The organism is Paenibacillus sp. LHD-38 (assembly GCF_031157315.1).
In the GTDB taxonomy this organism is placed as follows: Bacteria; Bacillota; Bacilli; order Paenibacillales; family Paenibacillaceae; genus Pristimantibacillus.
In genome coordinates this window covers 1-57,671 of the sequence record NZ_JAVIFU010000028.1, presented here as the reverse complement: position 1 = coordinate 57,671, position 57,671 = coordinate 1, and the positions used below count along the sequence as shown (strand labels likewise).

The following is a 57,671-nucleotide window of genomic DNA, read 5'->3' as shown; positions in this document are numbered from 1 at the left end:
TGCCCCATAGCCTGGCGCGCTTCTCGCCACCGCAGCTTGAGCTCCGACAAATCGCCGTAGAGCTCGCTGATGCCGATATCCGCATGTATGTTCAAGTAATTCCACAGGTTGGAGGATATCCGGTTTGCGTAATGCAGCAGGCTTTCATGCACCGACTTCCGGCCGGAAGCCGGGCAATTCACGATGACCGCGAATAGAGCCGTATCGACCGGAAACGCATTGCCCTTCCCAAACTCTGAGTGCAGCGTCTCCTCGGTTACGTTCACGATGGCTAGATCAAGCAGATCGCGGCTTTGGAATTGCGCGTTTTTCCGCTCGAAGTCTTGAGGTGCAAAACCGATCGCGAGCATAACCGTATGCTTCGGATCGAAGTTCAATTGAAGCTGCGCTCTCTTCGGAACGTATTTCGTTACAGCATTCGCTTCGCCCTGTATCAATTCTTTCAAATACACCGCTCGCAGCGCCTGCTGGTTCTCGTTCAGGGTCATCCTCATATGGTTCATTTCGTTGCCGATCCGGGTTTCCTTGTTCAAATCGAGCCGGATTCTCTCGAGCACGTCGCGAAGATCGTCTACCGTTATTTCCGCCTTGAGCAAATAATCGCTTGCTCCGAGCCGCATGCCCTCCGACGCATAATGGAATTCTTCGTGGGCGCTCAAGATAAGGAACCGTATGCCCGGCTTCCTGCTCCTGAGCTGCCCGATTAATTGAAGGCCGTCCATAAGCGGCATCCGGATATCGGTAATGACAAGGTCCACGGCATTGTTCATGCAATAGTCGTACGCCTCCAAGCCACTCCCGAACATTCCCATGAGCGTTGCCGGAAACTCGGTTTTCTGAAGAAGAAGCTTCAGCCAGTTCTGGATTTGCAGCTCATCGTCTACGATGATGATATTCATCGCAGCTTCAGCTCCTTTTCGTTGCGAAATGCCGGGAAGCGGATTGTCGCTTTCGTAAACCGGTCGTACATTCTTTCGAGCCGCAGCTCTCCGTCTTCGCCGAAATGCATGTTCAATCGGTTGCGAATATTTTGAAGTCCCGTACCCGTGCCGCTCGTTCGCGTGGGCCGCTCGTTGCCGCTCTGGATGCCGATCCCGTTATCCACGACCTCGACGACGATGCATTCCGACGCATCTATCGCCAAGTACGCCCGGATAATAATGAGGCCTCTTTCCTTCATCGGTTCGATCCCATGGAACAGCGCGTTCTCCACGAGCGGCTGCAGCAGCATATGCAATGTTTTATAACTTAATATATCCTCGTCCAGCTCCCACTGCACGTCGAACGAATCTTTCATTCTTGCTTTCTGAATCGTAAAATAATGCTTCAGATGATCAAGCTCCTCCTGAATCCGCACGAACTCGCTCTTCGCGGACAACGTCCTGCGCAGCAGCTTGACCAGGGAGACGATGACGGTATCCGCTTGCTGCGCGTTGCCGGTTACGACCATGGAACGTATCGAAGCTAACGTGTTGAACAGGAAATGCGTATTGATTTGGGACTTCAACGTCTCCAGCTCCGCGCGCCGCTTCTGTTCCTGCTGTGTGAACAACTGCTGGTGCAGCTGCTCAATTCGGCTGATCATATGGTTGAACCGGAACGCGAGGAAGCCGATCTCATCGCCTGCGGCCAGCTTCGAGCGGACGGAGAGATCGCCTTTCTCTACCTTCATCATATCGACGTATAAGGACTTGATCGGTACGGACAGCTTCCGGGCTATGAAATAGGAGAGGAAGATGCCAAGACCGATAATTAAAGCGAAGATAGCCCAATTTAATTTCTGCACGCGGTTTAGCTTGTCGAACAAATTGTCATAGGGCGACAGCATCATAATTCGCCAGCCGGTGGCCGGCATCTTATAGGTGCTCACCATCTGATTGACGCCTTCGCTGTCGGTCAAGCGTCCGTTCTCGCTTGCATGATAGGGCGTGCGGTCAATCGGAACGCCGAGCAGAGACTTGTCGCTCGCCGTCAATATATCTCCCGCCGCATCGGCAATAATGATATTTTCATAATCTTCAATGGAGCTTTTGACCTGATTGTAGATAAATGATTCCTTCACGCTAATAAGAAGCAGGCCGATATTCCGTCCACTCTCGTAATCTTTGAGCATGCGCGCTACCGTCACGTAATGCTGCTCGCCGATCGCTTTGGACAGCTCGGGGGAATCGTCGAGAAGGATGTAGACGTTGCCGTCTTGGCGCTCGACTTCCTTGTACCATGGCTGGCTCGTCAGGCTGTCCAAGCCGACGTGGCCTTCATACATGGAATGTAGCTCCAGCCCGTTATACCCTAGTATGGATACATGGTAATCGAGCCAAGTAAACGCGTATTTGTAATTGACGATCATCCGATTGACGAATTCCTTCTTAAGCTTCTGCTCATAGGAGTTGCTTGTGGAATTCGACATCAGCAAGTACCGAAGCTCCGGACTTCCGTAATAAATGTTGGACAAGGAAACAAGGTTGTCCAACATAATGTTCAGTTTCTCCGTCACGACGGCCAAATTGCGCGTTTTGGACATCTTGATCTGCTCTTCCATGCTTTTTTTGGACAGCGACAAGGAAATATAGCCAAAGAAGAAGAGAGAGCAGACCGTTATGGCGATAAAGGAAGCGAGAATTTTGTGCTGGATGCTCGATGTCATGAGCCATTTCCTTAGCGTGCGGTACACCTGCTTCTCTCCTTAAAGAATGTGGCTCAGCACATCCAGCGGAGGACGTCCCGCGATGAGCTGAGCGCCGTCGGTATATCCTTCCTCGCGGCCGGTCAGCTCCCCAATGATGCGCTCTCGCCAGCCGCTAATTTCATTCGCGTAGCCGCTGTCCTTGATTAAGTTTCGCAGCTCCTGCGGATCCGCCTCGAGATCGAAATATTGCTCCACGCCCGTCTGCGAGTACCAGATATATTTTCGCTTTCCGTCAGTCACGTAATGATAGGACAGCTGGCCATGGGCATGCTCGCCATGCAGGTATTCCCGCCATTCCGGCTTTTGGCCGTTGATTCTTACGCTCAGAGGGAGCACGCTGCTGCCGTCGACGCTGTCTGGAATCGCGACATTCGCAGCATCCAGCAAGGTTGGCATAATATCGCGCATCTCGACGACCTGATCCGCTATCTTGCCGCTTTCCAGCCCCAGCTTGCCGGTAGGATCGCACAGAATAAACGGCACTTTCGCACTGCCTTCGTAGGCGAGACGCTTCTGGTACAAATTGTGGTCGCCCATCAAATCTCCGTGATCGGACGTGAACATAATGACGGTATTGTCGCTTACGCCGAATTCGAACAGCGCATTCAGAAGTCTGCCGATTTGATTGTCGATATGGGTAATAAGCGCGTAATAGGCGGCTAATGCATCTTTCCTCATCCGGTCATGGACGATGCCTCTGCCGGTCGTCGGATTGAAGCCGGCTCTGTCCGCATCTTCCGTATCCGCCCAATCTCCGATCGGAGGTTCAGGCAGCTCGATGTTTTTGTACAGGTCAAGGTAAGCCTGCGGCGGATCGAGCGGCGAATGCGGACGAACGAAGGAGGTCCACAGGAAAAACGGCTTGCTCGGATCTCTTCTGCGCAGGAAATCGATCGATCTCGTCACCGCCCAGTTGGTCGGATGATATTTCTCTTCAAGATGCCAAGGCCTCGATACGACGGAGGCGTTGCAGTCGAGCCCATGGTCCATAATATCCTGGTCATATCCGGCCCGCTCGCGAAGCCATGGCAAATAATCGTCGGTGTAGTCCCACCATTCCAGAGCGGAGGAACGGGAGCGGTTGCGGTTATAGTGCATATAGCCGTCATGAAGCTCGATATTATGGAACCCGCATAGATTGCGGGTAGGGTAGACATGCATTTTGCCGATGCACTGCGTATGGTATCCGGCACCCGCAAGCTCGCCCGGCAGCGTATGCTCGTACGTCCAATGCACCTTGTCCTGATAGCCTACTCGTCCATGACTTCGTTGGCTCATGCCGGTTATGATGGAGGCTCTTGCCGGGACGCATGAAGGCGTAGCCGAGTAGGCACTGGTGAAGGTGACGCCTCGTTTGGCCAAATGATCGAGGTTCGGAGTTTGGATGACGGGATGATTCAAGTAATGGAGACAGTCGAATCTCATTTGATCGACGGTGATCAATAATATATTCGGTTTCATGTCGCGCTCCCTCTTCCTGCGTAATGGTTAATGTTCCGAAAGTTCGGCATACAGACCATTATAATCGGGCTAGGGATAAATTGCTTGCAGAATATTCTGCTTTTCTATTCCGGCGTTCGTGTGAGGGAACATTCATCCTTACACTTTTGTCATATCACTCACCACTTATCAATCCACAGGTCCGTAACTTTTCCATTTTAATTTCACCGATACCGAAATATCCGCATCCGACAGCGCCTGTCCCCACTGGGAGAGCACTGAAAAAGTCGTTGTTTTGTTGCTTAGAGCAACGAAACAACGACTTTTTGGCATTTATGGTTTAATGGGATCGGGGATGTGTCCCTTAAAGGGCCACTTTGGGCTCCGCCAACTTCACCATTCGTTTCGCATTTACGGCAATTGCCGTTAAGACAGCTTGTATTCGCATGCCAAGAAGACCTTGGCTATGTTGTGAAATCGCCAGGCCATGATGGTTCTTTAATTCATGATTCTTCTGTTCAATTTTGTACCTCATCCGGTAACGTATCTTAAAGGCTTCGGATTCGTGATAAAGATTGGGAAATGACTAAAGTTGGGTATGCACGTGTTTCGACTGCTGATCAGTCCATGGATTTACAAATTGATTCTTTGAAGGTATCCGGATGTGAGCGTACTTGCGTTCCGGGGATACATTAGTCATCTGGAAATTGGATCGTTTCTTATTGGTTCAGCAGCAGCTTTTATAGTAGCAATGATTGCAATCGTGACTTTTTTAAACTTAATTAAACGGGTAAAATTATCTTGGTTTGCATATTATCGTTTTGCTATGGCTGCGCTGTTCTTTTTCATCCTTTACTTGTAACATTGACGAATTTTACTCACACTGCAACTAAACATTCCTGTTAAGCCTAAGAAATGGGCATTGTAAAAAAGGGAGCGCCTCGGTATGATGGGTTTGTCCACAACACATCATACCGAGGCGCTCTTACTATGAAGTTTAAGCAATCAGACGCACAAAATTAACGAATTGAACGAATTATCACCTCGCATCTCGTCGTAGGGATCGACATGGCCAAAGAAACGCATGTCGCACAAGCTACAAGTTTCCGAGGGATCGTGGTTTCCAAACGACATCTCTCATTCTCAAATAGCTTTGAAGGCTTTGAAAAATTGAACCGATGGATCACGGAGTTACAACAGAAACACCGATTAAAGAAGCTCATGCTCATAATCGGCATTGAGCCAACCGGCCATTATTGGTTTAACTTGGCCAACTGGTTAGCAGATAAGGACAAGAACGTTGTCACGGTGAATCCGGCCACCACCAAACGAAACAAGGAGAACCGGGATAAACGTTTCAGATCAAACCAGATCGCCGCGGTCGGCGTTTGAAGCGCTTTCAGATTTTTCCGAACCTCCGAACCTCCGAAACATGTGAATCAACGGGCCCCCTTCTTTCCTTAATAGTATCTCGTTACATACGCTTAACTTTACAAACGTGCGTCATTTCTCACAATGATAAGTTTTTGCCTTCCCGTTTGATCATGCCTGAGTCTCAATAGTACTTTTTTGCTTCAGCATAAAAAAGGCTCCTGACTAGGCAGGAATCGGCCATGCGGAAGCCCTGAAACTGTCTCGTGCAAAAAAATGCTATCGGTCAATTAGCCTATGCAGAATAATGGATCATAGCAATATAAGAGATCTCCTGATCTGTTTTGTTGTGATACGAGTGGGGCTGGTTGGCGGGAAAGTGTATAGCATTGCCCTCTGTAATGTTGTAAACCTCATCGTTGAACTTGATAGCCAGGCTCCCTCGGACAATGATAACGTACTCCTCGACGCCATCGTTATGAGGTTCGGAAATATGATTGCAGCCAGGGGCCATATGCACCGTATAAATCTCAAATCCCTTTCGTTGATCAAATGGAAACATAGGGTAGACCCGATAATTACCGTCCTGTTCCAAAAAGGGTTCTATATCAGCTTTCGAAATGACCGATATTTTGGGGTTCTCTTCTAGAAGCAGCCATTTCATCACTCGATGATGACGCATTTCCGGAAACGATTGACGGATGTTTCTCGCTAATCTAAGCATGGGTCTTGTCATTCCGATATTACCCGAACTTCTCAAGGAGTTTGGGGCTGGTGGTCAAGCAGCAGGATATTTGGTATCCTGCTTCGGTCTGACACAGTTTCTTTTCTCACCTATTGCAGGCAATTTGTCTGATCAATACGGTCGTAAACCGATGATTATCACTGGACTGATCTTGTTCGCTATCTCCAACTTAATGGCTGCTTTAGCAGGCGATTTATCCTTATTATTCGTTTCGCGATTAATTGGCGGAATGGGCTCAGCTGCCTTGATCCCAGTCATTGTCGCTTATATTGCTGATATTACAACGGATGATCAGCGTAGTAAGGCCATGTCGTGGTTAGGTGCGTCGATGACATCGGGGTTCATTATCGGACCGGGGTTAGGTGGTTTTCTTTCTGAGCTAGGGATCAAAGCACCATTTTATGCATCCGCATTTGTGGGTCTACTGGCCATGGTATGCAGCCTGTGGATGCTGCCTGAATCGCTGCCGCCGGAAATTCGCCTCATGCGCCAACATACGAAAGAGAAGAAGGACAATGTTTTTCGTCAAATCGCGCTTTCAGTGCAATATCGCTATTTCATTCTTCTGCTTATTGTTTTCGCCATTACGTTCGGTTTGACGCATTTTGAAGCGATTTTTCCGCTTTTTGTCGTACAGGGCTACGGATTCACTACACGTGAAATCGCTATATTGCTTACCGTATGTTCGTTAATTGGCACGTTTAATCAAATTGTACTGACCGAACGGATTTCACTTCGATTCGGGGAAAAAAAGATTATCGGCGCCATGCTTTTGTTATCGGCTGTATCCCTCGTGTTCTTGCTGTTCTCGGGCAATTTCTTTTATGTCATGTTCGTAACGATGCTATTCTTTACGTTCAATAATATTTTACGTCCGACGATCAATACCTTGCTGTCCAAAGAGGCTGGGGAGGAACAAGGATTCGTAGCAGGAATGAATAATGCCTATACGAGCCTCGGTACGATATTTGGACCGATGCTTGCAGGTATTCTATACGATATCCATATCGATTTGCCTTATCTGTTTGGTGCATTCGTGCTGCTTGTGAGCAGCTTCGTTTCGGTTAGACGGTTGGGAGGAAAATTGTCGTCAATTGCTTCATAATGGCCATTAAATGATGGCCATATCTTTTCAATAGATATCATTAAGCTCATGCCGTTGTGTGTACATTCCTTCTTTTTTGAATAAATCGACAAAATTTTGAGCAGCCTTGGATAAGCAATGATTCTTTAGCCATATGAATCCGACAGGGGAAGATATCTCAGTAACGCTGGAAATTTTGTGAACGTGTATAGAATACCCTTTATGCCGTTTAAGCAGTGTTTCCGGAACGATCGATGCGCAAAAGTCAGATGAAATTAAGTCCATCAAAAGCATAATGTCGGAACATTCGCCAACAATGTTGGGGCGCAGATGAAGCCTGGAAAATGCCTCCAAAATTAAATAATGCACTCCCAATCCCTGGGTACTTGGTAATATGAGTGGATGGTTTTGAATGTCCGCAAGCGACACTTCATGGTCGAACAGTTTCTGATTCTTGGATGTAATAAAGTAAAACGGCTCAGTGTACAGGTGAAGAACTGAAAAATGACTTAGTTCAAGCGGCATGCGAATAATTGCCAGCTCGATTACCCGGTCTCTCACTAATTTACAAAGATGAGCCGATTCATTTTGCTGAATTTTATAAGTCACCTTCGGGTATTGTATACGAAATCGATGGAGGAGTTCAGGCAACTCAGCAACCGAAAACGTATTGATTCCGATCTTTAGACTACCGTTTACCCCGTTTCCAACTTCCTTCACTTCCATTTTGGCTTCTTCCATTAACTGATCCATCTGCAAGGCATATTTATATAAAGCTTTTCCTGCTTCTGTAACTTCTAAAAATTTCCCACTTCTCTCTACTAATGTTGAGCCGAGTTCCTCTTCCATTGCTTTCAATAGTTGGCTTAACGGCGGTTGAGAGATATGGAGTCTTTTCGCAGCAGCGGAAATTTTCCTTTCCTCTACAATCGCTATAAAATATCGCAGTTGTCTGATATCCATCGTCGAAAACACTCCTCAATTTTATATATGAAAAACTTAAGTGAAACTTATTGATTATATATTTTTCATATAGTTATCTTCATGTTAGCATATTTGTATTGAGCGAAAAAGGAGTCTGACGATGTATCGTCTCTTCATGATTTTAGTTGTTATTTTGCTTGCCGCATGTCGTACGGTTCCGAACTCCTCGCAGAATTTACCGAAAGAAACGCTATCAAAAGAAAAGAAGGTGGAAATGATGAACGAACAATTGATTATTGCCGCAGAGAAGGGAGACACTGAAACCGTTCTGAAACTGCTTCAAGACGGAGCAGATATCAATGCAACGGATGAACGCGGAAGAACAGCCGTCATGGCAGCGACTTACAACAATCAGGTAGAATTGGTAAAGGCACTGATCCAAAAAGGTGCGGACATTAACATTCGCGACAACATCTTAAATAATGTTCTCTTGTATGCCGGAGCGGAAGGATTGCTCGATATCGTAAAACTCGCAATTGATGCCGATGCCGATACAAAACTTACGAACCGGTATGGGGGGACGGCTCTTATTCCTGCTTCGGAACGTGGACATGTTGAAGTGGTTAATGAACTTCTTACTCATTCGGATATGGATGTCAATCACATCAATAATTTGCATTGGACAGCATTATTGGAAGCGGTCATTTTAGGTAACGGAGGTGAAAAGCATCAAAAAATCGTACAACTGTTAGTCGATCATGGGGCCGATGTGCATATTGCGGACAAAGACGGCGTAACGCCGCTCGCGCATGCCAAGATGCGAGGCTACAGCGAGATCGAGCAAGTTTTGCTGAAAGCGGAACAAACCCGCTAGAATGTACGCACATTGGGAGGCGAAGGACATGCATGAGGATTTTTGGTTGAGGAATGTCCGTTTGGAGAACGGATATTTAAAAGAAAACGGTTCCGTCACGGGAACGACGACGGATTTATATCATCTGCGGATCGAGAACGGCACGATTGCGGAAATCGCGTCCGCGAGCGAGACGCCGCATGGAGCAAAGCCCGGTGAAGCGAAATCAGATAGAGCGCTGCCCGTTCTTGATGCGCGCGGCCTGCTCGCGCTGCCGTCTTTCGTGGAGAAGCATTGCCATTTGGACAAGACGCTGCTCGGTGACCGTTGGCGGCCTGTTCGTCCGGCGCCTACGATATTTGAACGTTTCGAGATCGAGAAGAACACGCTGCCCAAGCTGGCAACAACGATGAAGGAACGAGCCGAAACGCTGCTCGGCATCTTGCTGCGGGCCGGTTCGACGCATGTTCGCACTCATGTCGACATTTACCCGGAAGTCGGGCTTCGTCACTTGGAGGCCATACAGGAAGCGCTCGCCGTCTTCGAGGGCAAATTGTCTTTCGAGATCGTCGCTTTTCCACAGCACGGACTTCTCCGCTCGCAATCCGCTCGGCTTGTCAAGGAGGCGCTGAGCCACGGATGCGGGTTGATCGGCGGCGTAGATCCGGCAACCGTGGACGGCGATATGGAAAAATCGCTGCAACAGATGATGGAGCTGGCCGTGGAAGCGAACTCGGAGGTTGATTTGCATCTGCATGATGGGGGCGGGCTAGGTCTTGCGACCATCAAGCGACTGGCAGCGCTCACGGAAGAAGCGGGTTGGCAGGGCAGAGTATCGGTGAGCCACGCTTTCGCTTTGGGGGATATGGCCGGACAGGAAGCCGATGAAGTGGCGCAAATGCTTGCCGAACTCGGAATCACGATCATTACGAGCGTGCCGTTCGGCAGAGCGATTCCTCCGGTGAACTTCCTTCAAGCGAAGAAGGTGACGGTGGCGGTAGGGTGCGATAACATTTTCGATTCGTGGTCTCCTTTCGGAAACGGAGATCTATTGGAGCGTGCGGGCCGTTTGGCGGAGCGTTTCGGAAGAAGCACGGAACAGGCGCTGGCCGAGACGCTGGGGTTCATTACCGGCGGTATAACGCCGCTGAACAAAGAAGGACAGCGGACTTGGCCGAAAGCGGGGGATGAGGCGAGCATGGTGTTCGCCGAAGCAAGCTGCTCCGCGGAAGCGGTGGCCAGAAGGGCGAATCGGCCCGTCGTTATGTACAAAGGGAAGATCGTTGCCGGTTCACTTGAAATATAAGAAAGTATAAATTTGAACCTTATACGATGCTTATATTTCACCGCGAAACGAGCCTTTGCCGTTAAAGACGGCGCCAGCCGTTTACACTTGGACGAATATAGGTCTGTTCAGCTAAAGGAGGTCGTATGCCGCATGAAGCCTATCGCATATTGGTTAACGAATGTTCGCCTGGAAAGCGGGTATCGGCTCGAAAACGGCATCGTCACGGGGACGGAGAGCGAAACGTGCCATCTACTGATTGAAGACGGAAAGATTGCCCGCATCGTCTCCGCCGCGCATGCCGTTGAAACGGATTTTCCCAAACTGGATGCAAAAGACTATTTGGCGCTTCCGCCGTTTAAAGAAATGCACAATCACTTGGATAAGACGTACTTGGGAGGACCTTGGAAATCGTGTAAGCCCGTGAAAAATCTGATCGAACGATTGGAGCTGGAGGCCAAGGAACTTCCGATATTAGTAAAGACCATCAATGAACGAGCGGAACTGCTGCTCACCCTTTTCGTTAAATCGGGAGTAACCCATGTGCGCACGCATGTCAATATCGATCCGTACATCGGTCTTAAGAATTTGGAGTCTGTGCGGCAGGCGTTGGAACATTTCGAAGATAAGCTCACTTACGAGATCGTCGCTTTCCCGCAGCATGGATTGCTGCGCGACCAGGTGGCCGGTTTAATGAGAGAAGCCATGCGCGAGGGGGCCACACTGGTTGGCGGGCTTGATCCCGCTGGAGTCGACGGCCGGATCGAAGCGTCTTTGGATCAAATGATGGACATTGCGGTGGAGAGCGGCGCGGATATCGATATGCATCTACACGATCCGGGCCATCTGGGATGGTATACGATGAAAAAATTGTCCGAGCTGACGCGAGAGGCCAGCTGGCAGGGCAGAGTGGCCGTCAGCCATGCATTCGCCCTGGGCGAAGTGCCGCACGAGCGTGCGGACGAAATGGCGCACATTTTTGCGGAATTGGGGATTTCCGTTATGTCCACGGCCCCCATCAACAGGCTGATCCCTCCGGTACCTCTGCTTCGGGAAAGGGGAGTCCCGGTTGCGCTAGGCTGCGACGGGTTCTATGATTCCTGGGCTCCTTTCGGCAATGGCGATGTTTTGGAGAAAGCGCGGCATCTTTCCGAACGTTACCGCTGGGTTGACGAGCTTTCTTTATCGCAATCGCTGGGGTTCATTACAGGCGGTATAACTCCGCTGAATACAGAAGGACAGCGTGTCTGGCCGAAAGTTGGGGACGAAGCGAGCATGGTGTTCGCGGAAGCAAGCTGCTCCGCGGAAGCCGTAGCCAGAAGGGCGAATCGGCCCGCTGTCATGTACAAGGGGAAGCTTGTTTCGGGAACCTTTGTCTGACGGGTCGAGAAAGTCTCCCAGATTAAAACCAATTTACCAGTGAAAGGATGAATGGAATCATGAGCTTGTCTTATTGGCTGACAAATGTTCGGTTGGAGAGCGGATATCAATACGAGAACGACAGAGTGACGGGCACGGAGACGGAAATCTGCCATATTCGGATTGAAGACGGAAAAATCGCGCAAATCGTATCCGGTGCGCCTCCGCAATGGGGCGACCTGCCGATCAAGGATGCAAAGCAGCTTTTGATGCTGCCGTCGTTTAAAGAGATGCATATCCATATAGACAAAACGTATTATGGCGGACCCTGGAGAGCGGTCAGACCGGTAGCGGGCATTTTCGGGCGGATTGAAGAAGAGAGGGAGCTCCTTCCGAAGCTGCTGCCTACGGCGCAGGAAAGAGCCGAAAAAATGCTCGATCTGCTGCTCGGATTCGGTTCCACACATGTCCGTACCCACTGCAACATCGACCCTGTTATCGGTCTGAAAAACTTGGAAGCTACGATGCGGGCGCTGGAGTCGTTCTCCGGTAAAATATCTTGCGAAGTCGTCGCGTTCCCGCAACACGGACTGCTGCGTTCCCAGGCCACTGATCTAATTAGGCAAGCGATGCGTCAAGGCGCCGCCTTCGTGGGGGGCGTCGATCCGGCAACCGTGGACGAGAACATCGAAAAATCGCTGCAGACGATCATGGACATTGCCGTCGAGGCGAACGCGGGGATCGATGTCCATATTCACGACCGGGATCATTTGGGCATTTTCACAATGAACAGACTCGCCGACTTGACGGAGGAAGCCGGCTGGCAAGGGAGAGTGACGGTGAGCCACGCCTTCGGTTTTGCGGGGGCCCCTGCGGGAGCGGCCGCCGAGCTTGCGGAGCGGTTTGCCGCACTCGGCATTTCGGTTACATCCACCGTTCCGATTGGTGCGGCTCAGATGCCGATTCCGATGCTGCACGAGAAAGGAGTCAAGGTCGAGCTCGGCAATGACAGCATCACCGACCACTGGTCGCCGTTCGGCATCGGCGACAATTTGGAGAAGGCCGGACGTTTAGCGGAACTGTACCGTTATATTGACGAATTGTCCTTGGCCCAAGCGCTCGGCTTCATTACAGGCGGCCGAACCGTCCTGAATCAAGAAGGGAAGAGAGTATGGCCGGCCGTCGGCGATGAAGCTAACGTCGTATTCGTGCATGCAAGCTGTTCCGCGGAAGCGGTGGCGAGACGGGCGAAGCGCGAGGCGGTTTTATTCGGAGGAGCAATCGTTTCTGGATCATTGAAGGATGCAACCGCTAGATAAAAGGGAGGGTCTTCGTCATTCACGGGTGCTGCTGTGATGATTCCGCAGGGTCCGGGACTCGGCATTACAGTTAATGAGAAGTATCTCCGCAAAATGGCGTCGGAATCCCCGCATCGGTGGAGAAATCCGATTTGGAGACATAAGGACGGATCGGTGGCCGAATGGTAGGACAGAAGAAAGTGCCGTATGTCCGCAACAGTTGAAAATTAGAGGCTTCCCGCGAGTGCACTAACTCGTGTGAAGCCTCTTTTTTACAATTACAAGAAAGTATAAATTTGAACCTTATACGATGCTTATATTTCACCGCGAAACGAGCCTTTGCCGTCAAATACGGCGCCAGCCGTTTACGCTTGGTTCATGCCGGATTGTTCGCAGTTATTTCCTTATTGGGGTCCAGCCACATGCCCATCAAGCTAAGATGCAGATTGTAGATAAACACATGATATGTTCTAATATTTTTGTAATCTTAGGAAATCTTTAATCTCCGTTTTTTAAAAATAGGCACACCCAATAAGCCATCATCTGGCCATTTTCAAAATTTTGATCTACGCCACTCGTTTTCGCGATGTGGTATATTCGTAAACGACACCTAAAATATCAAAGACTGTTTTTTTCTCATAGCGGTGAGACTTTCGTCCGTTTTTCTCAATCAAGTGGAACAGACGAAGCAGAACTTTCGATATTTCCTCGGTGTCTTTTTGTATGGCCTGATGTAGAAGCAGCATATAATCTTTGATCATATAAAAGGCTTTATATTCACTTAGCTCTTTTTTCTTTCGCCAAAGGAGCTGACGTATCTGAAACATCGTGGTGGAACACAGTAAGATTCCAATTAATTGACCATATAAATGGCATTCTAAGCGTTCCAGTTTCATTTTCTTGCACTGCTGAATTTGAAAGAATGATTTCCACGTCTTAAACAAAATCTCCACTTGCCAACGTAACGAATATAGTTCGTGCAAATGAGTACCCGGTACAATTTCCGAAGAGATATTGGTGATATAGAAGTTCAAAGCACTAAGTTTCTTGCTTTTCTCGGAATACGTCATCCCTTTTTTCTTTTCACGAACGGCCTGATCCTTCTCTCTTTTCCTCATCTGAATCTCTGACAGACGATACACCACTAAGCGTGCCGGTAATTTCTGATACATTCCAATATACACATCAGATATCTCCCTTGTTTCTCCTAGCTGAAGTTTCTCCATTATCGATTCCATCGAAAGCTGAATATACTCAGATTGTTTTTTCACAATTCCATTCCGAAAGGTCTCTGGATGTTCATTTTTCTGATACACCCTTGTATGTTGGCTTAGCCAAACGCATAATGCCACTAAATCTTGGGCTCGAAATTTACTTGACCGAGTAACAAAGCCTATCGCCTTTGCCAAATCAGCAAGGGATGAAGGGGACAGATGCCGTGTTAATTCCTGTGAAAAGAAATGAAGATCTTCTGTAATACCTAGGTTCATAAAAAAACTATCCTTTCGTGGATGATTCTACCAAAAAAGAATAGCTTATTTCGTTTTGGGTGGGTAGCATTTTTCTTAGCTTGATGGGCATGTGGTTGGACCCCATAAAAAAGAACTCTCCAGCCCACCAGAATCCCAATTCCACTTATAATAGAGAGTACTGTTATCCAGTAATGGATGAGGCGAGATTGATATAAAGCTACCGTAATGAGGAGAGTGTTTGCATATGACTAAAGATATCGACTATTACATGGCGCTGCCGTACACCGTCGAATATCGCCACGTAACCGACGATCAGAAATATCCCGAAGGCTATTATTACGGCGGAATCGTAGAGCTAGACGGCTGTAAAACGGATGGAGAGACGGTCGAGGAGTTTCTCGCGGAGCTGGAGCTGCTTAAACGAGATTATATCGAGTTCAAACTGGAATTCGGGGATCCGATCCCGGAGCCTCGGTAAGCCTTCTGACGCTACCAGATGGGCTATCGGCTTACCGTGATAAGGAAAATGGCTTAAAACGATCTGACAGCCTATTCATGAATGACGTGAACGATTGCGTGGGATCAGTCACGGAAAAAGAAGGAAATCCCTTTCCACATATGGAAATAGTCATGATGAACGATGCGTGAGGGGGGTTATGAACGGGTGAAATGGTACTCAGTTACGGAGCTAGCGGATACGCTAAAAATTCCAGATGCGACCATTAGGCGATATGTTCGGCAGCATGGGCATCACATCCAGGTAAGAAAAAATCATAATGTCTATCAAATAGCGGAAGAATCATTGCCATTGCTGACTAAGATCCGGGAGCTATACGCAACCGCTGGAATGATGACAGATCAGGTTAATGAAGCGTTAGCGGCTGCCCATGTGCCCATAATTATGACCGTGGATGACGTGAACGACCGTGGTGAAGTCGTGGCGCTCAATATCCCTGAAGCCTTATCCAGACTAGAAAAATCCATGATCGAACGCATGGACAGATTAGAAAATATTGTGGTGGCTCAACATGTATACATAGAAGATTCATTGAAGGTGCGGGATGAACAATTGATGCAGGGGTTACGGCAGATTGCCGCTAGTAAGGGAGAAATTCAGGCTAAAAAGAAGTGGTGGAGATTTGGAAAGTGAATGTATCGCGTAAGACGGCTATTCTAGCCTTTTCAACTGGATCTGTTAGCGTAATTCTGATCTACTGTGTAGCGTTGCTTACAGAGGACGTGGGACAAACGTTGACCGTGCTGATCGGTGCATGGTTGGTTACGCTAGGGATAATTGCCCTGGTCAACACATTCAAGGATTGGAAAGAAACACGGTTCCAGTTCAACGCCCCTCTGCTTGGAATGGGTACATTGTACCTGTTGCTGGCGGTCACACTGGTCATAACGCAATTGACATAAAAAGAGCAAGAGTCCGTAAAGGTAGCCTTGCTAAAAGTAAAAACTATGTCGTACGCAATCATATCCAAGTTTGGGGGAATACGCAATAATTTGTTTCAAATAGGATCTGATCCCGAGCTTGAGGACTATTTAGTGCTTTTTGATTTTAATTAGGGGGAGTACGAAGTGATAAAATGTGAGAGTTGCAAGGAACCATCAATGGAAATTGTATTGGAAGATCCGGACGATGTGACTATGTACTGCTGTAAGACAGAGGGGTGCGGAACAAGGCTATTAATTCGTGATGGGAACCGAATTTGGATGAATAAGGACGGTAGGGCATTTGTAGTTCGTTAAAGCTGGTCGCTAGAGTCGTCCAACGCCGGGCGACTTTTTTGTTTTGTAATAGAAAAAAGTAACGTAAATCATATTTGGTCAAGATAGCGCGGACTTCCTTCACGTTCATGAATACGAGCCAGCTCCTGCTGCTGCTTGTCTGAATTTATGGTCGATTGGATAAGATGCGAAATTGCGTTCTGGACCAGTTTATTGACGTGGTTGTAACGCCTAACAGTGAACGGACCTGTTAAATTGGGGGAATGCTTACGAGTAGTCGGAAAGGCTGCTGCCAGTAAGCATTTTTTAGTTATTTGGCCTAGTACCAGCGTAGCTGTCACTACCCGCAAAGTAGGTATGAACTTTTGGTAACAAAAGAGGCGTAATGCAGAGGAATTTTCCGATTTCAGTAATGGCATTGGAATTAAGGCAGTATTGTGGGGGGAAACTCGCTTCAATCCAACTGAAGAAGCTCAGAGAGGGGATCGAAGTACCGATACAGACGAAAACCGGAATTCCTATTGTCATGTTGTATTAATCTTGTCAAAATAAGACCCCAAATGTAAAAAGAAAGGTATATCAAAAATATAACGGTTTGTATACGATGGAATGGAAACGCTTCATATTCAAAAATGAGGGGGTTAAACATTAAAACAGCTACGAATTAGGAAGAGAATAAGCGCATTTCTAGCTTAGCTATGGTTCTAGGCACTCATATTTCGCATGAAATAATTTCACATAACAAAATATATTAGCCATTTTGTTATGGCCAGTTATGGCTGTCCGAAGTTCAACAATACCTGAGGACATTCTCCTGTTTCCGACACCAATCAACAAGACATATGCAGACTCCGCGTGTGAAAGGCTCTAGTGATTGCTTTTTTCGACAGTTTGCGTCATATAGATGCTGATATCGTAGCCGGCCAGCCGCACTATGCGTTTAACGTTGTCATGGACAAGTGCAGATACGGCGCGAATCTTCTGCTCACCCTTTGTAGCGACAATAACCTGGATGCTCTTCAGCATGGCCATCAGAATTTCCGCCGTAGGCGTGAAACTCTTTCGTTTGCCGGGCAGCAAAATCGGCTCCTTCTCCTCTTTGAGTTTCTCGCGCACACGCCATTCGAGAGGCCGTACAAGAGCAGCGCCATGATGAACACGGTACCGAGCGCTTCGATGCGCCTTGGCTGTTTCAAGTAGATCGCATCCAGGAATACCGGGTCCTTCAACAGTCGAAATCGCGTCTCCGCCGCTGCTTGTCCTTTGTACGTTAGCAGGATGTTTTCACTCGTCCATTTGGCGTCCTCGCGATGGCTGGTCATCAGCACGAAGATCCCTTGCTTGTTCGTCAGCGGCAGCAGTGCTTCTTCGCTTGGCACGATGTCACCGGCGACGATCCGCCAGGCCAGCGAGTGGTGGCCTCTGGTTCTTCGCCTTGTTTTGGGCGTCCGGGTCGCTTACGTGGCAGTGTACAACGTTCCTCCTCGAACGTGAGGACGACCTCGTGACACTTCCATTTGTGCTGCTTGCGGAAAGCGGCAATCGCCTGCTCTGCATCATGTGCACAGGTATAGTGCAACCTGCCGAACGCCTGAAGCGCCTTTTCCATTTTTTCGTGTTCCTGTTTCATTTGGCGTATGAGCGTCTCTTATTGCTTCGCTTCAAGGTGGCTCGAATGTACGACGACGAAGCGCAGGGATTGGCCATAGAGTGTGCGTTCGAATGATTGCACACGGTAGCGGGATTTGCCTTCGTTGTCATCTGCTAAGGCGACGTCCGCCCACTGATCGCGCCAGGCTGCTTCTTCCTTCAATTCGCTGCTCAGGCCAAACGTATCCGGCAGCCGCGTGATGAAAGACAAGCCTTCTTGCTTCATTAGCAGTACATTATCCATGATAGCCAGCGCACTGTCAGCCACGTAGGTCAGACCGCTCCACTCTTCATCGGACAGCACCTCGCGGAGCTTGGCGATGAAGGCGGTATTCCACGTTTTGTCGTCCAAATTGCCGTCTTCGACCTTGCCGATGATCGGAAAGCGCTGAGCGTGACACCGAGACCGATAACGATTTGCTTCAGATCTGGAGGGCCGTCTTTGTTGTATCCATAGGTGATGTTCAGATCGTCGGAAGGCTGCGCGTACTTGCCCTGTACAGAGAAGGAAGTGGTGTCGCTGTGAACCACGTTCAGCGAGAGGCTGAGCCGACGGAGAACGGAGAGAGACAGCTGAGAGTAGACTTTCCAGCCTTGGGCATCATGCAGCCGGTCAAGTGTTCGAGCCAGCGCGTCATCGTTGAAATCTGACGCTTTGATGGCACCCCCGAACAGAAGCTCAACATCCAGTTCGTGATAGAACTCCGATACCCGGTACAGGGGCATGCGTGAGCAAAGAATATTGATGATCATGGCTTTGATATGCGTGCCTGGTGACACCTTGCAGTAGGATGGGTGCCAGTCGACAGCATCGTTAATGAGTTTCTCCAGGCCGATTTCATCGCATAATGCAGCGATGAGCTGGCTCGGACCAGCGGCAATGGAAACCATGGCTTCTAACTGCATGAAAATCCCTCCGTTCATGGACGTTTCCGTATGATTTCGCCACAGACGGGGGTGATTCCTATTAGATAAGACTGTGTTAATGAATTTTTGGAAATTTATTCATGCGGAAAGTGGGATCTTATCTATGAAGGAGGGAATATTATGGTACGGCGCAAATGTTGATTCACTGTGCGGAGGTGCTTTACAACACGATTTAATACACAGAATTTATACATTTTTAAGTGCCAATTGGAAATTTCAAGGCTTTGGTGTAAAGGAATATACCCATGAGGGCCGAAAAAGTCGTCTACCAAATCAATAGCTCATGCATAGATATTATTGAAAAATCCTCGAATCAACACGAAGTGTATAAGTCCTGTAGCGTAAAAGGTAATACGATCATCAAAAAACATTATAAAAAGTAAAAGGAGTATGCACAATGAATAAATTAAAAAAAGTGACGGATAAATTTATTCACATTGTTTTGGCAAGCGTTATGGTATTAACGACAGTATTGACCGCTAATCCGGTAGTAGGATATGCCGAATCCACATCTAGTATTGTCGTGGATGATACCGTAACCTCAGGTGATCATTATTTTACTTACACGACAGCTACGGATGTAAATGGATTAACTGGATGGGCAGAGGATAGGAAGCCATCTATTATAGGAATTGAAGAAGCCAAGACGCAACATTGGGTGTGGAATATGAATTATGAAGAGGCCCGTAAGCACACCTATTCGTTCACATTTAAGGGAACAGGGGTAGAATTGTACGGTGTCAAAAATGACCCGCAAAATACGTTCCAATTGGATGATAATGCTCCTGAAACATTACTCATTGCAGGTGCTGCTAATACAGAAACGCTATTGTATAGTAAAAAAGGATTAACTAATGGAATTCATACAGTAAATGTCACTTTACCCGATGGAGGTACAGGCTTACAAGTCAGTTACGCACGTGTGTACAATGATGATTTAGAAGTAGAAGGAGAGACTACAGTGATCCCGCATACGAAAACTACGGGAACTAATAATTACTTCACGTTTTCGGGCAATTGGTCACCAGGTGATGCTGCACATACTTGGTCCAATCCATTAGGTGCTAATCCAAGAGATACCTATTACGAAGTGAATTTTTTTGGTAATAAAATTGATATTTATGCAGGCAAAAATAAGCCTATGGGGAAGGTGCGATACCTGATAGATGGAGTAGAAATAGGTGTATTTAGTTTATACAATCCTTCCAATATCAATTCTACCTTGATTACCACGGTGAGTGGATTGACGGACGGACCTCATGTTTTGCGGGCAGAGGCAACAGGCGAGAAAGAGCCAAATGCTACAGGGACACTCATCGATAGTGCGAAAGTCGTTGTCTATCATTTGCCATACCAAGTGAGTGATATTGTACTATCACAAGACAATTTTACTCTCATTGAAGGTTCACAATATCAAATGAATTATACGGTGGTACCAGATTATGCGGATATTAGCGATCGTACGTATAGTTCAAGTGATACGAACATTGCCACAGTAAGTGCCGATGGATTGGTTCAAGCACTTTCTGCTGGAACTGCAACTATTACAATAAGCTCATTAAAATACAACTTGTCTAAAACGCTTACAGTGATTGTAACCGAGGGGAATACGCAGATTCATGGAAGTATAGTTGACACAAATACTCAATACACACAGGATCGTTATACGGAAGTTAAGAACTTAGGTGTAGTAAATAAATCAATTTATGCATGGAAAAATGATAAAGCAGTATCGGAAATTGCATTGATTTCATTAGAATCTGGCTTAAGTAATATAAGTGTACAGGCAACGGATTTTGTAAGCGGAACCGACACGTTATCGGCTAATAATATCACTACAACATTTATTAAATCTACACAAGCTTATACTGGTATGCCAGGGTATGGTAGCAAAACAAGGCCTGTACCAGAGGGGAATCGCGCAGAAAGTAATGATATTCTATATCAAACGACACCAATACAGATTCCATTTAATGCGGTACAGCCAGTTTGGGTTGAATTTGATGTACCTAAGGATACACAGTCTGGAACCTATGTTGGTAAAATTATCGTAACAGCAGACAGAGTAGATACACCGATAGAATTTACATATAATCTAGAAGTATTAGATGCAACGATGCCTGATGCAGAAGAGTTTAAAGATGGTTTTGATATTGAATTATGGCAGGCTCCGTATAGTGTAGCAGAATACTATGGTGTGGAGCCTTTTTCACAAAAGCATCTAGAAATTTTACTTCCACATATGGAGAAATATAAACAATTGGGTGGGCATGCAATTACCACGACAATTGTTGATGATGCATGGGATGGTCAGACTTATAGTGCAAACGAAATTCACTACCCATCCATGATCAAATGGACAAAAAAGACGGATGGTACGTTTACCTTTGATTATTCTGATTTTGATGCATGGGTAAATTTTAATAAAACATTAGGACTTGGAGATAAAATTGTTGCTTATGGTATTGCTCCTTGGCATAACTCCTTTACCTACTATGACGAAGCTACAAGTCGTAATGTAAGTGCTTCGTTTTCTAGTGTGGGTACGAGTGAATACACGCGCATTTGGAAACTATTTTTAAATAGTTTTGTTGAACATCTAGAAGAAAAGGGATGGTTTGATCATACCTATCTGGGGATTGACGAGAGAGGATTCAGCGGGGCAATTTTTGATCTGATTGAGAGTGTTAAAGGGATTCACGGAGATAGCTTGAAAACAGCAGGGGCTATGGATGCTTTTGTGGCAAAGAAAGATTTAGGAATGCGTGTGGATGATCTGAGTGTTGGAACGATAGCAGTGAAAGCTCATCCAACAGAATTTGCTCAATTTCTTAATCAACGTAAAGCACTTGGCCTTAGGACCACCATTTATTCTTGTACGGGTCATACACCAGGAAATTTCTCACTTAGTACACCAGCAGAAAGTTATTGGACTATGATGTATTCTTATGCTGTGGGAGGAGAAGGGTATTTACGCTGGGCCTATGATTCTTGGGTAAAGAACCCGTTAGAGGATACGACCCATAACGCATTCGAGGCGGGGGATACATTCCTAATATTCCCAGATGAGCGTACTGCTACAAATCCCTCTTCCAAATCAAGTGTACGACTTGAGAAAATGGCCGAAGGTGTACGCGATGTGAATAAATTGATGCTTATCAAAAAAGAAGTTCCTGCCATGAATGCTGATGTGGATAGATTGCTAGCCAAAATAAAACCAAATTATAGTTCATCAGGTTACTACTTATCAACGGCTGGCAAGGCTCAAATTGCGGCAGACATGGATCAAATTCGTGAAGAACTAAAAGCTCTAACATCAAAATATATTCAAATTAAAAATAATCCGGTTGCGATAGAATCTATAGCAATCCAAGAAGGTGCAGAAATATCTGTTGGTATTGGTGCAACAAAACAGCTACATGCAATATTGAAACCAGACAACATTAGTAACCCAACCGTAACATGGACATCGTCTAATGAAGGTATCGCAAGTGTAGATTCGAATGGACTAGTTACTGGTAAAGGCATAGGAACTGTGACAATCACGGTCACTTCCCAAGCTGATCCAACTAAAACGACTTCTATTCAAGTTATCGTAGGTCGGCCAAAAGTTGATCCTGAGGCTCAGGTGTCTTATTATTCTTTTGATAATGTTACAGCTAATACGATAACTGATAGTTGGGGATCGGCAAACGGAACGTTAACAGGTGGAACAATTGTTGAAGGTATGTCTGGCAACGCGATTCAATTTGCAAAAGAAGACAAGGTCGAGATTACTTCGCCAGTTACATTGACAAAAGATTGGACAGTATCCTTTTGGGTAAAAGATGCCGGTAGTAATGAGACCGCATCCGCACTATGGGATGGTAAATCGTTTACTGGTAATCAGCTAAGTTCCACTTCCATTGATGTACGCCGTGATGGTACAGAAAGTAAGATGTCTATACATGTACCAGAAGGTTTCTTAACTTTTAATTATCTCTTAGAGAAAAATAGTTGGAAACATATTACGGTAACTAGCAACGCATCCAATCTTAATCTCTATATTGACGGCCTTTTAAAATCAACGATTGTTTGGAATCAAAATGTGAAGACACCGCTTTTGGCTCCAACAAAAATAATTGGTGGACGTGGATTTAGTGGGGTGTTAGATGAAGTAAAAGTATTTAATCGTACATTGACACCAGATGAAGTAAAAACGATAAGCTACGTGAATGGATTGAATATTTCTGAAATGAGTAAAAAGCTATATATCGGAGATTCCTATCAAATTCAAGCTGAACTCATATCTGATAATCCAGATAAATCGTTAACCTATACTTCTAGTAATCCACAAGTTGTAACTGTAAGTGAAAGCGGTAAAGTGAATGCGATAAATAAAGGCGATGCTACAATTACTGTTGAAAATGTGGTTGGCGGTTATAAGAAAACGATAGGGATTAAGGTAGCAAAACATTTGAATATTCAATATTCAATCCCGCAATATCATTTAGACGATAAATTTATTACAACGATTGAGAACGGCAAAGGTACAGAGCGACAATATTTGGGGCAGCCGGATATGGTTATGCTGGGCGATAATAAAACATTGATTACAGCGTATCCAATTGGTCATGGTAAAGGTCCTCTTGTCCTACAAATAAGCTATGATGCGGGGGAAACCTGGGTTGAAAAGGAGACTCCGGCCTCATGGGCAAGATCTCAAGAAACACCTACTATCTATAAATTAAATATGAGTAACGGCAAAGAGAGGCTTATCTTGATTACCGGTTGTCCAGGGTGGGGAGATGGTTCGACAGGATGGAACACATCGTATTCTGATGACGGTGGAGAGACTTGGACAGAGTATCAGCATTGGTATACGAATATTGATAATAAGCCGAATAACGCTATAGTAGCTATGGCAAGTTTAACCCAGTTGAAGGATGAGAATGGGAATTTAATGGATAAATGGATGGGAGTTTATCACGATTATGGTTTCACCAATTACAAAACTTATTTAACTTATGATGAACATGGCAATGAACAATGGAGTAAGCCAGTACCCTATTTAAGCGAATACAGATCGATTGAAAGCAGCTACCAAATCTGCGAGGTGGAAATGTTCCGATCACCGGATGGTAACAGAATTGTAGCTTTGGCTAGAAGCCAGTCACATCAACACAAGTCAGTTATGTTCTATTCTGACGACGAAGGTGAGACGTGGAGTGAACCGGAAGAGGTCCAAGGAGCATTGCAAGGGGAAAGACATAAGGCAGTCTACGAACCAATTACCGGCCGTCTCGTCGTAACTTTCCGAGAAATTATTCTTGATTATAATCAAAACGGTATCATTGAACCTGGCGATTGGAGAGCGGGCGAATGGGTAGCCTGGGTTGGAACTTATGAAGATTTGATGCAGCAAAACGAAGGTCAATATCGCATCATGTTAAAAGAAGATTTTGCACAGAACTTTTATTCAGGGGATACAGGATACGCTGGTATAGTCGTACAACCAGATGGTACCCTTATCATGAATTCTTACGGACATTGGGATGAGGAATTCTCTAAAGCATGGAAAGGCGGAGTGACAACTGATTTAAGTTATATTATTCAAGCCAAATTTAAACTAGGTGTTGTCGACAATGCACTTCTTTTGGTAGATCGAAATGAGCTTATAACGACAATTCAAAGTGTATCTAACATTGAGGAAGCAAAATATACAATACAAAGTTGGAAAACCTTTGCTAAAGCTTTAGAAGAAGCAATCATAGTTAAGGAAGATAACATTTCTACTCAAGTTGAAGTTGATCAAGCTAATTCAACACTTCAAGTTGCTTTTGCAGGATTGCAAGAAGTGCAAGAAGAACTCAAGACCGTACCAGAAGCGCCGACGAACGTAAATGCAGTAACCGGCAATGGTAAGGCTACAGTAAGCTTTACAGCACCAACTAACAATGGCGGTTCTCCTATTACAGGGTACATTGTCACTTCAACTCCGGGTAGTGTTACAGTAACAGGAACAAGCACAACCATTGAGGTAACCGGCTTGACAAATGGTACTGCTTATACCTTTAGCGTAAAAGCAGTAAATGAGGTTGGAAGTGGGCAGGAATCAGCAGCATCCAATGCGGTAACGCCACTCGGAACTTCAAGTGGTGGAAGTTCGGGAGGAAACAGTACTCCTACAACGCCGACAAAGCCAGAGGAAACTGGAGTCGAAATTTTTGTCAATGGAAAAGCTGGAACTGCTGCTACAGCAACCACTACCAAAGAAGGAGACAAAACAGTTATAACGGTTGAAGTAGATGACAAAAAAGTAGAGGAAATACTGCTACAGGAAGGAAACAATGCAGTTTTAACCATCTCGGTTAATGCCAAAACTGACGTTGTGATTGGAAAACTGAACGGACAAATTATTAAAAATATGGAAAACAAGAGAGCTGTTCTTGAATTAAAAACTGAAAAGGGTACTTATACGCTTCCGGCTTCACAAATGAACATTGATGCAATCTTAGAACAGATTGGGAAACAGGTTGAACTGAAGGATATTTCAGTAAATATTGTAATATCAGAACCAGCTAAGGGGATAGTTGAACTGGTTGAGGATGTAGCCAACAAAAACAATTATCAATTTTTGGTAAAACCTGTAGAGTTCATAATCACATTCACTAACGACGGTAGGACAGTAGAACTTTCGAAATTCAGTGCATATGTAGAAAGGATGATAGCAATACCTGATGGTGTTGACCCGGCAAAAATATCAACAGGGGTTGTAGTAAATCCTGACGGAACGGTAAGGCCTGTACCGACGAAGATTATGGTTATTGACGGCAAATACTATGCACAAATCAGCAGCCTAACAAACAGTTCATATTCTGTCATTTGGAAGCCGGTGGAATTTAACGATGTAACAAGCCATTGGGCCAAAGATGCGATTAATGACATGGGTTCAAGAATGGTAATCAGCGGTGTGGGCAATGATATGTTTGATCCCGATAAGGATATCACCCGCGCCGAGTTTGTTGCAATTCTCGTCAGATCATTGGGACTCAAGCCGGAAAACGGAGATATACCGTTTACAGATATTAAGGGTGGCGAGTGGTATAGCAGCTATATTGTAACAGCAGCCGAGTATAACATTATATCTGGCTATGGTAGCGGAAAATTCGGACCAAACGATGTTTTAACCCGTGAACAAGCGATGACTATGATAGCAATGGCAATGGACATAACAGGTCTGAAGGTAGAGCTTGCAAACGGAGAGATGGATAAAATTCTTGCAGGTTTTAGTGATGCGGATAATACTGCAGATTATGCAAGAAGCAGTGTCACTGCCAGCATAAAGGCAGGATTGATTTTGGGCAGAAATGGCAGTTTGATTGCTCCTGATGACAGTATCAGTAGGGCAGAAGTTGTAGTGATTGTCAGAAGACTGTTACAAAATTCAGGACTGATCTAGGCCAGGTATCTTGCCATTAAGGGGTTACAGTGAAGGGGAGTGACCTCTTAACGTTAGAGTTTCTATTATGCAGTTGATTGGCTGGTTTGAGTTCGGTATTGTACTGGACTTAAGCCAGCCAATTTTGTTTTAACCCGGTAAGCGTCAAATAGCCCCCACCTATTCGACAAGATGAAGGCTAACTTGAACGGATTCAACCCTATTCGAGAAAAGCCAGTTTTTCTGACCGATGACAAAAGGCTTAATTGCTCGTTCGCTTCGATTATTGTCGATTTCAAGTTTTCCATCTTCCAAAAACACGTTCAGTTTATCCCATTGATTCCAGCTGTATGTGATGGCTTCTCCAAGCTTACTTTTTGGCAGTATGCGAGATCGTTGCTGTTTTGGAATACGGAATCCGCTTCTGTTTTGATATTGAGAGAAGTAGCCCCCCCTTTCATTTGTCCGCCAGCGCTTTCTTCTCCGCCCGGCTTATAGATATGGCTTGCTGCTGGACAAGCTCGAAATAACCGAATGGGGATTTGTGCAAGCGATAGCTATCGATTTGACGGAGGATGGCAGGATTGAGAGGATGAAAGGTGGTAAACGCAATATATATGCTGGGGAGCATCGTGGAAATAAAAAACGATACGACTCTTATTAGCCGAATCATGGAGGCATAAATCGTTCTTTGGTAGTAGTCCTCGGATGTCATCAGAAACTCGACAAACAGACCGGGACAAATCAAGATGGTAGGAGAACCCTGAGCCATAACGATTATTTTCCCCTCCATCAAAGCTGTTGCAGCGGTATCGGTCCGTTCGGTATGCCGGTACTGGGGGAAAGGCGAATAGGTGGAATCTTCAATCAGCGCCTCAATATATGACGGGTCCGTTATTTCGATACTTTTGTCAATTTGATCGATTCGCATTTGAAATTCCTGCAATGTAGCCGGATTAACAGCATTTTTCATATAGCCGTACATAATATCCGTTTTGCACTCTTTTCCTGCGGTGAACCATTCTATCTTGAAATCGGGACTTTTAATTCGTGCCCGAAGCATGCCAATATTTTTGTCCAGCGATTCAACAGTTCCTTCACGGGGGCCTTGTACCGTTGCTTCATTGATGGCCTCAGCGACCTGTCTGGCTTCGATGCTCTTGGCCGCATAACTGATCGCTTGCTCCCATCCATCAAAGAAAATGACAGCATGCCCGTTGAGCACTTTGTGCACCGCTTGTTCAAAATCATTCAGCAGTACGACGGATTGAGAAGAAACCCCATTCAAACTAAAAAATTGTACGATATCCTCTAATGTAACCGTTGTTGCAGGTCCAAACTCATGCATAACAAGATCCTGCAGCGAGGTTTTCAAATAGTTCATATGTTTTTCCTGAACAAGCGTAAAAAAATAGACGGAAAAAGCCTTGCTTTCGAGATTAGGTCCGTAGCTCCATGGCAGAATGGCCAGATCTTTGCAATCCGAAAACGTGTCCTTGATTCGGTTCAGATTGTCTTCTAAGCTCGGCGAAATGGGTTGTTGGGGCGTTGTTTCCATATCGGTTGCACTTCTCTTTCGGTAATCATTAGAATAAGTGTTTGTTATTATTGCAAACAATGGAACAATTATTCATAGCACATAGGAATCGCGATTGGCACATAGTTATAAAGATAATGCCTAATCGGAAGGGTTGTGATTGATCCAATGAATGACTGGATTCCTGTGACCTCACCCGAGAAGATGGCGCAAACCGATTATGATGTGTTGATCGTGGGCAGCGGCGCGGGAGGAGGGGCCGCGCTCTGGAGATTATGCCAGCAATTAGGAAATAACGGAATACGGATCGGAATGATTGAATCAGGTCCTCTGTTATTGCCGACGCATGGGCGGAATATCCCTACTATGAATCATGAACGTTTCGTCCAATACTTTGATAATCCACTGCATACGGAGTACATCGGGAAGCAGTGGCCCGATTATCCCGGCGCAAAAATGATAAGAGCGCTTGGCGGAAGAACGCTTCAATGGTATTTGCTGTCCCCTCGCTTAACACCGGACCGGTTTTTGTCATGGCCCATTTCCTACGAGCAGCTAATCCCATATTATCTCATCGCCGAACAAATGATGAATGTGAACACAAGGTATGCCGAAGGATCCTCGATACAGCAAGTGCTGCTTAACAGGCTTCGCGCCAACGGATTTCCGTCCGCTGCGGACACCCCCATGTCCGTTGATATGGAGCCAACGAAGTACGGACATGTCCATTCGAACGTTTTTTTCAGCTCGATTATCTTTTTGTCCTATGCATTAAACAAGAGACCCTTCGACCTTGCTGTCAACACGCGGGCTGTCAAGGTGCTTACAGACAGAGGGAAGGTCGAAGGCGTTGCGGTCATGACCCCGGACCAAAAAAGGTATACGATCCGGGCCAAAAGGGTCATCCTGTCCTGCGGCACATGGGAGACGCCCCGTCTGCTTCTTTCTTCCGATATTCCCGGGCAGGCCATTGGGCATTATTTGGTCAATCATCTGAAAGTCGTAGCGGATGCCCAAGCGAATCGCAGCCAATTTGGCGAAGTAGCCGGCGTAGCCAACCTCTGGATTCCCATTCCCAAGGACAGAAGGCAGGTCATTTACGGTTTTGGCACATCCCCCTTTGAATACTTCTGGTACAACTATGAGGAGAAGCCGCTTCTGGAGGAATTGAAATTCCGTTTTTTTTGTATCGGAACCGTCGAGGCGCAATATGAAAACAGCGTATTCCTCATGCCCGGTACGCATGATGAATACGGCGTTCCGCAATTGCAGGTGAATTTCTCTTACAGCAATCAGGACCGAGCGATGATACCCGAAATGTTCGGTTCGATGCAAAGCGCGGTTAACGGTATGCACCTTGAATTTGACGGTTCGCCCTTGCTCATTGCTCCCGGGGAAGATAACCATGAGTGCGGAACTTGCCGGATGGGCGTTGATCCCGACACTTCGGCAACCAATCCCTACGGCCAAATCCACGGAATCAGCGGTTTATATGTGGCCGATAACAGCGTGGTGCGTCTGACCGGCCCCGCCAACCCGACTTTGACTACTGTAGCTTTGGCGATACGTACCGCAGATTATATGATCGGCCGCTTTCATTAATGAAGATCGAAAGGAAGTGGTGCGCTTGAAGGAACGTTATGAATCATTTCCTCCATGTCCCCCGCCTGTCGTTACAGGCCCCTTCATGGATCAATTTATTCCGCTGACTTCACTCGAGCAAATGTCAAGCACTGAATATGACGTGCTCGTCGTCGGCACTGGAGGCGGCGGGGGAGCGGCCATCTGGAGACTATGCCAGCAATTGAAGGGAACCGGCAAGAAGATCGGTGTTGTCGAAGCCGGTCCGATCATGCTGCAAACCCACTCCTACAACCTTCCTACGGTGGCTCAAAACTTCAGCAATTATTATTACAATCCGAAAATCACGAAACCCATCGGGCTCACAATGCCGGATTTGCGAGATTCGAGGCAAGCCATTGCGCTAGGCGGTAAAACGTTGTTCTGGGATATGGTGACTCCCCGCATGCCCCCGTCTCAAATTGCCGAAACACCCGTCCCTTATAATGAAATGCAAACCTATTATAATATTGCCGAACAAATCATGAAAGTGAACAAACCTGACGCCTATGATTCCCCGCTCAGCCGGATCCTGCTCAATCGCTTTTGGGAGAACGGGGTTCCCGAGGCGGAAATTACGCCGCGTGCGATTAACTTTGAACCCGTCAATTACGGCGGGGTGAATCCTACCGTATATTTCAGCTCCATTTCATTTTTGGCGGGAGGGTTGGAGGCTCGGCCATTTGATTTGGCCGTACAGGCAAGAGCCGTTCAGCTGTTGGGGGACCATGGCAGAATTGCTGGAGTCAAGGTGATGACACCGGACAAGAAGCCATATATATTGCGCGCGAAAAACATCATTTTGTCGGCAGGCATTTTCGAAACCGTTCGGTTGCTGCTGTATTCCGGCGTCCAGGGAAGGGCGCTCGGACATTATTTGATTGGACATTCGTACATGATTTTCTCCACCGTTATTAATCGAAGGGATTTGCCGGCAACGTTGGGGCCTTTATACTTATTGATTCCCCAAACGGCTGATCGGCCGTATCAGATGCAGATTTACAGAAGGCAGAATGAAATGCTGGAACAAAAAGGAGAACTGGGAATCGGATTTTCCGGTTACGGCAAGGTGGAGTCCCGGTACGAAAATCGATTATATCTTCACCCTCATTTAAAGGATGAGTATGGGGTACCTTTGCTTCAAGCCGATTTCTCCTTTAGCGAGAAAGACCGGGCGATCATGGCCCGAATGGCCCAGGATATCCATCAATACGCAGCTGCGATCGGAGGCCGCGTGGCCCCCCCCGACCCTTGCCTGCATACGCTTGATCACGTGGCCGGCGTATGCCGTATGGGTATCGATCCCGCCAATTCCGGGACCGACCCGTACGGACAAATCCACGGCGTACCCGGACTCTACGTCGCAGATGCCAGCGTCCTGCCTCCCTATGGCGCGGTCAATCCGACGCTTACCATCGCGGCTTTGGCTATCCGGACCGCCGATCATATCGCCGGACAGATGTGACGAATGGAGGAACCGGAATGAAATTCCTGATTGTAGGAAATAAACTGCTGGAAATGTCCAACATTCCGCCGGGTTTGCAGCTATATTCAGTGCGGGAAGAAACGGAAGCCGATTTCTTCGGAACTTTGGAAAAAGTGGCCGGGATGGGGTACAAAACCGTCGAATTTGCGGGATACGGCGGTATCCCGGCTGCGGAAATGAAGAGGGAGCTTGATCGGCTGGGGCTGCTGGGCATATCTACGCATGTCCCCATCGACAAGCTAAAAGTCGAGCTGAATCAGCAAATCGAATACGCATTAACCCTCGGCGCCCAATATATCGTCTGCCCCGTTGTGCCAAGAGACACACTCTTGAACATAGCCAAGTTTAACGAGCTTGTCTCGTTTTTTCAAAAGGTCGGGAAGGAGATCAAACGAAACGGGCTCCAATTTGCGTATCACAACCACATCAACGAGTTCGAAGTGATACAGGGTACATTCGTCCTGGATCGTCTGTTGAAAGAAGTAGGGACCGATCTGATGAAGCTGGAGCTTGATGTTTATTGGGTGAAAAAAGCGGGGTTGAATCCTGCAGCCGTTCTTGAATATTACAAAGGACTTGTCCCGCTAATTCATGTGAAGGACATGGATCCGACAGGCAATTTTACGGAAGTGGGACGCGGCATACTCGACTGGCCGTCGATATTATCCGTTACGAAGCGGATAGGAGTCAAGTATTACTTTGTAGAACAGGACGATAGCGAGCATCCGCTGATAAGCGCGAAGATGAGCATAGAGTATCTAAAATCGATTGGTGCCACATAATTAATTACTCTCGTAGCTCGGTATTATGAATCCTCATAACATCACCCTCATCTACTTCGTTGTCATTGTTTAAGAATATGTTCCGTTAAAATCGATTATGTTTATACTACTGACTTTATATCCGGGGGAGGGGGCAATTTCGGTTTGCCTTGATAGCGTATTTTCCAAAAAGGATCCCGTTCAAAGCATGACAGCCATAAAAACAATCGGAATTAACGCCTTTGAATTTTGGGATTGGCGGAATAAGGATTTACCCAGCATACAGGCTAATGGCATAAACGTCAGATAAATAATCCTCTAATATACAGGTAAAACTAAGTTTACCTGCAAACTTATAGAGGAGATGTAAAAATTGAGAAAAGTAACAGCTTTATTTCTAGTGATTGCTGTGCTGCTTCTAATGATACCGGCAAATATCATGGCTAGTCGGCAAATAACCAAGGCGAAGGGGGCCAAAATAACGGCTCCTGTAAACATCTTTTATCCGGGTTTTATGGGGTCCAACAACTATCGAATACCCGCTCTTCTGTACACAAAGAACGGGACGTTGATTGCCGGCATAGATCGCCGGGTGTCCAGCGGCGGGGATTCCCCCAATAATATAGATGCCGTAATAAGAAGAAGCATTGACCAAGGGAACACATGGGAAGCGAGCGGCTTCGTCATCAACGATTACCCCGATCAAGCTTCGAATATTGACCAAGATCTTTTGCAGGATCAACATACGGGGAGAATTTTCTCGCTTGTGGACGGCTTCCCTCATGGCGGAGGGTTGGCCGGCGGTTTTGGCGCTAACGCCTACAAAGGTACCGGCTTCAGAATGATTAACGGCCGCAAGTATATGTTTCTTACCGACGCAGCAGGCCTAGAATACACCATAAGAGAAGGGGGCAAGGTATACGACTCTGCGGGGAAATTGACCGACTTTACGGTCGATATGAGAAGAAACCTTTATCGGAAAGGAATAAAAGTGGATAACGTATTTAGCCAAAGCTCGCCGTTGAAAGCTTATAAAACCTCGTATCTCGAGCTTTATTACAGCGATGATGAAGGTGCGACGTGGACCGGCCCTATCGACTTGAACGATGATGTCAAGGAGGAATGGATGATCTTTCTCGGCACCGGACCGGGCACGGGAATTCAACTGGCTCAAGGGGCTAACAAAGGCAGACTTGTGTTCCCCGTCTATTTCTTAAATGATAACAATAAGCAGGCGAGCGCAGTCATTTACAGTGACGACCACGGCCAAACATGGCATCGCGGCGAATCTCCGAATGAGGGACGGGATGTCGGAGGCGGGGTCATTATACACGAAAAAGATTTTACGAACACATCCTATGAAATTACCGAATCGCAAGCTGTTGAAATGCCGGACGGACAGCTCAAGCTATTCATGAGGAACCATTCCGGCTATGCCCAGATCGCCACCAGTTATGACGGAGGCGAAACTTGGGATGCCCATATCGTTACCGAGAAAGCGCTGGTTGCCCCTTACTGCCAAATGACCGCCATCCGATACAACGGACGGATCGACGGCAAAGAGGCGGTCATTTTCGCCAACCCGAGCGACCCGTCACGTCGGATTAACGGCACGGTCAACGTCGGGCTCATTAACGAAAGCGGAATACATCCCAACGGCAGAACGAAGTATACATTCGATTGGAAATATTCGAAGTTGATTAAAGAAGGCCATTATGCATATTCGAGTCTTGCCAATCTGGCGAATGGCGAAATAGGCCTTTTCTATGAAGGGACCGCCGACACCGAAATGAGCTTTATTAAATTTAACGTTGCCTTCCTCAAAGGGTGACTTGAAGGTAAGCCCAAATAATAAACAAAGGATCCCTGCACTTCTCGTTCAGTCGTGCAGGGATTTTTGTCATGCGCGGCTGCATCAAAAGTGCATTTACTAAGGTATGGAGTAATAATTCATAGGGTTGTCGAAGTTAACGGGGTGATAGATAATGTGTATAAAATAAGGGGAGGGAAGCACAGAATATGAGCAGTACGATCATAAACTTAAATAATAACTGGGAATATTGTAACGATTTCGAAGAGGAGTTTATCGCTAAAGATTGGGACGATTCAAATTTTGAGACCGTAAGTTTGCCGCATACCAATATTATGCTCCCCTACAATTATTTCGACGAAACGGTCTATCAATTTGTTTCTTGTTATAGGAAAACGATTGCAATAGATTCGAAGTTCAAAGGAAAGAGGATCTTTGTTGATTTTGAGGGCGTTGCTTCGTATGCGAAAGTATATGTATCCAAATCCCATAACTGAATCCCTGTTAAACCGTCTATTGAAAAGTCCGTTCGACTTTTACCTTGATTCGCTGTCAAGTGAACCTGACGCTCCATCCTATAACCTTCAGGTCCCTTCAGTCGAACGCAGACCTCCACATTCACTTCTTCCGAAGATCCGTTATTCATGAATAGCGAAATATCCAGACTATCCGCATTTATATGAGATCGAATTGGAATGTACGGTGCCGGGCATCGCTTGTGATATGTACACAGCAAGAACAGGCTTTCGCGAAGCGGTCGTGAAGGAAGACGGTTTTTATTTGAATGGGCGTACGCTCAAGCTGCGAGGCTTGAACCGCCATCAATCATTTCCGTATGTCGGTTATGCTATGCCGGAGCGGGTACAGAGGAAAGATGCTGATATTCTGAAGCATGAATTGAAGCTGAACGTGGTTCGAACGTCACACTATCCGCAATCCAGGCATTTTTTGGACCGTTGTGATGAAATCGGATTGCTGGTGTTCGAAGAAATTCCCGGTTGGCAGCATATTGGGGACGATGAATGGAAGAAAGTTGCGTGTAATCATGTCCGTGAAATGATTAAACGGGATTGGAACCATCCGTCGGTATTTCTGTGGGGCGTTCGAATCAACGAATCAGGTGACGACCATGATTTCTATGCGGATACGAACCGCATCGCCCGCGAACTGGATCCAAGTCGGCAAACGGCAGGTGTACGCTGCATCACGAATAGCGAATTTCTGGAAGATGTGTACACGATGAATGATTTCATTCATACCGGGGCTGAAATTGTTCTCCGCGATCAAAAGGAAGTAACGGAATTAAATCGGCATGTGCCTTATATGGTCACAGAATTCAATGGTCATATCTATCCAACCAAACGGTTCGACCAAGAAGAAAGACTGATTGAACACGCGATGCGCCATCTTCGAGTTCACAATGCGGCAGGGATCGACGAGCATATATCCGGCGCAATCGGCTGGTGCGCGTTCGATTATAATACGCATCACGGTTTCGGTTCAGGAGAACGGATCTGCTACCATGGCGTCATGGACATGTTCCGCATCCCGAAATTTGCAGCCGCGTTCTACCGCAGTCAGTGCAATCCGGAGGAAGAGGCCGTGCTTGAACCGATGACGCTGTGGACACGCGGTGAGCGAAGTATGGGCGGAATCATGCCTCTTACTATTTTTACCAATTGCGATGAAGTGAAGCTCTATGTTGGCGGGACCTATAAAGGAACCTTCAGCGCTCAGCAAGATCAATACCCAGGTGTCGAATATCCGCCTGTGGTCATTTCCAACATAGAAGGTGAATGGGGCGACCGCTGGTACGATGGAGAGTTCGTCGGTTATGTGCACGGTAAAGAAGTGATCCGCAGACAATTCAGTCGAAATCCGGTTCCTACCCAGCTCACAGCCGAGCCGGATGACTTGGAGCTCGATTCAACACGCCCAGATGCGACTAGAATTGTGTATAAATTAGTCGACCAAACCGGGAACATCATCTCCTACATTCCAGAATATATCGAATTTACTATCTCGGGTCCAGGAGAAATCATCGGACCGAATCGAACGGCACTCATTGGCGGCTGCATCGCCGTATGGGTTCGAGCACAGGGTAAAGGTGAAATCATGTTATCTGCCCAATGTTCGAATTTACGCGTGGAAAATATAATCCTTCAGGTTCGATAAAAAATGCGTTCATATCACAAAGAAAGGGGTGATCAAACATGATCAAAAATACGGCTGTGCATCGGACAGCACAAAACAGCCAACAAGAGGCAGGTAAAAATAGGTTTTTCAAAAAAATTGTCTCTCAATACCAGTTATTTCTTATATCCGTGCCATTTATAGGGCTTCTCATTCTATTTAGTTATGTGCCTCTTTGGGGCTGGATCATGGCGTTTCAGCAATATTCACCGGGAAAAGGAGTCTTTGGAAGCCGATTCGTAGGTTTCGACCAATTCGTGCAGTTGTTCCAGGACGGCGTATTTTTTCAGGTGCTAAGAAACACGCTGGCGATGAGTTTAATGAGTCTCGTGACGGGATTTATCGGGTCGATTGCTCTAGCGCTGCTGCTCAATGAAGTGAGGTCACGGTTATTTAAACGGACGATTCAGACCATTACGTACATTCCCCATTTCGTATCCTGGGTCGTTATTGCGAATATCGTGATGGTGTCCCTGTCACCGAGTGGCGGGATCGTGAACGAGCTGCTCATGAAATGGGGGATTATCAACGAGCCGATTCTTTTTATGTCCAAGGGAGAATGGTTCTGGATCATCCATACGCTGTCTGGTCTATGGAAAGAACTCGGTTGGAGTACGATTATCTACTTGGCTGTTCTCATAGGGTTGAACTCGGAGACCTATGAAGCTGCTGAAGTTGACGGCGCGAACAGATTTCAGAAAATGCTTCACATTTCCATTCCTGGACTGATGCCAACTGCGGTGATGCTGCTCATTCTGAATACGGGGAACTTGGTATCAGGCGGGTATGAGTCGCAGATGTTACTAGGCAACAGCTTGGTGAAAGATTATTCCCAAGTACTCGATTTGTATGCTCTTGATTATTCATTTGGCATTGGAGAATACTCCTATGGTGTTGCCATCAGCATGTTTAAGTCTGTTATCAGCATTCTGCTCGTCTTGGGTGTGAATAAAATTGCCAAGAAATTCGGGCAAGCTCACGTATTTTAACCGTAGAAAGGAGGAGGCTTTCGATGCCTATCCGAAGAAACACAACGGATGTATTGTTTAATCTCATGAATTATGCATTTTTGGCGGTCCTTGGCGTTGTTACGTTATACCCTTTCGTCAATTTGCTTGCGATTTCATTGAATGACTCCGTAGATGCAATCAGAGGTGGCATTTACATCTATCCAAGGGTTTTCTCGCTCAATAATTACAAAATTATTTTTCAGAATGACCAATTGTATTCGGCGGCCATGATATCGATTATTAGAACTGTCGTAGGAACTTTTCTATCTGTTCTATGCACGACCATGCTTGCTTATACGCTCAGCCGAAGAGAGTTTATGGCTCGGAAGCTGTTCAATATCATTATTATCTTCAGTCTGTATGTGAACGGCGGGCTGATCCCATTCTATGTACTGATCAAAAATCTGCATTTAAATAACACGTTTTGGGTCTACATTATACCGGGTCTTGTTGCCGCGTTCAATGTGATCATTATCCGCAGTTTTTTTGAGCAATTGCCGGAAGGGTTGATCGAATCCGCGAAAATTGACGGCGCAAGTGAATTGCAGGTTCTATTCCGCGTATTAATTCCGATCAGTATGCCCGTTATCGCAACGATCACCTTGTTTGTCGCTGTCGGCCATTGGAATTCCTGGTTCGATAATTATTTGTATAATAGTAAGCAGTCATTATCGGTATTGCAGTACGAATTAATGAAAATTCTCACGGAATCTATGCAGCAGGTTACCGCAAGTGCATCCGGTCACGTTGATGAGGACGTGCTTCAAGTAACGACACCGCAATCGATTCGCGCGAGTATGACGATTATCGTTACCGTTCCGATTTTGCTAGTTTACCCGTTTATGCAAAGATACTTTATCAAGGGCATCATGGTCGGCGCGATGAAAGAGTAATGCAATATCAAAAGAGAAGGGGTATGCATTTTATGAAAAAGACAGCTGCTTTATTGTTGTGCCTATGCCTAATGATGAGTGTTCTTGCAGCCTGCGGGAGCGGAAAGTCGGAAGACATTCAAGCTAACGGGGATCAAGAGACGGCGGATAAGGCGCCAATCACTTACTCTATCAATGTACTAAACGCCAAAGAAACATGGGATAATAATGTTTCTCAGAAATTGGCGGAACAGACCGGTGTTTCCTTCAATTACGTTCCGATCGTAGGAGACCGCAATCAGAAGATGGACCTTTGGCTTGCTGGTGAAGATTATCCGGACGTGCTGTATTTGCAGCCGAGACATATTGGAAAGTACCGTGATGCCGGTGCAATCATTCCATTAGAGGATCTCATCGACCAATACGGACCGAATATCAAGAAGAAATTCGGCAAGTATTTCAATCTGTTAAAAGACACGGATGGTCATATTTATTCCTTGTATAGCCCGAACATGGCAACTGAAACCCCTGCCAGTAACGAAGCGAATTTCATCATTCGTTACGATGTACTGAAAGAAGCAGGTTATCCCGAAATCAAAACGTTAGAGCAATTATACAATTTGATCCAGGATTATTATAAGAAACACCCGACGACAGAGAATGGTGAACCGACAATTCCGTTCTCAGGATACGGTGGATCGGCAGAACCGGACTTTTTAACGAACAACCCTGCTTTTACAGCTGCAGGCTTGCCGGATCATGCGAGATTTCTTGTGAACAGCGATAACACGCTTTCCCTTAACTTTGTGTCAGAACCGATGAAACGCTATACTCAATTCTTGAACAAAGTATATAACGCTGGTCTAATGGACAAAGAATTCTTCACCATGAATGCGGAAATGTCGCAATCGAAATTGGCGCAAGGAACGGTTCTGGCAGGATTTTTCCCGGGATGGACAATCGGCGGCTCTGAAGCAGCTCTAAGGGCATCAGGCAAAGGCGACAAACAGTACGCAAGTATTCCGATCCTGTTCGATGAACAAACGGTAGATCATAATAATACGAAAACACCAACCAACTCCAACAATAACTGGGCCATCTCAAAAAATGCCAAGCATCCGGAACGGGTTATTCAAATGATTGATTTCTTGTTTACCGATGAAGGGCAGAAGTTGATTAACTGGGGACTTGAAGGAGCGAACTATGAAGTGAAAGACGGAAAGCGTGCTCTTACAGCAGAATACGTGAAGAAAACGACGGAAAATCCGGATGCGGCATATAAAGATGGCCCTTCGGGTCCGTACACGGTATTCAGCTTCGGAAATGGTTCCATGCTCGATGACGGTGACTATGCGACGCCATTGACGAAAGATTATGTGAAGAGCAAGTATGATCCGGCAACGAATGAAATCTTGTCGAAATACGGCAAAGAAGTATGGGCGGATTTCCTTCCGAAATTGGAAACTGTTCCTGCGTACCTCTGGCAATTGAACGAACCGGAAGAACATAAATTGGAGCTCAAGCGAATTGTACAGATTTATATGAAAGAACTCCCGAAAATTATATTTGCGAAAAACGATGCTGAATTCGAACAATTGTGGACGAGCTACACGGGGCAAATCGATGCGGCGGGACGCCAGAAAGTCGAAGAAACGTGGACAAAGCTTTGGAAAGGTTATATGGAACAATATAATCAAGCAGTAGGGAGTAAGTAATTAAAGACGAAGACCGCCTCACGCTTATCGAGTAAGCGTGAGGCTGTTTTCGCATTTGGCAGGAAGGATGTCCCATACGAGATGAATATTCGAACGAAATTGTTTTTCATTAACACGCTGGCAGTTACCATTCTGCTTGGTTCTCTGGCTTATGTGATGCAGCAATACAGCAGTAACATTATCTACGAAGAAACGGAGAAAAATGCCTATTATTCCGTATCCCAGTTATCCCAAAATATCGATTACCTGTTGCAGTCGTATGAGCAAATAGCCGACTTTATGTACTCCAATGAGGAAATTCAAGATCGTCTGTCGATCAAGTATCCATCGTTCCCAACAGCCTATTATATGTATGCAGATTTTATCGAACCTTTATCCAGATCCATTCTCGGCTCAAAGGAAATCCTTCGATTGAGATTATATACGGAAAATAAAGATGTGCAATTTGGGATCGTCCGGCCGATTGACAAGAAGGTGCGTCAGCAGCCATGGTATATCGGTTATAAGACCCATCCCAAGGAATCCAGGAATTGGTCATTCGAAGCGCAAAAAGATACCGGGGTACTCCGCTTGTCGCAGCGCTTGAACAATTTGAACGCGAATGCGGAATTATATATGACGCTGGATGTGGATAATCGTCTTATTTATAATTTTATTGCGAAGGAAAATATCAATCAACGATTTGTAGTCGCCTTATCGGATGGGGCGGTATTGATGGACGGCCAGGGCCGCAATCTGAGATATGGGGGACATCTTCAAGAAGAATCTTTTTATAAGGCAATTAAAGACCAGAATGCTGGCAGTCAAATGATTGAGGACAAGGGGAAAGTTTATCTGCTGAAATTCCAGACACTAGAGTCCCATAAGAGTGTTCAGGGGATGAAAATAATCTCTTTAATTCCGGTTGACGGCTTGCTGTTAAAGGTCAATCAACTGAAGCGAATTGCTGTATACCTATTCATCATTGCTCTGCTTGTTTCTTTGGTGCTGATGTATATGATTTCGACCGGTTTGACCAAACGGCTTATACGGATGGCAAATGGAATGAAGCGTATGAACATGGAACGGCTGCAGCCGCTGGCCGGCATTCGAGGAGATGATGAAATTGGATATTTAAGCCGCGTCTTTAATGATATGATTCTGCGTCTCAACAGAATGATCGAAGAAGAATACAAATCGGAACTGAAACGCAAAGAGCTCCAATTGAAGACGAAGGAGTCTCAACTTTATGCGCTTCAGGCGCAAATTAACCCGCATTATTTATTTAACACGCTGAACGCGATAGGGGGGAACTTGCTCAATAAAGGCGATCAACAGAACGCGGAGATCATTAGATTGTTCGCCCAATCTTTTCGGAATTTACTCAAAAAGCGGGATCAAATTGTGCCTATAAGCGAAGAATTGGAAATGGTAAATACGTATTTGCGTGTTCAGAAAATTCGGTTTGGAGAACGGCTTATTTATGAATTGAACGTTCCATGGGAATTTCAGCAGGTTCTGATTCCAAGATTGTCGCTGCAGACACTCGTTGAAAATGTTATTATTCATGTTCTGGAGAAGAAACCTGGCATTACTGTCATTCTCATCGAAGCGAAATATACCGATTCTGGAGACTGCATCATCTCTGTGGAAGATAACGGTTCAGGCATTACACGCGATGATTGTACGTTTATTAAATCCAAATTGCAAGAGCAATCCGATATCGAAGATGAACAGCGAATCGGACTTCGAAATATTCATCAACGATTGCAGTTAATGTTCGGGGACAACTATGGATTAGAGATTGAAAGTGAGATCGGAATCGGAACGAAAATTACAATGAAATTGCCCCGAAAAGAAATCGAATGACAGGAGGTTGCCCTTAATGTTGAATGTGCTGCTAGTCGACGATGAGCCGGGCGCTTTGAATGCGATGAGACATTTGGTGGAATGGGAAACGTACGGATTTGCGATTGCCGGCGAAGCGAATAATGGTAATCAGGCTCTAGAAATGCTCGCGCATGCCCACTATTCACTCGTAATTACGGACATTCGTATGCCGGGATTAAACGGTTTGGAACTGATTCACGCTATTCGCGAAATCTCTAATGTTCCAGTCATTGTCTTGAGCGGTTATGAGGAATTCGAGTATGCCAAGGCATGCGTTAGGCTCGGCGTGAAGGAATATTTATTGAAACCCGTCATTAAGCAAGATCTCATGCGAGTACTCATGAATGTCCAACATGAACAAAAGAATGAACATCTACGTGAAAAACAGCTGCATCTAGGTATTCCGGCCATTCGGGAGCAGTTGCTTAAGAATTGGGTAAGAGGCTACTTAAGACCCGATGGGGTTACAGAACAATTCAAGTTTTTAAATATACAGATGGATCGCTACGATCGAATCGGCTGCATGATGGTCGAAGTAGAATTTCCGGATCTTACGGACGCCTATTGGACAGAGTCGGAAATTCGCGTGGGATGGTTCGCAGTCCGCAATGTCATTGAGGAAGTGCTTGGCAGTAAAGGATACGTGTTCGAGGAAAGCCCTGAACGGTTCGGGATCGTTCTTTTCGGAGAATCTGAAGCGTTCAGTCTGTCTGAAATGGTAGGGATGGCGCAATCCATCCGTAATTTCACTGCGCAATATGCCAAATTAGCGGTGAGCATCGGGGTTTCAAGCGTAGCCAATACGCTGGATATCGTGGAATTGTACCGATCTGCTGAACATATGCTGGAACGAAAATTTCTAATCGGTGCAGAGTCCATCATTTTATCGGAGCAGTTTACGGGAACACACGTTAAATATGAAGGGATTGAGCCGCATTGGATGCAATCGGTATTGGAGGCCGTCAAACAAGGTAATCGTTCCGTTGTTCACGCATTACTATGGCATCAAATGAGTGAACTCATTGACATGCATACGCCGAAGGAAAGAATTCAGTCGCTCATTATCGAATTATTCGTGCATCTATTTCAATTTCTTCAGGAAAAAGCGCGTGAGGAAGAAGATATTTTCCATGAAGGCATGACAGATTATCGCAGCATTATGGAATATAGAACAATCGAGAAGCTATTTGAATATACGGAACAGAAATGCTTAAGCATCATGGATTATGTTGCTAAATCTCCATCTTCACCGCCTTTAAGGATGGTGCAGCAAGTGAAAAAGATCATTCATGAAGAATACGGCAGTAATTTGAGCTTAAAAAGCATTGCAGAACAAATGTTTATCAACCCTGCATACTTGGGACGAATCTTTAAATCGTACGAAGGGATTTCTTTCAATGATTATTTGATGCGGATCAGAATGGAGCAGGCTAAAAAGCTGCTTGAAACAACAGAGAAAAAGGTTTATGAAATTGCTTTAGAAGTTGGATATCGACAATTGGACTGGTTTTATAAAAAATTTAAAGATTACACGGGGAAAAGTACGAGCGATTTCCGGTCATTGTAGAGGGACGTGAGATCGATAAATCCGTTTTTTGAGAAGATCAGTTTTGATGGGGTTGATAGATTGAGAAGCAATGATTAAGGGATAGGTTTGTAGTATTATATATCCTGTATCCCCGCGATATTATAACGAGGATTTCGTAAAAACCTCGGAGTTGCGGTAATCGTGCCGATGGTTATCGTTTGGCCATTAACGGTAACATTTACGGATTGTTTGATCTTGGTAGGCATCGCTTCATCCGGCCGGTAAGGGAACGTAATTTGTCCCTTGTCGTTGATCGCTTTCCGGCAGCTAATACCAATACGAAAACGTTAATTTCTTGGCAAGCGGGGTGACAGGATCGAAAGCCACGTATCCTTTGGACTCGGTAATCGCTCCGGTTGGCCCAGATGCTGCTCCACCTGGAATCCGTTTGAAAACCTCTAATTAGAACCGCTCCTGCATTCCGATAAGAATGATAATATCATTCTCTCCTTATTTTAAAACCATTATGCAATTTTCGATAACGCTCACAGCTGCCGATCTTTATGCGGCAGTCTGTTGTAATTATAGTCTAAAAAACGATGGTTTCTGCGCGGCAAGCAGCGAATCATCCGTACTACGGGCAAACATCGCGGTGTCAAACTGCTGGCGACGGTTGACTACTCCACCGGCAAGATTGTTTGGCAGGAAGATGAGCAGTATACAGCGGAGACCTTTTTGAGCTTTCTTCAAAAGGTGATCGCTCACTATCCAAACGGCAAAATCGTCATCGTGTTAGATAACGCGCGAATTCACCATGCCAAGCTGTTGCAGTCGTTTTTGAAAGAGATGAAAGGCCGACTCGAACTGGTTTTCCTACCTCCTTACAGCCCACAACTCAACCTTGTTGAAGGCCTATGGAAATGGCTGAAGTCCGATGTGATTAACAATGTGTTCTATCACACAGTTGCTGAAATTCGCAACAATGTTCAGCAGTTTATGGACGAAATCATGAAATCTCCGTGGTCGATCATCGATCGTCTTTGTGTTAGGTTCTAATCAAGCGATTCTTTAGTTCAACCTATATAGTAACGCCTGACCTTAAAGACTCCATGCGCTGTCAATGTAATTAAACCACGGGTCGATGCAAGGGTGACATCAAAAATATGACTACACCCGTAGGAGCCTGTGTGGCGTGATTTTCGGGCAGGGGTTCAAATCCCCTCGCCTCCATACCAAAAACCCGCTCAGTGAGCGGGTTTTTACCTTTTATGGGGCATAAAAATAGTCATCTCGTAGACAACTAAAGAGATAGGGCTTCTTTTCATGGAGATCTCAGACATTTTGTCTATTTCAAGTTTATCCCTTATGTTCTGACTAAAAGTGGGAATAGATAAAGCTAACCCAGTTACTTACTCGATACATGTGGAGTGTGCGGTGTGCTTGAAAAGAATATAGTGTGCGACTGGAAAGCCTTGCGCAGCAAGGTTTTTTGTCTAGGGATTTCTTGATGCTGAATTGGGAGTTGGTGTGAAATAGGTTTGAAAAATTTGTTTAGGAGATGTTGGAGAGAAGAAGGAACGATTGCTACATATGGTGATGCAGTCATCGTTCCTTCTTCAATGATGAAACACAAGTTATAGTTGAAAAGTTTCGAGGTTGTCGATTTTTAATATTATCCTAATTGAGGTTGGTCTACAAACTGTAATTCTAAGCTTTCTGTTCCGTCAATATCAAATACAATGATTTCATTGCTGCCTTGACGTAGAAGCGGTGCGGGAATGTAAAGCGTCTGCTGAGGGCCAGCTTTCCAATATCTTCCCAAATTGAATCCGTTGACGTAAACGACCCCTTTAGACCATCCTTCCAATTTCAAGAACGTATCTGCCGGTGCATGTTCAATGTTTAATTCTGCACGATAAAATGCTGGGCCATTTGTGGTTTCTTTCTCTATAGCTGCAAAGGATAAAGGTTTCAAGTTATCAAGTGGCAATGTCCAAATGGTCCATCCATATAGGAATTGATTGCCGTGGCGAACTCCTTCGGTAATCCCTTTACGATCAGCTAGAAATGGTCCGTAGTTGATGCGTCCCATATTTTCAACGAGAATTCTTAGACGCGCGCCACCATTTGGTACTTCAAAATGAACTTTTTTACTGGAATCCCATCTTTCGATGATCCCTTTAAACTCATCGTCCAAGTAAACCAGTGCTCGGTCATGGCAATCTTGAATAATTAGTTCCTTTTTTTCACGTGGTCCGGATATAAATGTTTCATACACGATAAATCCATTGTTCTGTCCGTAACGTTCCATCGGTTCTGGAGTGACAGAATGTATTGGCTCTGACAATTGGTGTAACTGATCAAACAATACTGCATCGCAAGTTGCAAGCACAGTTCCATAGGCTTGCTTAGGCAAAGCTTTAGGAACTTCCATCTCAGGTAGATCTGTATATTTAGCTATAATATCGCGTATCGCAAAATATTTCTCAGTAGAATCGCCTGCTTCATTCAATGGTGCGTTATAATCATAGCTTGTAACCGTAGGCTCGTAGTGATCTCGTTCCAAGCCATTCGCGCCGCTGGTGAAACCGAAATTGGTGCCGCCATGGAACATATAGAAGTTCACAGAGGCGCCTAGAGAAAGCATATCCTCAAACACTTGAGCAACTTCCTCACCGTTACGAACATGATGTTCTTCACCCCAGTGATCAAACCAGCCATTCCAGTATTCCATACACATCAGCGGGCCTCGCGGTTGATAACGACGAAGCATTTCGAAAGCTTCTTCTGCTCTTGAACCGAAGTTTGCAGTTTCTAATACGTTTGGAACCATACCTCCTTGAAGCATATGATTCTCTGGTCCATCAGAAGTGAATAATAGCACGTCAATGCCACGACTTATCATAGCTCGTTCCAAATATTGAAGATATTCTGTATCGTTGCCATAGCTTCCATATTCATTCTCTATTTGCATGGCAATAATAGGGCCGCCATTTGTGGAAAGCAGAGGCTTCAGTCTAGGCAATAGTTCATCGTAGTATGCATCTACTTTATCAAGATATGGGCGGTTCATACAGCGAAGCTGTATCTCTCGATCTGCAAGTAGCCATGCAGGTAAACCTCCGAATTCCCATTCTGCACAAATGTACGGGCTCGGGCGCACGATGACATGCAGACCTAGTTCGCCTGCTAATCGAATAAACCCTTCAACGTCTGCCATACCTCCAAAGTTAAATTTACCAGGTGCAGGTTCATGGAAATTCCATGGAATGTAGGTTTCTACCGTATTAAAGCCACATGCCTTCAGCTTTAACAAACGATCCTGCCAATATTCGGGCACGACTCTAAAGTAATGGATCGCTCCGGAAAGCAAGCGAATAGGCTTGTTATCGAAATAAAAATGATCATTTTGTACAGATAATACAGTCATCTAAAGTGCCCTCCAATTCTATGTGGTTGTGCGCTAATCGTGATACTTACCATTTTAAGCGGAAAGAATATTCAAACGAATGGACAAAAGAAGATAAAATTTGACCTTTTGTTTGAAATAGCGTTACGCTAGAATATATTTTTAGAATATTGAACTATAGGAGGTCCATGTAAAATGGATATTAATTATTCACTCCCTAACCTAACGAGTACGCTGCAGATTATTGGCTGTCATGTGGGGAATTTTCATCCTAATTGGTCTTTTCCTAGACATCATCATTATCTTTTTGAACTATTGCATTGTAAACATGGGGAAATAAGGCAAACGATAGGCGATCATGTTTTTACGTTTAGTAGTGGGAGTTGGCTGTTAATAAAGTCCGGTATATCACATGCATCTGAGAATGGCCCAACTTCCGATTATAGTTTCTTTAATTTGCATTTCGATCTGGATGATCCAATCATACGTGAACGGTTATGCAAGGCCGATTACGTGATCATTAAGGAAGAAGAGGCTGCTGGGCTATCGTTACCGACACATTTTGGCGCTATTGAAAATGCGATTTTGCACAATAATCGCATAGATACCGTTGATGGCGACAAAGCGTTGAATCGCCTTATTATCCAATCTCACACCTTAGGAATCATTAGTGAATTTATAAAGTATAGCGAAGAAGCTCCTAGTCCGATTCCGATGAGTGATGACAATATGCAGAACGCCTCCGTATTTGAAACTGAGCTAGCCCATGCGATTGAAGAAAAACTACGGAATGGAAATAATGGAAGAATAGCTGAAATTGCAGCCTCATTAGGGATCAGTCGCGGACGTTGCACGCATATATTTACCAAGGTTTATGGGCAATCGCCGCGACAGTATATGAGTAAAATTGTTCTTAATCAGGCGAAGCATTTGCTTGTGCATTCGACCTATTCGATGGAGGAATTAGCTGAACAGCTTGGATTTCAGTCTGCAAGCCATTTCTCTAGACAATTCCGTAGGTGGACAGGCATGCCGCCGAGTGCATTTCGACCCAAATTTGTTCGCTCTCATAGGAATGAGGATGGCTAGATTGTTATTTGCTGCGTAAATTTAAGATTCAGCATCGATTAGTTGGAACATTTTTAATCGTATCGGTTATTCCTATACTTTTTCTCGGATACAATGCATACAAGTTATATTCGGATTCGATTAGCGATAAGCTTAGTGCATCTACCTTTCAAGCGATAACTTTGGTTAATAAAAATATGCTTACAGAGCTTCAAAATTATCAATTTCTTAACGGATCGATTTCTACGAATGAATTCGTACAAGCAAACTTATCTAACGAGCGTTCACAACAAGTAGTTACCGAAACATCCAAAGAATCTGCTATGGATGCTATATTTCGAACGATATTTCCGTCGCATGTTGTAACCGTTAGCATTTATGATACGAATCACGATCCATTCTACGAGCTTGGATATGAAACAATCAGCAATGAATATCTGGAAAAGACAATATCTGATGTAAATAAAAATGCGCCATATGACGGACTTACTTATGTGAGAACGACCAGATCATACGACACGATCGCAGTAGGAAGAAAGATACATGCAGAGCATGATAGCTCAGAGCAGATCGGATATGCTTTCGTGTACGTCAGCACAGACTTATTCTCAAAAAATATACTATCAAGTGTTGATCTAGGGACAGGGTCGAAGCTCATTATTATGGGTCGAGACGGGACGGTATTCTCATCAAGTGATAACGAGATTACGTTAGGTGAACGATACTCCGATCCTACGCTTTTTTATATGATTAAGGAGCAGCAGAAAAACAATCGCTCTTCCTTTTCTGGACTGGTAAATAATGCTGACCAGCAAATTTCATATATTTATAATGAGCAAATTGGCTGGTATCTTATATCTTTGATGCCCTATTCATATATAAACTCTGAAACAAGTCAAATCACGCTTAGTATGATTGTTATTGTATTAATGATTGTAATCACCTGCATTATCATTATTTATTTTATGAACTCAAACTTCGCAGTTCAAAATTGGTCTTAAACCCTTGTTGAATATGGCTGAATCGGTATTATAATTAATCCCTTGCAAAATAGAAAACACCGCTTCCGTTTGGTATAGTGATTGTGTCGAGCAATCCACTACCACACAGAAGAGGTGTCCTCTATATGATAGAGCAAAAAGAGCCGTGCAATCAACTACCAAAAGAAATTAAACCCGCATTTAAAGAACTCCAAGTGATTAAGCATTTAAAAGATGCGAAAATCAACAAGAAATTCGGGTATCCCGCAGCCTATCTTTTTCAGCTTGTTTTCGTGCTTTTATTTCATCAGAAGAATTGGTTTCGCCTGCTTGAAAGTGAGAAAGCTGAGTCGTTTCCAGGCAAGGATGCCGTTTACCGGTTTTTGAATCATACGAAATTTGCTTGGCGGCAGTTCCTCCTATCGTTGAGTGCTGCGACCATTCAGAAAGTCGAGACACTTACTTCCGACAAACGCGTGACTGCATTCATTTTCGATGATTCGATGTTTGATCGTAACCGCAGCAAAGCGGTAGAATTGCTCGCAAGATTCAAAGATCACGCTACCGGTGCCTACTACAAAGGCTTCCGTATGCTGACGATGGGCTGGTCCGACAGCCATTCGTTTATTCCCATGGATTTCGCTTTACTTAGCTCAACGAAGTCGCAAATTAATGGCACCTCAGATGGCATCGATAAGCGTACCATTGGCTATAAACGTCGAGAAGAAGCGCTACTCTCAGCACCAAAGGTGATTGCGTCTATGATTGACCGTGCTATAGCTGCTGGTGCCTCTGCATCTTATACCTTAATGGACAGTTGGTTCACCCATGCACCGCTCATTAAAGAAGTTCTGGATCGAGGGCTTCATGTCATCGGTATGATTAAAAATGACAACAAGCGCTACCTGGTAAATGGTAATCGACTAGATCTAAAGGGATTGTATCTAGCGGCTCCAAAAGTTGAAGGAAAGCGGTCTGATATCCTTCGTGCCATTCGAACAGAGTTGGTCCCAGGAATTCCAGTTCTCGTGGTATTTATCCGGCATCGCTCGAAGAAGAAGGAATGGTTGGCGATTCTCTCGACTGACTTGACCTTAACGGTCGAGGAAGTCATCCGTATCTACTCCATGCGCTGGGACATTGAGGTCTTCTTTAAGTGCGCAAAATCTATGTTACGCTTGCAAAAGGAGTTTCAAGGCCTCTCCTATGGTTTGCTCGTTAGCCATACGACCATTGCATTTTCTCGTTATATTCTACTTGCCTGGCAGCATCGTCAAAGCACGGATCAGCGAACACTTGGTGGTTTGTTTTATTTGCTCTGCGATGAAGTCGGTACCATGGATTGGGTGGTCGCTTTACAGCAACTGCTCGATTTGATCAATGAAGTAACGGCAGCGGCAAGCAAAAAACTCTCAAAATTAATTAAAAGTCAACTACAGCAATGGATCGCCGGTTTGCCCAGTTACCTCAAGGCTTACCTGCCTATTTCAAGCTGCGAAGTTTGAGTTTGTAAAAGCCAATTTTAATTTTTTTTACGTTTTCGTTAGGTTTATTTATTAATTCTCGCTATTCCAAACGTTTTTGTTTAAAAACTTACAGTACAACCTTAAAAAAACCGCATTGTATTCAAATGACAGGTAATGTATTTTTTAAGTATGGATGTAAACGCTTTCAAAGCTAATTTAAAGGAGGGTGATTATTAACAATTTATTCGAATGATTTTACGAGGCAAGAAGCAAGGAGGGCGATACATACTCATTTGCAAGATTTAACAGCATCATATTCGTAAATCGCATATGGTCAATCCAATTGAGAACGAGGAGATTAACATGATAACGAAACATTTCAAAAGTGTCCTGGCTGTTTGCCTGAGCGTCGCCCTGATGCTGCCGGCAGTTTTACCGTTGCAACCAAAGGCCGTGCATGCTGAACCGATTGCAGCGGCTAATGCATATACCGATAAATTGGTGTTTGGTCATTCAGAGTCAGAACAACAACACCAGTTCAAGGGCGAATTTACCAGCGCTATCGTCGGCGCATTGGGTGAGCCCGCACGGGTATCCCTGCAGCGTATACCAGAGGATATTCAAGGTGGAGAATTGACTTTTACGATGAAAGTCGATCCTGCCGCTCAAAACTATTTCACCATGAAGTTCTGGGGAAGCGATGAATCATTCTACAAAAGTATGGTGTTCATTGATGGCGAGCAAGTCGGCTATCGCCGCGTTGGAGATTACCAACCGATCAATATGGGTATTAGCAAAGGTTTGCCGGAGCGGTTTTACTATAATACAACCATGCTACCGTTGGTAAGCACGTATGGACAAGATACCGTACAAATCACCATCAGAACGTACAGCGGAAATTTCGGCGATAAAGTGAACACGCCATCCAGGGGATATTACAACGCCTATACGCACACGGGGGCTCATCTGGATGTATCGGATGAAACCCAGGGCGATATTGCCGAAGATCCGGTTTCAATGCTTAGAGAGGATCTGACGGATGAGGAAAAGCAAGCCCTCATTAATGGCTATACGCAAAGTCTGGTAAAGATGTTTAATGATTATTCCAACCGGGTGGATGCCAGCGCAGCCGGCAAATTATCTATTGTGCGTTACCAGGATGAATTGAAGTTTTATGCGAACGCGCTTCATTACGATTGGTCGCCGGCTCAAACGGCCGAAGCAAAGAAAGCGGCGCTTGGACGGATTTTTAAAGTGATTGACAATCATGTCAAGGATTATTATGGAAATATTAGATTGGTGACACGGGGTGGACATCAAGGCGATTGGGGCGGATATTACGGCGCATTAGGCGAGGCGTTGTATATTGTCGAACAGCTTATCAAGGATGACGCCATCTATGGCGAGGCGGCATTCAACGCATTCCTCGATCAGCCATTTGCGACGGGAACGGTCGATGGACTATACTCGCTAGCGGGAGTAGACTGGAATGGCGGAGATTTATCTCGCCGTGAAGCGTGGGAGCGCGTGCTGAAAGTGAATTTCGACTTTGCCCGTACACGACTGTCCTACATCTATAATCAAGTGGTGTATACGTATGAAGGCGCATGGGAAGCGCACGAAGGTCTGCGCCTGATCGGTTCTCCGTTCTATGAAGGCAGAGAGCGCAGCCATCAGATTCTTCTTGAAGCGTTAGGGGGGCAACCGTTCCTCGGAGAAGAAGTGCTGGTCGGCCCGAACGGCGAAGAATTGGATTTGTACCATTCCTTGTTCTATCATGACCAGACGGCTCGATTTACGGAAGATTATTTGCAAATTGTTGCTAAGGGGCTCGCGAAGAGCAAGCTGGATGCGAACGGGAACATCGTCAGGCGGCTGCCGTACGGCGAGCATTACAACGGCCTGACGGAAGCGGGGCTGACTAGGGAGAACGGATATGTCGCCAATTACGGAGAGGCGGCCAACTACCTTTTGAAGAATTTCTACAAAACGTTAAACCACCCCGGCGATGAGGAATTGAACGATAAAATTCTGAAACTGGCTTTGAAAAACATGCATGCCCGCGGGTTTGTCCGGTACACGTCTTTGGATGACGACGGGAAACGAATTATGAGAGCGGAACAAGTCACGGATGAGCGGAACACGGCTCTGCCAGGTTTCTACGCGTATGGCGCGAGAACTTCAACTGGAATGTCGCTGCAGTACGCTTCCCTGGAAATGGAGATGGTCCATAACGAGCAAAGGTACAGCGGTCCGGAATGGGACGAGTACTGGCGGTATGCGAAGGAAGCGGTCGGTTTCGCGCAGCAGCAGCTTGCGGATCATCAACTGTTCAATTTCACTTTCGGAACTAGAGGCACGAATAGCGGAGAGGATTACCATCTGGCAGAAACTTATAAATACGTCTCCGGCGAGCGTGCCGATTTTAGCCGCTTCGGCGGTCAGGTGACGGCTGGCGCCGTCCTTCCGCAAACAGATTTCAATTATTATACGGAAGAAGAAATCGCGGCGCTTGATGCGAACCCGGCCGACTACGAACAGTTTGCCTGGGCGGACATTGATAATATGTTCCTCTCGATCCGGGATGGCGACCTTCGTATGTTCGCTAACCTGAACGAGCTTAATAAAGGTTATAGCGGCAACGGCAGACTTCATGTGATTAACGACAACTATGACAATATCGTACAAATTGCAACCGACAGTAAATTTCAGTATCAGGACTATTGGATGCGTATGGATAATATCGACATGATCTTCATAGAAGATCAAATAACGAATGGTGCTGACGCCCCTCAAGCTCTTGCGGGAGAAATTATACCGATTACTTATCAGCCTGGTGTCGGCCAGACGGAACGGGATAATTTTGAGGCGGACACGCCTTATGCCGGTTATCCTGATCTGTTATCGGCAAGGTACGGGAAGTATCTCATGGTTTTCAATACAACCCGTGACGAACATGGAAATAAACGATCCTTTGATGTGAAAATGCCGGCAGATTATAAGGGGAACAGTACCGTATTGGACCTTGTATCGGGAAAACAAATTCCGGTTACCAAAAATGGAAAGGTAACGATTCCGCCGAAATCTGCGATGGTGTTGAAATTAACATCCGATGTCCACAAGGATCCGGAGCCTTTTACCGTTAATTTCATAAAAGCATTAGCGGGTAACGGATATGCAGGAATTACCTGGACTACGACCGCCGGAGCGGAGTCTTACACTATTAAGCGTTCTGATACGGAAAATGGCAAGTACGTAGCCATTGCGTCTGGAGTAACAGGCAATTACTATAAAGATTCGACGGTTCAAAATGGAAAAGTATACTACTATAAAGTCGCTGCAGTAAATGATGAGGGTGCTGGAGATGACTCCTATCGCGCAAAGGTTGATTTGACTGCACCGGTATCCTTAATCGATCCGGGCTCGAAATGGCGTGATGACCGCATCGGCACAACAGCAGGGAGCTCAACAAGTACAGGCACAACCATTGCAATCGATGGTGCTGACGGCACGGGCCTGGGTGAAGGCGACGACTTGAATATGTTCGATAGAGATATTAACGATTCGCTGCATTTTGTAAATCAGGTCGCAGCCGGCAGCAGCTCCATCCGTGTAAAATTGGACAGTCACAGGGGGAACGCCAGCGGAATTATGATGCGTGATCTGCTGCAGTCCAATACCCGGTACATTTATTTCGGAGCCGATCAAGACGGCAATCTTGTCTTGCAGAACCGTACAAGGGATTCCCGACACGCGTTCTCGGAAGAGAAGAAAAGTCCGATGAATGCGAAACTCATTGGATTGAATGTAGATGATTTTCCGTATCTGAAATTGGTGCGTGACTACGATTCGCATTATATTCATGCTTATGCGTCCAGGGACGGTGCGGATTGGATCATGGTGGAGAAAATGTTCACCCCATTCCCTTACGCCATCTATACGGGCGTCGTGGCTGCGGAGCAAGCGCAGTTCAGCGAGGTCACTGTCGAAGAAACGGCTCGCGGCAAGCTTTATCCTGATATTCAAAGAGTGGATAGCGGCAACGGCATTTCTCTTTCCTGGAACAAACCGAAGCATGCGGTAAGCTTCAATTTGTACCGTACCTATGACAAGGATGCCGGCTTAACAAACCCGGTATTTAAGGAAGGCACTGCGGAGCTGGCGGAGGGCACGCCTTGGACCGCCCTCGTATCGGATTCGATGGTGTTGTCGTTTGTTGACCCGGAGCCGGGTTTTGAAGATTCGCCGGGCTATAAGGTAGTTGCCAGGTATGCGGACGGAACGTTGGGAGAATTCTCTGATACGGTCTATCCTCCCGCTGAAACGGCGCCGCCTACCGTAGCCGGCATTACGGTATCCAACTATCTTGAAGGACTTGCAGATACGGTTAAAGTGACCGGTCTGGCGGCAGGTGATGTTGTAAAGGTATACAGAACGGCTACGGACCTTGCTGTGCTTGGCAAAACCGTTGCCGAAAGCACCTACGCAACCGTCAGCATCCCTCAAATAGGTGAGGAGTCCGGCATTCTGTATGTAACCGCAACAACTCCGGGCAAGATGGAGAGCGCAAGAACGGCCAAGTCATACCCCGGTGAGAACGGACTGATTAACTTGTTGGCGGAGAAGGATGCCACGCTGCGGTTTAACACTACTGCACCTGGAGGAGATCCACAGTTAGTTATTCTTTCCAATGGACCGGACGAAGGGGCTAAACGATTTGGCATCGTTACATTTAACAACGTACCGGATTTCGAGGATGAGAATATTGAATCCGTATCGTTAAAAATGTATCGGAATAATGGAAGAACGGCGACTCTGCGTGCGCAGCATATGGAGTGGGATAACTGGAAGGAGCCGGGCGCAGGCGGTACGCTTGGAGCGGAATTGAAAAGCGAGTACTTTAATGGAAGCTGGGAAGCGGCCACAGCCTTTTTGGCAGGACCGTCTGCTTCAGCCGTTGTTAAACCGGAAAGTGCGTACACGATGCATGCTATTAATGGGAGCTGGACTCTTGATGTGACCGAAATAGTGAAAGCCAACGAAGGGAACAGAGCAACATTCCTATTATCCGTTCCTAGCGGCGAAGTGAACCCGGTTACGAAAGAATATATTTCCGGTAACAGCATCATTGGTCAATATGGACCTGAATTAATTGTGAAATATAAATAAGGGTGGAAATGCATGGCAGCGAATCTTCGACTTTGGCAACAAGCAGCCTGGTCAATGTCTTGCTGGAAGAAGCTGCTGCGCTCGATGCAGCGCTATATACCGAATCGAGCTGGCAAGCGCTTGAGGCAGCGGTCGTAGAAGCGAATGCACTGCCAGCGGATGCGGCTCAAGAGACAATCGATAATGCGGCTGCACAGCTTCGGAATGCATTTGAGTCGCTGGAGCAGAAGAACGTTTAAAAGCAAAAGCCCCGGGTCACGGGGCTTAGTCATCAATCTTAGCGAGTGTATGTCAATCATACGCTCGCTGTTTTTTTATAGAGCGGATCATAGAAATTATTCGGCCTTTTTGAGATTCATCCATCGGAACAGGCTCACTTTGCCGGTTGTATCACACTGCGCGCATTCAATTAAACCGCTTCCATCACAGGCCATACACTTTCCATGTCCATAGCCCAATCCTTCACCATACCCCGGGTTCTCAAAGTATACCGCTGCCGTTTCGCTGGAAAGCTTGCTTCGCAGATCATCCAAGTCTATGCGGCCGGTCATAGCGTCGATTTCAACGAACTGCAGCTCCATCACTGGCGTGCAATAGTTGTGAATAATCATAACTTTGTCGGGATCAACCGATTTAGGAAGCAATGCGACAGTGCGGCCAGTGATGCGGCCGGCCATCCGAATCGCAGTCGAGGCTGCCTGCGCCCAGTCAAAGGTAGGAACATTGACAACGTCCATATCGACCAGTTCCGCCATTAGGCTTTGGTATTCAAACAGGGATTGGAATCGTCCATGGTCTTCATAGGGTTCACCCGCATAAGCCGTCACGAACTCGGACCGTTGATTGACTTCGTCGCAGATGGCGGGTATAAAATGCTGCCAGCAGCCGGCTCCGAGAAAATTGAGATAAGCAGCGCCATGCTTGTTTTTGGCCAATAAGCCGTCAATATGCCGGCGAAGCTCGTGTTCCATCATTGCAGGCGGCAGGTTCATCTCCCGCCTCAGCTTCAGACTGTCCGGAATCCATTCATAATGATCAGATAGGTTATGTTGTACAGCTAAATCGCTGATCTTAGTTGCTGGACATAGATTTGCAACTGCCAAGCTGCAATGTCTTCGGTCTTATGCAATCCCTCCGCCGTCGACCACAAGTACGCTTCCGGTTACCCAAGACGACATATCGCTTGCCAGAAACAGTACCGCATTGGCGATATCCCGCGGTGTTCCGAGCCGCTCAAGCGGTCGTCCGCCTGCAGAGGCTACCAGGAATGCAGCTTCGTCCTGCTGGAGCTGCTTGGCTTCATCTCTCAGCAATGGCGTGTCTGTATCGCCAGGCGATACACAGTTCACGCGGATGTTGGCAGCGCCGTGGTCGATCGCCATCGCCCGGGTTAGATTAACGACACCGGCTTTGGCGGCGCAGTAAGCAGCAGCACGGTCTCCGCCCTTTAGGCCCCAGCCTGAGCCCGAGTTGATGATGCTGCCCCCACCATTACGCTCCATGATGGGAATGACATATTTGGAAAGCAGATATACGCCTTTCAGCGAGACGTCCAAGACGAGATCCCAATCGCGTTCCTCCAGCTCGACGACCGTTTTGCGACGTATGACTCCGGCATTGTTGAATAGAATATCGATTCTTCCATAGGACCCGGCAATCTCCGATGCGACCCGCTCGCAATCCTCAGAGGAAGACACATCGCAGCGATAAAAACTTGCTCGACCGCCCTTTTCCTTAATGCCCGTTACCGCTTCTATCCCCTGCGACTCGTTAATATCGAGCAGGAGGGCGAGCGCCCCGAAGCCGGCCAGCAGCTCGGCTGTCGCCAGGCCTATGCCTGACGCTCCGTCGGTTATGACCGCCACTTTCCCCGTTAAATTCAAAACATCCTGTGCGCTAAGCATGGTTTGTTTCCTCCTCTTGTAGTTGTTTCGCTTCTGAAGCCATATGATGGCTGAGCCGCCAGGGAGCCGTGTCTTCCGATAAAATAAGGCTTAAGCAGCATGCGGAAACGGAATGGCTCTGACGTGACTGTGTTTGCCGGTGATTGCACAGGTCCGCAGCTGTTACTGCCTAAACCATTCTGCCGGTAATCCAAGTTAAGCGTAATGAAATCCCGCGGAACAAGGTCAGCTGCATGCTTTGCTGCTTCCAGGTCACTGTCCGTACGTCCACTCTGCAGATCATATTCTAGTTGGATTTTAACACCAGCGGTGTGACTACATCCCCCTCATTCGGGATTTAGGCTATTTCTGCTTAGAAGATTTACATACCATTCATGAGAAAGAGGCTTATTACATTTCACGCTTAAAACTCAACACACGGGTATATCAAAGGAACGAAAATCCAGAGTATTTTCGGGATGGCACGCTCAAGAAGAAATCGGAATACCTCTCCTGTCGATGGAAGACATCATGGAACGTCTACAACCAGGGGAAACGTTAGAAATTCCCGATGTCTATATCGGCAGGTATGAAAAATTACCCGCACGACTTGTCGTTTACCGCCTAACGGAAACCCAGATCAAAAAAAGAGACAAAGATCAGGAAATTCGAGAGAAAAAGAAAGGGATTACGTACTCCGAACGTAGCAAAAAGCTCAGTGCGTTGAACTTTTATATTACCAATATTCCAACGGAATTGGGTACCTGGGATACACTTGCATGACCTGTATTCCTTACGCTGGCAAATTGAGATTCTCTTTAATACATGGAAATCATTCTTCCAGATCCACCTCTGTAAAGGCTTTGTTCTTCAACGATGTTTCAGATGCGACAACTCCTATGGCGGAAGAAAAGAGAGCTCAGTGACTCAACTTTCGCAGCTTAAATTAGGCAGATAGCCCTTGATGTAGCTGGGTAAACTGGCCATCCATTGTTGGAGTTGCGTTTGGATGAGTGCTGCGATCTTCTTATTGGCTTTCTTGGT

At 45.9% G+C, this 57,671-nt stretch carries 40 protein-coding genes and 9 pseudogenes (1 of these 49 running past the window's edge); 31 read left to right on the top strand and 18 right to left on the bottom strand.

The genetic code is table 11. From position 1 onward, the window contains the following. The 4 genes from RCO25_RS22005 to RCO25_RS21990 form a co-directional block, all read right to left on the bottom strand. On the bottom strand, nt 1–899 hold the 5' portion of the coding sequence (locus tag RCO25_RS22005) for a response regulator (RefSeq protein ID WP_308998276.1). 730 nt of this gene lie to the left of the window's left edge; only the first 899 of its 1,629 coding nucleotides appear in the window; it begins with the start codon at nt 897–899; its stop codon lies off the left edge, out of view. Continuing rightward, nucleotides 896–2,674: a sensor histidine kinase gene (locus tag RCO25_RS22000; protein WP_308998275.1), complete on the bottom strand. Its 1,779-nt coding sequence runs from the start codon at nt 2,672–2,674 to the stop codon at nt 896–898. Before RCO25_RS22000 ends, RCO25_RS22005 begins: the two co-directional genes overlap by 4 nt. 12 nt (nt 2,675–2,686) lie before the next feature. Next, nucleotides 2,687–4,150 (bottom strand): arylsulfatase, encoded by a 1,464-nt coding sequence (locus RCO25_RS21995; RefSeq protein WP_308998274.1) that lies wholly within the window; start codon nt 4,148–4,150, stop codon nt 2,687–2,689. Between the two features lie 343 nt (nt 4,151–4,493). After that, on the bottom strand, nt 4,494–4,664 hold the full coding sequence (locus tag RCO25_RS21990; RefSeq protein WP_308998273.1) for a hypothetical protein: 171 nt from the start codon (nt 4,662–4,664) through the stop codon (nt 4,494–4,496). 47 nt (nt 4,665–4,711) lie between these two features. Here RCO25_RS21990 and RCO25_RS35140 point away from each other — a divergent pair. From RCO25_RS35140 to RCO25_RS21985, 3 pseudogenes are all read left to right on the top strand, one after another. Further along, a pseudogene (locus RCO25_RS35140) lies at nt 4,712–4,872 on the top strand (recombinase family protein); the annotation flags it as partial. After that, nucleotides 4,842–4,991: pseudogene (locus RCO25_RS34895) on the top strand (undecaprenyl-diphosphatase); the annotation flags it as partial. The pseudogenes RCO25_RS35140 and RCO25_RS34895, both read left to right, overlap by 31 nt. 164 nt (nt 4,992–5,155) lie before the next feature. Then, nucleotides 5,156–5,479 (top strand): annotated as a pseudogene (locus RCO25_RS21985) (IS110 family transposase); the annotation flags it as partial. A gap of 316 nt (nt 5,480–5,795) precedes the next feature. On the opposite strand, the gene RCO25_RS21980 reads toward RCO25_RS21985, so the two are convergent. Beyond that, nucleotides 5,796–6,224 (bottom strand): cupin domain-containing protein, encoded by a 429-nt coding sequence (locus RCO25_RS21980; RefSeq protein WP_308998271.1) that lies wholly within the window; start codon nt 6,222–6,224, stop codon nt 5,796–5,798. Between RCO25_RS21980 and RCO25_RS21975 the strand changes: the two genes are divergently transcribed. Next, nucleotides 6,202–7,350, top strand: coding sequence for an MFS transporter (locus RCO25_RS21975; RefSeq protein WP_308998270.1), 1,149 nt, complete (start codon nt 6,202–6,204; stop codon nt 7,348–7,350). The two genes, RCO25_RS21980 and RCO25_RS21975, sit on opposite strands and share 23 nt — an antisense overlap. 27 nt (nt 7,351–7,377) lie before the next feature. Here RCO25_RS21975 and RCO25_RS21970 read toward each other — a convergent pair whose 3' ends face one another. Next, on the bottom strand, nt 7,378–8,292 hold the full coding sequence (locus tag RCO25_RS21970; RefSeq protein ID WP_308998269.1) for a LysR family transcriptional regulator: 915 nt from the start codon (nt 8,290–8,292) through the stop codon (nt 7,378–7,380). A gap of 238 nt (nt 8,293–8,530) precedes the next feature. Between RCO25_RS21970 and RCO25_RS21965 the strand changes: the two genes are divergently transcribed. From RCO25_RS21965 to RCO25_RS21945, 5 genes and pseudogenes are all read left to right on the top strand, one after another. After that, nucleotides 8,531–9,127, top strand: a complete 597-nt coding sequence (locus tag RCO25_RS21965) for an ankyrin repeat domain-containing protein (protein WP_374992144.1) — start codon at nt 8,531–8,533, stop codon at nt 9,125–9,127. A gap of 28 nt (nt 9,128–9,155) precedes the next feature. Further along, nucleotides 9,156–10,412 (top strand): amidohydrolase, encoded by a 1,257-nt coding sequence (locus tag RCO25_RS21960; RefSeq protein WP_308998267.1) that lies wholly within the window; start codon nt 9,156–9,158, stop codon nt 10,410–10,412. A 132-nt stretch (nt 10,413–10,544) separates the two neighbouring features. Next, nucleotides 10,545–11,771, top strand: coding sequence for an amidohydrolase family protein (locus RCO25_RS21955; RefSeq protein WP_308998266.1), 1,227 nt, complete (start codon nt 10,545–10,547; stop codon nt 11,769–11,771). A 59-nt stretch (nt 11,772–11,830) separates the two neighbouring features. Continuing rightward, complete coding sequence (locus RCO25_RS21950) at nt 11,831–13,069, top strand: amidohydrolase family protein (RefSeq protein WP_308998265.1); 1,239 nt, start codon at nt 11,831–11,833, stop codon at nt 13,067–13,069. Between the two features lie 33 nt (nt 13,070–13,102). Next, nucleotides 13,103–13,237: pseudogene (locus tag RCO25_RS21945) on the top strand (galactonate dehydratase); the annotation flags it as partial. Between the two features lie 377 nt (nt 13,238–13,614). Here RCO25_RS21945 and RCO25_RS21940 read toward each other — a convergent pair. Further along, nucleotides 13,615–14,382 (bottom strand): annotated as a pseudogene (locus RCO25_RS21940) (transposase); the annotation flags it as partial. Between the two features lie 382 nt (nt 14,383–14,764). On the opposite strand from RCO25_RS21940, the gene RCO25_RS21935 reads away from it, so the two are divergent. The 3 genes from RCO25_RS21935 (at nt 14,765) to RCO25_RS21925 (ending at nt 15,939) form a co-directional block, all read left to right on the top strand. Continuing rightward, a complete protein-coding gene (locus RCO25_RS21935; protein WP_308998263.1) occupies nt 14,765–14,998 on the top strand; it encodes a type II toxin-antitoxin system HicB family antitoxin in 234 nt (77 codons plus the stop codon). A 186-nt stretch (nt 14,999–15,184) separates the two neighbouring features. Further along, the gene (locus tag RCO25_RS21930) at nt 15,185–15,670 is read left to right on the top strand and encodes a MerR family transcriptional regulator (protein WP_308998262.1); all 486 of its coding nucleotides are present in this window, start codon (nt 15,185–15,187) and stop codon (nt 15,668–15,670) included. Next, nucleotides 15,667–15,939, top strand: a complete 273-nt coding sequence (locus RCO25_RS21925) for a DUF308 domain-containing protein (protein WP_308998261.1) — start codon at nt 15,667–15,669, stop codon at nt 15,937–15,939. Before RCO25_RS21930 ends, RCO25_RS21925 begins: the two co-directional genes overlap by 4 nt. A 232-nt stretch (nt 15,940–16,171) precedes the next feature. On the opposite strand, the gene RCO25_RS21920 is transcribed toward RCO25_RS21925, so the two are convergent. The 5 genes from RCO25_RS21920 to RCO25_RS21900 form a co-directional block, all read right to left on the bottom strand. Next, nucleotides 16,172–16,384 (bottom strand): hypothetical protein, encoded by a 213-nt coding sequence (locus RCO25_RS21920; protein ID WP_308998260.1) that lies wholly within the window; start codon nt 16,382–16,384, stop codon nt 16,172–16,174. A gap of 737 nt (nt 16,385–17,121) precedes the next feature. Further along, complete coding sequence (locus tag RCO25_RS21915) at nt 17,122–17,286, bottom strand: hypothetical protein (protein WP_308998259.1); 165 nt, start codon at nt 17,284–17,286, stop codon at nt 17,122–17,124. Beyond that, complete coding sequence (locus RCO25_RS21910; protein ID WP_308998258.1) at nt 17,286–17,633, bottom strand: hypothetical protein; 348 nt, start codon at nt 17,631–17,633, stop codon at nt 17,286–17,288. Before RCO25_RS21910 ends, RCO25_RS21915 begins: the two co-directional genes overlap by 1 nt. Nucleotides 17,634–17,902: 269 nt before the next feature. Next, nucleotides 17,903–18,172 carry a hypothetical protein gene (locus RCO25_RS21905; protein ID WP_308998257.1) on the bottom strand — a complete coding sequence of 90 codons (270 nt, stop codon included), beginning with the start codon at nt 18,170–18,172 and terminating at the stop codon, nt 17,903–17,905. Nucleotides 18,173–18,177: 5 nt separating this feature from the next. Beyond that, nucleotides 18,178–18,810 (bottom strand): IS1634 family transposase, encoded by a 633-nt coding sequence (locus RCO25_RS21900; protein WP_308998256.1) that lies wholly within the window; start codon nt 18,808–18,810, stop codon nt 18,178–18,180. A 418-nt stretch (nt 18,811–19,228) separates the two neighbouring features. Between RCO25_RS21900 and RCO25_RS21895 the strand changes: the two genes are divergently transcribed. Beyond that, complete coding sequence (locus RCO25_RS21895) at nt 19,229–26,272, top strand: glycoside hydrolase domain-containing protein (RefSeq protein ID WP_308998255.1); 7,044 nt, start codon at nt 19,229–19,231, stop codon at nt 26,270–26,272. 177 nt (nt 26,273–26,449) lie between these two features. On the opposite strand, the pseudogene RCO25_RS21890 reads toward RCO25_RS21895, so the two are convergent. After that, nucleotides 26,450–26,653: pseudogene (locus RCO25_RS21890) on the bottom strand (IS66 family transposase); the annotation flags it as partial. 55 nt (nt 26,654–26,708) lie between these two features. Further along, complete coding sequence (locus tag RCO25_RS21885) at nt 26,709–27,809, bottom strand: spore germination protein (protein WP_308998254.1); 1,101 nt, start codon at nt 27,807–27,809, stop codon at nt 26,709–26,711. Nucleotides 27,810–27,956: 147 nt separating this feature from the next. Here RCO25_RS21885 and RCO25_RS21880 point away from each other — a divergent pair, with 147 nt between their 5' ends. The 12 genes and pseudogenes from RCO25_RS21880 to RCO25_RS21825 all read left to right on the top strand — a co-directional run. Continuing rightward, nucleotides 27,957–29,390 (top strand): GMC oxidoreductase, encoded by a 1,434-nt coding sequence (locus RCO25_RS21880; protein WP_308998253.1) that lies wholly within the window; start codon nt 27,957–27,959, stop codon nt 29,388–29,390. Nucleotides 29,391–29,415: 25 nt separating this feature from the next. Then, the gene (locus RCO25_RS21875; RefSeq protein ID WP_308998252.1) at nt 29,416–30,873 is read left to right on the top strand and encodes a GMC oxidoreductase; all 1,458 of its coding nucleotides are present in this window, start codon (nt 29,416–29,418) and stop codon (nt 30,871–30,873) included. A gap of 17 nt (nt 30,874–30,890) precedes the next feature. Beyond that, entirely contained in the window at nt 30,891–31,676 is a 786-nt protein-coding gene (locus RCO25_RS21870; protein ID WP_308998251.1) for a sugar phosphate isomerase/epimerase family protein, read from the top strand. Between the two features lie 352 nt (nt 31,677–32,028). Next, on the top strand, nt 32,029–33,486 hold the full coding sequence (locus RCO25_RS21865) for a sialidase family protein (RefSeq protein ID WP_308998250.1): 1,458 nt from the start codon (nt 32,029–32,031) through the stop codon (nt 33,484–33,486). Nucleotides 33,487–33,674: 188 nt separating this feature from the next. Next, nucleotides 33,675–33,962 carry a sugar-binding domain-containing protein gene (locus RCO25_RS21860; protein WP_308998249.1) on the top strand — a complete coding sequence of 96 codons (288 nt, stop codon included), beginning with the start codon at nt 33,675–33,677 and terminating at the stop codon, nt 33,960–33,962. Between the two features lie 193 nt (nt 33,963–34,155). Further along, nucleotides 34,156–35,640, top strand: coding sequence for a glycoside hydrolase family 2 protein (locus RCO25_RS21855; protein ID WP_308998248.1), 1,485 nt, complete (start codon nt 34,156–34,158; stop codon nt 35,638–35,640). Between the two features lie 38 nt (nt 35,641–35,678). Next, the gene (locus RCO25_RS21850; protein ID WP_308998247.1) at nt 35,679–36,647 is read left to right on the top strand and encodes an ABC transporter permease; all 969 of its coding nucleotides are present in this window, start codon (nt 35,679–35,681) and stop codon (nt 36,645–36,647) included. A gap of 23 nt (nt 36,648–36,670) precedes the next feature. After that, complete coding sequence (locus tag RCO25_RS21845) at nt 36,671–37,561, top strand: carbohydrate ABC transporter permease (protein WP_308998246.1); 891 nt, start codon at nt 36,671–36,673, stop codon at nt 37,559–37,561. A gap of 32 nt (nt 37,562–37,593) precedes the next feature. Further along, a complete protein-coding gene (locus RCO25_RS21840; protein ID WP_308998245.1) occupies nt 37,594–39,255 on the top strand; it encodes an extracellular solute-binding protein in 1,662 nt (553 codons plus the stop codon). A gap of 81 nt (nt 39,256–39,336) precedes the next feature. Then, nucleotides 39,337–41,103, top strand: coding sequence for a sensor histidine kinase (locus RCO25_RS21835; RefSeq protein ID WP_308998244.1), 1,767 nt, complete (start codon nt 39,337–39,339; stop codon nt 41,101–41,103). A gap of 16 nt (nt 41,104–41,119) precedes the next feature. Beyond that, the gene (locus tag RCO25_RS21830) at nt 41,120–42,691 is read left to right on the top strand and encodes a response regulator (RefSeq protein WP_308998243.1); all 1,572 of its coding nucleotides are present in this window, start codon (nt 41,120–41,122) and stop codon (nt 42,689–42,691) included. A gap of 552 nt (nt 42,692–43,243) precedes the next feature. Beyond that, a pseudogene (locus tag RCO25_RS21825) lies at nt 43,244–43,708 on the top strand (IS630 family transposase); the annotation flags it as partial. Nucleotides 43,709–44,324: 616 nt separating this feature from the next. Here the strand turns inward: RCO25_RS21825 and RCO25_RS21820 are convergent. Beyond that, nucleotides 44,325–46,082, bottom strand: a complete 1,758-nt coding sequence (locus tag RCO25_RS21820; RefSeq protein WP_308998242.1) for a glycoside hydrolase family 35 protein — start codon at nt 46,080–46,082, stop codon at nt 44,325–44,327. A gap of 174 nt (nt 46,083–46,256) precedes the next feature. Here RCO25_RS21820 and RCO25_RS21815 point away from each other — a divergent pair, with 174 nt between their 5' ends. The 5 genes from RCO25_RS21815 (at nt 46,257) to RCO25_RS21795 (ending at nt 54,983) form a co-directional block, all read left to right on the top strand. Continuing rightward, nucleotides 46,257–47,150, top strand: a complete 894-nt coding sequence (locus RCO25_RS21815) for a helix-turn-helix transcriptional regulator (protein WP_308998241.1) — start codon at nt 46,257–46,259, stop codon at nt 47,148–47,150. A gap of 8 nt (nt 47,151–47,158) precedes the next feature. Then, nucleotides 47,159–48,130, top strand: coding sequence for a PDC sensor domain-containing protein (locus RCO25_RS21810; RefSeq protein WP_308998240.1), 972 nt, complete (start codon nt 47,159–47,161; stop codon nt 48,128–48,130). Between the two features lie 125 nt (nt 48,131–48,255). Continuing rightward, entirely contained in the window at nt 48,256–49,614 is a 1,359-nt protein-coding gene (locus RCO25_RS21805) for an IS4 family transposase (protein WP_308998239.1), read from the top strand. A gap of 324 nt (nt 49,615–49,938) precedes the next feature. After that, nucleotides 49,939–54,744 carry a fibronectin type III domain-containing protein gene (locus RCO25_RS21800; protein ID WP_308998238.1) on the top strand — a complete coding sequence of 1,602 codons (4,806 nt, stop codon included), beginning with the start codon at nt 49,939–49,941 and terminating at the stop codon, nt 54,742–54,744. 8 nt (nt 54,745–54,752) lie between these two features. Continuing rightward, nucleotides 54,753–54,983, top strand: coding sequence for a hypothetical protein (locus RCO25_RS21795; RefSeq protein WP_308998237.1), 231 nt, complete (start codon nt 54,753–54,755; stop codon nt 54,981–54,983). A gap of 228 nt (nt 54,984–55,211) precedes the next feature. On the opposite strand, the pseudogene RCO25_RS21790 reads toward RCO25_RS21795, so the two are convergent. The 3 genes and pseudogenes from RCO25_RS21790 to RCO25_RS21780 all read right to left on the bottom strand — a co-directional run. Next, nucleotides 55,212–55,847: pseudogene (locus tag RCO25_RS21790) on the bottom strand (PLP-dependent aminotransferase family protein); the annotation flags it as partial. Between the two features lie 18 nt (nt 55,848–55,865). Continuing rightward, nucleotides 55,866–56,648, bottom strand: coding sequence for an SDR family NAD(P)-dependent oxidoreductase (locus tag RCO25_RS21785; RefSeq protein ID WP_308998235.1), 783 nt, complete (start codon nt 56,646–56,648; stop codon nt 55,866–55,868). Continuing rightward, on the bottom strand, nt 56,624–56,854 hold the full coding sequence (locus RCO25_RS21780; protein WP_374992143.1) for a hypothetical protein: 231 nt from the start codon (nt 56,852–56,854) through the stop codon (nt 56,624–56,626). The genes RCO25_RS21785 and RCO25_RS21780 overlap by 25 nt, the downstream gene beginning before the upstream one ends. Nucleotides 56,855–56,976: 122 nt before the next feature. Between RCO25_RS21780 and RCO25_RS21775 the strand changes: the two are divergent. Continuing rightward, nucleotides 56,977–57,554 (top strand): annotated as a pseudogene (locus RCO25_RS21775) (IS4 family transposase); the annotation flags it as partial. Nucleotides 57,555–57,671: the final 117 nt, after the last annotated feature.

Excerpts from the sequence above, each read along its gene's own strand:
- RCO25_RS21995 (WP_308998274.1), bottom strand. The coding sequence starts at position 4,150 with ATGAAACCGAATATATTATTGATCACCGTCGATCAAATGAGATTCGAC.
- RCO25_RS21990 (WP_308998273.1), bottom strand. The coding sequence starts at position 4,664 with ATGAGGTACAAAATTGAACAGAAGAATCATGAATTAAAGAACCATCAT.
- RCO25_RS21975 (WP_308998270.1), top strand. The coding sequence starts at position 6,202 with ATGTTTCTCGCTAATCTAAGCATGGGTCTTGTCATTCCGATATTACCC.
- RCO25_RS21980 (WP_308998271.1), bottom strand. The coding sequence starts at position 6,224 with ATGCTTAGATTAGCGAGAAACATCCGTCAATCGTTTCCGGAAATGCGT.
- RCO25_RS21970 (WP_308998269.1), bottom strand. The coding sequence starts at position 8,292 with ATGGATATCAGACAACTGCGATATTTTATAGCGATTGTAGAGGAAAGG.
- RCO25_RS21965 (WP_374992144.1), top strand. The coding sequence starts at position 8,531 with ATGAACGAACAATTGATTATTGCCGCAGAGAAGGGAGACACTGAAACC.
- RCO25_RS21960 (WP_308998267.1), top strand. The coding sequence starts at position 9,156 with ATGCATGAGGATTTTTGGTTGAGGAATGTCCGTTTGGAGAACGGATAT.
- RCO25_RS21955 (WP_308998266.1), top strand. The coding sequence starts at position 10,545 with ATGAAGCCTATCGCATATTGGTTAACGAATGTTCGCCTGGAAAGCGGG.
- RCO25_RS21950 (WP_308998265.1), top strand. The coding sequence starts at position 11,831 with ATGAGCTTGTCTTATTGGCTGACAAATGTTCGGTTGGAGAGCGGATAT.
- RCO25_RS21935 (WP_308998263.1), top strand. The coding sequence starts at position 14,765 with ATGACTAAAGATATCGACTATTACATGGCGCTGCCGTACACCGTCGAA.
- RCO25_RS21920 (WP_308998260.1), bottom strand. The coding sequence starts at position 16,384 with ATGAACGTGAAGGAAGTCCGCGCTATCTTGACCAAATATGATTTACGT.
- RCO25_RS21915 (WP_308998259.1), bottom strand. The coding sequence starts at position 17,286 with ATGGCCATGCTGAAGAGCATCCAGGTTATTGTCGCTACAAAGGGTGAG.
- RCO25_RS21900 (WP_308998256.1), bottom strand. The coding sequence starts at position 18,810 with ATGCAGTTAGAAGCCATGGTTTCCATTGCCGCTGGTCCGAGCCAGCTC.
- RCO25_RS21895 (WP_308998255.1), top strand. The coding sequence starts at position 19,229 with ATGAATAAATTAAAAAAAGTGACGGATAAATTTATTCACATTGTTTTG.
- RCO25_RS21885 (WP_308998254.1), bottom strand. The coding sequence starts at position 27,809 with ATGGAAACAACGCCCCAACAACCCATTTCGCCGAGCTTAGAAGACAAT.
- RCO25_RS21880 (WP_308998253.1), top strand. The coding sequence starts at position 27,957 with ATGAATGACTGGATTCCTGTGACCTCACCCGAGAAGATGGCGCAAACC.
- RCO25_RS21870 (WP_308998251.1), top strand. The coding sequence starts at position 30,891 with ATGAAATTCCTGATTGTAGGAAATAAACTGCTGGAAATGTCCAACATT.
- RCO25_RS21860 (WP_308998249.1), top strand. The coding sequence starts at position 33,675 with ATGAGCAGTACGATCATAAACTTAAATAATAACTGGGAATATTGTAAC.
- RCO25_RS21850 (WP_308998247.1), top strand. The coding sequence starts at position 35,679 with ATGATCAAAAATACGGCTGTGCATCGGACAGCACAAAACAGCCAACAA.
- RCO25_RS21845 (WP_308998246.1), top strand. The coding sequence starts at position 36,671 with ATGCCTATCCGAAGAAACACAACGGATGTATTGTTTAATCTCATGAAT.
- RCO25_RS21840 (WP_308998245.1), top strand. The coding sequence starts at position 37,594 with ATGAAAAAGACAGCTGCTTTATTGTTGTGCCTATGCCTAATGATGAGT.
- RCO25_RS21835 (WP_308998244.1), top strand. The coding sequence starts at position 39,337 with ATGAATATTCGAACGAAATTGTTTTTCATTAACACGCTGGCAGTTACC.
- RCO25_RS21830 (WP_308998243.1), top strand. The coding sequence starts at position 41,120 with ATGTTGAATGTGCTGCTAGTCGACGATGAGCCGGGCGCTTTGAATGCG.
- RCO25_RS21820 (WP_308998242.1), bottom strand. The coding sequence starts at position 46,082 with ATGACTGTATTATCTGTACAAAATGATCATTTTTATTTCGATAACAAG.
- RCO25_RS21815 (WP_308998241.1), top strand. The coding sequence starts at position 46,257 with ATGGATATTAATTATTCACTCCCTAACCTAACGAGTACGCTGCAGATT.
- RCO25_RS21805 (WP_308998239.1), top strand. The coding sequence starts at position 48,256 with ATGATAGAGCAAAAAGAGCCGTGCAATCAACTACCAAAAGAAATTAAA.
- RCO25_RS21800 (WP_308998238.1), top strand. The coding sequence starts at position 49,939 with ATGATAACGAAACATTTCAAAAGTGTCCTGGCTGTTTGCCTGAGCGTC.
- RCO25_RS21795 (WP_308998237.1), top strand. The coding sequence starts at position 54,753 with ATGCATGGCAGCGAATCTTCGACTTTGGCAACAAGCAGCCTGGTCAAT.
- RCO25_RS21785 (WP_308998235.1), bottom strand. The coding sequence starts at position 56,648 with ATGCTTAGCGCACAGGATGTTTTGAATTTAACGGGGAAAGTGGCGGTC.